The 50,626-nt window shown below is 71.7% G+C and carries 42 protein-coding genes and 4 tRNA genes; 37 read left to right on the forward strand and 9 right to left on the reverse strand.

Annotation, left to right across the window (positions count from 1 at the left end; genetic code table 11):
- Positions 1 to 7: 7 nt before the first annotated feature.
- Positions 8 to 1,099, reverse strand: a complete 1,092-nt coding sequence (locus tag ACFSHS_RS01000; protein WP_376870673.1) for a 2-oxoacid:ferredoxin oxidoreductase subunit beta — start codon at positions 1,097 to 1,099, stop codon at positions 8 to 10.
- On the reverse strand, positions 1,096 to 3,054 hold the full coding sequence (locus ACFSHS_RS01005; protein WP_376870676.1) for a 2-oxoacid:acceptor oxidoreductase subunit alpha: 1,959 nt from the start codon (positions 3,052 to 3,054) through the stop codon (positions 1,096 to 1,098). Before ACFSHS_RS01005 ends, ACFSHS_RS01000 begins: the two co-directional genes overlap by 4 nt.
- A gap of 172 nt (positions 3,055 to 3,226) precedes the next feature.
- Between ACFSHS_RS01005 and htpX the strand changes: the two genes are divergently transcribed.
- Together htpX and ACFSHS_RS01015 are read left to right on the forward strand one after the other, a co-directional pair.
- Positions 3,227 to 4,102 carry a zinc metalloprotease HtpX gene (htpX, locus tag ACFSHS_RS01010; protein WP_376870678.1) on the forward strand — a complete coding sequence of 292 codons (876 nt, stop codon included), beginning with the start codon at positions 3,227 to 3,229 and terminating at the stop codon, positions 4,100 to 4,102.
- A gap of 43 nt (positions 4,103 to 4,145) precedes the next feature.
- The gene (locus tag ACFSHS_RS01015) at positions 4,146 to 5,201 is read left to right on the forward strand and encodes an MBL fold metallo-hydrolase (RefSeq protein WP_376870680.1); all 1,056 of its coding nucleotides are present in this window, start codon (positions 4,146 to 4,148) and stop codon (positions 5,199 to 5,201) included.
- A 17-nt stretch (positions 5,202 to 5,218) separates the two neighbouring features.
- On the opposite strand, the gene ACFSHS_RS01020 is transcribed toward ACFSHS_RS01015, so the two are convergent.
- The gene (locus ACFSHS_RS01020; protein ID WP_376870682.1) at positions 5,219 to 5,710 is read right to left on the reverse strand and encodes a YajQ family cyclic di-GMP-binding protein; all 492 of its coding nucleotides are present in this window, start codon (positions 5,708 to 5,710) and stop codon (positions 5,219 to 5,221) included.
- A gap of 91 nt (positions 5,711 to 5,801) precedes the next feature.
- On the opposite strand from ACFSHS_RS01020, the gene ACFSHS_RS01025 reads away from it, so the two are divergent.
- Positions 5,802 to 5,883 (forward strand) — tRNA-Tyr (locus tag ACFSHS_RS01025).
- A gap of 51 nt (positions 5,884 to 5,934) precedes the next feature.
- On the opposite strand, the gene ACFSHS_RS01030 is transcribed toward ACFSHS_RS01025, so the two are convergent.
- Positions 5,935 to 6,366 (reverse strand): pilus assembly protein TadG-related protein, encoded by a 432-nt coding sequence (locus ACFSHS_RS01030; protein WP_376870684.1) that lies wholly within the window; start codon positions 6,364 to 6,366, stop codon positions 5,935 to 5,937.
- 149 nt (positions 6,367 to 6,515) lie between these two features.
- Between ACFSHS_RS01030 and ACFSHS_RS01035 the strand changes: the two genes are divergently transcribed.
- The 9 genes from ACFSHS_RS01035 (at position 6,516) to ACFSHS_RS01075 (ending at position 14,890) form a co-directional block, all read left to right on the forward strand.
- A complete protein-coding gene (locus ACFSHS_RS01035) occupies positions 6,516 to 6,800 on the forward strand; it encodes a hypothetical protein (RefSeq protein WP_376870686.1) in 285 nt (94 codons plus the stop codon).
- Complete coding sequence (locus ACFSHS_RS01040) at positions 6,797 to 8,941, forward strand: serine/threonine-protein kinase (protein ID WP_376870688.1); 2,145 nt, start codon at positions 6,797 to 6,799, stop codon at positions 8,939 to 8,941. Before ACFSHS_RS01035 ends, ACFSHS_RS01040 begins: the two co-directional genes overlap by 4 nt.
- Before the next feature lie 403 nt (positions 8,942 to 9,344).
- Positions 9,345 to 11,951 (forward strand): putative bifunctional diguanylate cyclase/phosphodiesterase, encoded by a 2,607-nt coding sequence (locus ACFSHS_RS01045; RefSeq protein WP_376870690.1) that lies wholly within the window; start codon positions 9,345 to 9,347, stop codon positions 11,949 to 11,951.
- Between the two features lie 159 nt (positions 11,952 to 12,110).
- A tRNA-Thr gene (locus ACFSHS_RS01050) sits at positions 12,111 to 12,183 on the forward strand.
- Between the two features lie 53 nt (positions 12,184 to 12,236).
- Positions 12,237 to 12,310: transfer RNA gene (locus ACFSHS_RS01055), tRNA-Met, on the forward strand.
- Positions 12,311 to 12,406: 96 nt separating this feature from the next.
- Positions 12,407 to 12,571: a 50S ribosomal protein L33 gene (gene rpmG / locus ACFSHS_RS01060; RefSeq protein WP_092194908.1), complete on the forward strand. Its 165-nt coding sequence runs from the start codon at positions 12,407 to 12,409 to the stop codon at positions 12,569 to 12,571.
- Between the two features lie 32 nt (positions 12,572 to 12,603).
- The gene (locus tag ACFSHS_RS01065; RefSeq protein WP_376870693.1) at positions 12,604 to 13,050 is read left to right on the forward strand and encodes an FAS1-like dehydratase domain-containing protein; all 447 of its coding nucleotides are present in this window, start codon (positions 12,604 to 12,606) and stop codon (positions 13,048 to 13,050) included.
- On the forward strand, positions 13,047 to 13,463 hold the full coding sequence (locus ACFSHS_RS01070) for a MaoC family dehydratase (protein ID WP_376870696.1): 417 nt from the start codon (positions 13,047 to 13,049) through the stop codon (positions 13,461 to 13,463). Before ACFSHS_RS01065 ends, ACFSHS_RS01070 begins: the two co-directional genes overlap by 4 nt.
- A complete protein-coding gene (locus tag ACFSHS_RS01075) occupies positions 13,460 to 14,890 on the forward strand; it encodes a M1 family aminopeptidase (RefSeq protein WP_376870698.1) in 1,431 nt (476 codons plus the stop codon). The genes ACFSHS_RS01070 and ACFSHS_RS01075 overlap by 4 nt, the downstream gene beginning before the upstream one ends.
- A 104-nt stretch (positions 14,891 to 14,994) precedes the next feature.
- On the opposite strand, the gene ACFSHS_RS01080 is transcribed toward ACFSHS_RS01075, so the two are convergent.
- Positions 14,995 to 16,245 (reverse strand): pyridoxal phosphate-dependent aminotransferase, encoded by a 1,251-nt coding sequence (locus tag ACFSHS_RS01080; RefSeq protein ID WP_376870700.1) that lies wholly within the window; start codon positions 16,243 to 16,245, stop codon positions 14,995 to 14,997.
- A 93-nt stretch (positions 16,246 to 16,338) separates the two neighbouring features.
- The gene (locus ACFSHS_RS01085) at positions 16,339 to 16,947 is read right to left on the reverse strand and encodes a dihydrofolate reductase family protein (RefSeq protein WP_376870703.1); all 609 of its coding nucleotides are present in this window, start codon (positions 16,945 to 16,947) and stop codon (positions 16,339 to 16,341) included.
- Positions 16,948 to 17,154: 207 nt separating this feature from the next.
- Between ACFSHS_RS01085 and ACFSHS_RS01090 the strand changes: the two genes are divergently transcribed.
- The 21 genes from ACFSHS_RS01090 (at position 17,155) to ACFSHS_RS01190 (ending at position 42,715) form a co-directional block, all read left to right on the forward strand.
- A tRNA-Trp gene (locus ACFSHS_RS01090) sits at positions 17,155 to 17,230 on the forward strand.
- A 67-nt stretch (positions 17,231 to 17,297) separates the two neighbouring features.
- Positions 17,298 to 17,813 (forward strand): preprotein translocase subunit SecE, encoded by a 516-nt coding sequence (secE, locus tag ACFSHS_RS01095; protein ID WP_376870705.1) that lies wholly within the window; start codon positions 17,298 to 17,300, stop codon positions 17,811 to 17,813.
- A gap of 47 nt (positions 17,814 to 17,860) precedes the next feature.
- Complete coding sequence (nusG, locus tag ACFSHS_RS01100) at positions 17,861 to 18,754, forward strand: transcription termination/antitermination protein NusG (RefSeq protein ID WP_376870707.1); 894 nt, start codon at positions 17,861 to 17,863, stop codon at positions 18,752 to 18,754.
- A 95-nt stretch (positions 18,755 to 18,849) separates the two neighbouring features.
- Positions 18,850 to 19,281, forward strand: coding sequence for a 50S ribosomal protein L11 (rplK, locus tag ACFSHS_RS01105; RefSeq protein ID WP_376870709.1), 432 nt, complete (start codon positions 18,850 to 18,852; stop codon positions 19,279 to 19,281).
- A gap of 95 nt (positions 19,282 to 19,376) precedes the next feature.
- Positions 19,377 to 20,096: a 50S ribosomal protein L1 gene (gene rplA, locus ACFSHS_RS01110; protein WP_376870711.1), complete on the forward strand. Its 720-nt coding sequence runs from the start codon at positions 19,377 to 19,379 to the stop codon at positions 20,094 to 20,096.
- 277 nt (positions 20,097 to 20,373) lie between these two features.
- Positions 20,374 to 21,279: a GNAT family N-acetyltransferase gene (locus tag ACFSHS_RS01115; RefSeq protein WP_376870714.1), complete on the forward strand. Its 906-nt coding sequence runs from the start codon at positions 20,374 to 20,376 to the stop codon at positions 21,277 to 21,279.
- Between the two features lie 278 nt (positions 21,280 to 21,557).
- Positions 21,558 to 22,196 carry a 50S ribosomal protein L10 gene (rplJ, locus tag ACFSHS_RS01120; RefSeq protein ID WP_458199609.1) on the forward strand — a complete coding sequence of 213 codons (639 nt, stop codon included), beginning with the start codon at positions 21,558 to 21,560 and terminating at the stop codon, positions 22,194 to 22,196.
- Between the two features lie 19 nt (positions 22,197 to 22,215).
- Complete coding sequence (gene rplL / locus ACFSHS_RS01125) at positions 22,216 to 22,611, forward strand: 50S ribosomal protein L7/L12 (protein ID WP_376870716.1); 396 nt, start codon at positions 22,216 to 22,218, stop codon at positions 22,609 to 22,611.
- 438 nt (positions 22,612 to 23,049) lie between these two features.
- The gene (locus ACFSHS_RS01130) at positions 23,050 to 24,186 is read left to right on the forward strand and encodes an ABC transporter ATP-binding protein (RefSeq protein ID WP_376870718.1); all 1,137 of its coding nucleotides are present in this window, start codon (positions 23,050 to 23,052) and stop codon (positions 24,184 to 24,186) included.
- Positions 24,183 to 24,998: an MlaE family ABC transporter permease gene (locus tag ACFSHS_RS01135; protein ID WP_458199610.1), complete on the forward strand. Its 816-nt coding sequence runs from the start codon at positions 24,183 to 24,185 to the stop codon at positions 24,996 to 24,998. The genes ACFSHS_RS01130 and ACFSHS_RS01135 overlap by 4 nt, the downstream gene beginning before the upstream one ends.
- Positions 24,998 to 25,864, forward strand: a complete 867-nt coding sequence (locus ACFSHS_RS01140; RefSeq protein ID WP_376870720.1) for an MlaE family ABC transporter permease — start codon at positions 24,998 to 25,000, stop codon at positions 25,862 to 25,864. Before ACFSHS_RS01135 ends, ACFSHS_RS01140 begins: the two co-directional genes overlap by 1 nt.
- Before the next feature lie 7 nt (positions 25,865 to 25,871).
- On the forward strand, positions 25,872 to 27,245 hold the full coding sequence (locus ACFSHS_RS01145) for an MCE family protein (protein WP_376870723.1): 1,374 nt from the start codon (positions 25,872 to 25,874) through the stop codon (positions 27,243 to 27,245).
- A complete protein-coding gene (locus ACFSHS_RS01150) occupies positions 27,242 to 28,300 on the forward strand; it encodes an MCE family protein (RefSeq protein WP_376870725.1) in 1,059 nt (352 codons plus the stop codon). The genes ACFSHS_RS01145 and ACFSHS_RS01150 overlap by 4 nt, the downstream gene beginning before the upstream one ends.
- Positions 28,300 to 29,328, forward strand: coding sequence for an MCE family protein (locus tag ACFSHS_RS01155; protein WP_376870728.1), 1,029 nt, complete (start codon positions 28,300 to 28,302; stop codon positions 29,326 to 29,328). The genes ACFSHS_RS01150 and ACFSHS_RS01155 overlap by 1 nt, the downstream gene beginning before the upstream one ends.
- On the forward strand, positions 29,325 to 30,551 hold the full coding sequence (locus ACFSHS_RS01160; protein ID WP_376870731.1) for an MCE family protein: 1,227 nt from the start codon (positions 29,325 to 29,327) through the stop codon (positions 30,549 to 30,551). The genes ACFSHS_RS01155 and ACFSHS_RS01160 overlap by 4 nt, the downstream gene beginning before the upstream one ends.
- On the forward strand, positions 30,548 to 31,822 hold the full coding sequence (locus tag ACFSHS_RS01165; protein WP_376870733.1) for an MCE family protein: 1,275 nt from the start codon (positions 30,548 to 30,550) through the stop codon (positions 31,820 to 31,822). The genes ACFSHS_RS01160 and ACFSHS_RS01165 overlap by 4 nt, the downstream gene beginning before the upstream one ends.
- Complete coding sequence (locus ACFSHS_RS01170) at positions 31,819 to 33,093, forward strand: MlaD family protein (protein ID WP_376870735.1); 1,275 nt, start codon at positions 31,819 to 31,821, stop codon at positions 33,091 to 33,093. The genes ACFSHS_RS01165 and ACFSHS_RS01170 overlap by 4 nt, the downstream gene beginning before the upstream one ends.
- 85 nt (positions 33,094 to 33,178) lie before the next feature.
- Positions 33,179 to 33,832 (forward strand): hypothetical protein, encoded by a 654-nt coding sequence (locus ACFSHS_RS01175; protein ID WP_376870737.1) that lies wholly within the window; start codon positions 33,179 to 33,181, stop codon positions 33,830 to 33,832.
- Positions 33,825 to 34,679, forward strand: a complete 855-nt coding sequence (locus ACFSHS_RS01180) for a hypothetical protein (RefSeq protein ID WP_376870739.1) — start codon at positions 33,825 to 33,827, stop codon at positions 34,677 to 34,679. Before ACFSHS_RS01175 ends, ACFSHS_RS01180 begins: the two co-directional genes overlap by 8 nt.
- Before the next feature lie 510 nt (positions 34,680 to 35,189).
- A complete protein-coding gene (gene rpoB, locus ACFSHS_RS01185) occupies positions 35,190 to 38,714 on the forward strand; it encodes a DNA-directed RNA polymerase subunit beta (protein WP_458199611.1) in 3,525 nt (1,174 codons plus the stop codon).
- A 95-nt stretch (positions 38,715 to 38,809) separates the two neighbouring features.
- Positions 38,810 to 42,715: a DNA-directed RNA polymerase subunit beta' gene (locus ACFSHS_RS01190; protein ID WP_376870741.1), complete on the forward strand. Its 3,906-nt coding sequence runs from the start codon at positions 38,810 to 38,812 to the stop codon at positions 42,713 to 42,715.
- Between the two features lie 469 nt (positions 42,716 to 43,184).
- On the opposite strand, the gene ACFSHS_RS01195 is transcribed toward ACFSHS_RS01190, so the two are convergent.
- The 3 genes from ACFSHS_RS01195 to ACFSHS_RS01205 all read right to left on the reverse strand — a co-directional run bounded on the left by ACFSHS_RS01195 (position 43,185) and on the right by ACFSHS_RS01205 (position 45,584).
- Entirely contained in the window at positions 43,185 to 44,225 is a 1,041-nt protein-coding gene (locus ACFSHS_RS01195) for an LLM class F420-dependent oxidoreductase (RefSeq protein ID WP_376870743.1), read from the reverse strand.
- Positions 44,226 to 44,260: 35 nt separating this feature from the next.
- Complete coding sequence (locus tag ACFSHS_RS01200; RefSeq protein ID WP_376870745.1) at positions 44,261 to 44,476, reverse strand: hypothetical protein; 216 nt, start codon at positions 44,474 to 44,476, stop codon at positions 44,261 to 44,263.
- A gap of 151 nt (positions 44,477 to 44,627) precedes the next feature.
- Positions 44,628 to 45,584, reverse strand: a complete 957-nt coding sequence (locus ACFSHS_RS01205) for a chymotrypsin family serine protease (RefSeq protein ID WP_376870747.1) — start codon at positions 45,582 to 45,584, stop codon at positions 44,628 to 44,630.
- A gap of 674 nt (positions 45,585 to 46,258) precedes the next feature.
- Here ACFSHS_RS01205 and rpsL point away from each other — a divergent pair.
- The 4 genes from rpsL (at position 46,259) to tuf (ending at position 50,606) form a co-directional block, all read left to right on the forward strand.
- Positions 46,259 to 46,633, forward strand: a complete 375-nt coding sequence (rpsL, locus tag ACFSHS_RS01210; RefSeq protein ID WP_347058017.1) for a 30S ribosomal protein S12 — start codon at positions 46,259 to 46,261, stop codon at positions 46,631 to 46,633.
- On the forward strand, positions 46,633 to 47,103 hold the full coding sequence (rpsG, locus tag ACFSHS_RS01215) for a 30S ribosomal protein S7 (protein ID WP_376870749.1): 471 nt from the start codon (positions 46,633 to 46,635) through the stop codon (positions 47,101 to 47,103). Before rpsL ends, rpsG begins: the two co-directional genes overlap by 1 nt.
- A gap of 108 nt (positions 47,104 to 47,211) precedes the next feature.
- Positions 47,212 to 49,308: an elongation factor G gene (gene fusA / locus ACFSHS_RS01220; RefSeq protein ID WP_376870752.1), complete on the forward strand. Its 2,097-nt coding sequence runs from the start codon at positions 47,212 to 47,214 to the stop codon at positions 49,306 to 49,308.
- A 104-nt stretch (positions 49,309 to 49,412) separates the two neighbouring features.
- A complete protein-coding gene (gene tuf / locus ACFSHS_RS01225) occupies positions 49,413 to 50,606 on the forward strand; it encodes an elongation factor Tu (protein ID WP_376870755.1) in 1,194 nt (397 codons plus the stop codon).
- The last annotated feature ends 20 nt before the right edge of the window (positions 50,607 to 50,626 follow it).

Raw genomic sequence — 50,626 nt, forward strand, 5'->3', positions numbered from 1 at the left:
GCGGCCGTCAGGCGCTGACGGTCCAGGTGTCGGTGCCGGCGAGCAGCGCGTCGAGGTCGGCCGGCTGCTGGACCCGGGCGACGTCCAGCTGCTCGGCCATCATCGCGTCGTAGGTCGGCTTCCGCACCGACCGGAAGACGCCCATCGGCGTGTAGCGGAGGTCCTGGCTGGAGAGCCGGGACAGCGCGAACGCGTAGGCCGGGTTCTCCCGGTGCGCGTCGTGGACGACGATCTCCGACGCGTCGACCTGGTTGGTCTCGGCGATCCGCAGGCCGCCGAAGTCGTCGCGGACCACGCAGGAGGCGCCGTCCGGACCGAACACCAGCGGCTCGCCGTGGACGAGCGGGATGGACCACTGGGTACCGGTCGTGGGGTCCTTGAGCAGCTCGAAGGCGCCGTCGTTGAAGATGTTGCAGTTCTGGTAGATCTCCACCAGCGAGGTGCCCTGGTGCTCGGCGGCCTGCCGGAGCACCTCGGTGAGCCCCTTGCGGTCGGAGTCCATCGCGCGGCCCACGAACGTCGCGTCGGCGCCCAGCGCCAGCGACACCGGGTTGAACGGCGCGTCGATCGAGCCCATCGGCGTGGACTTGGTGACCTTGCCGACCTCGGAGGTGGGCGAGTACTGCCCCTTGGTGAGCCCGTAGATCCGGTTGTTGAACAGCAGGATCGTCATGTTCACGTTGCGGCGCAGCGCGTGGATGAGGTGGTTGCCACCGATCGAGAGCGCGTCCCCGTCACCGGTGACCACCCACACGGACAGGTCGGGGCGGGAGGCCGCGAGGCCGGTGGCGATCGCCGGGGCCCGCCCGTGGATCGAGTGCATCCCGTAGGTGTTCATGTAGTACGGGAAGCGGGAGGAGCAGCCGATCCCGGACACGATCACCATGTCCTCGCGGGCGATCCCGAGGCTGGGCAGGAAGCTCTGGACCGCGTTGAGGATGACGTAGTCACCGCACCCGGGGCACCAGCGCACCTCCTGGTCGGTCTTGAGGTCCTTGGCCTTGAGCGCGGTCTGCTTGGGCCCGTGGGCCTCCAGCGACTGCGCGATCGCGTCGGCGATGGGGCCTTCGCTGGGCATGCCCAGTTCGACGGTGGTCATTCCGCCCCTCCGGTGGGATCGGCGGCGAGCTCGGCGCCGCTCGTGGAGTCGATGACGTCCTGGATCACCGCGGCGAGCTCGGCGGCCCGGAAGGGCAGCCCGCGCACCTGCGTGTGGCTCTGGACGTCGACGAGGTACTTGGCGCGCAGCAGCAGCGCCAGCTGGCCGAGGTTCATCTCGGGGCAGACGACGCGGTCGTAGCGGCGCAGGATGTCGCCGAGGTCGGCGGGCATCGGGTTGATGTGGCGCAGGTGGATCTGGGCCACCGACCGGCCGGACCGGCGGATCCGCCGGCACGCCGCACCGATCGGTCCGTAGGTGGAGCCCCAGCCGATGACGGCGACCCGGGCGTTGCCGTCCGGGTCGTCGACCTCGGTGGGCGGCAGGTCGGCGGCGATGCCGTCGACCTTGGCCTGGCGGGTGCGGGTCATGAAGTCGTGGTTGGCCGGGTCGTAGGAGATGTTCCCCGTCCGGTCCGCCTTCTCCAGCCCGCCGATGCGGTGCTGCATGCCCGCCGTGCCGGGGATCGCCCACGGACGGGCGAGCGTCTTCGGATCGCGCAGGTAGGGGAGGAACTCGCCGTCCTCACCGTTCGGCGCCGTCGCGAAGTTCACCGCACCGCTGAGGTCGGGCAGCTCGTCGACGGCCGGGATGGCCCACGGCTCGGCGCCGTTGGCCAGGTAACCGTCGGACAGCAGGATGACCGGCGTCCGGTACGTCAGCGCCATCCGGCACGCCTCGAGCGCGGCATCGAAGCAATCGGCGGGCGACCGGGGCGCGATCACGGGGATCGGGGCCTCGCCGTTGCGGCCGAACATCGCCTGCAGCAGGTCCGACTGCTCGGTCTTGGTGGGCAGGCCGGTCGACGGGCCGCCGCGCTGGACGTCGACGATCACCAGCGGCAGCTCGGTCATCACCGCCAGGCCCATCGCCTCCGACTTCAGCGAGACCCCGGGCCCGGACGTCGTCGTCACCCCGAGGGCGCCACCGAAGGAGGCGCCGATCGCCGAGGCGATGCCGGCGATCTCGTCCTCGGCCTGGAAGGTCCGCACCTCGAACGACTTGTGCTTGGACAGCTCGTGGAGGATGTCCGACGCCGGGGTGATCGGGTAGGCGCCGAGGAACAGGGGCAGTTTCGAGCGCTGGCCGGCGGCCACGAGCCCCAGCGCGAGGGCCTGGTTGCCGGAGATGTTCCGGTACCGGCCCGGCGCCATCGGGGCCGGCTTGACCTCGTACGAGACCGCGAAGGCCTCCGTCGTGTCGCCGTAGTTGTAGCCGGCGCGGAAGGCGGCGATGTTGGCCGCGGCGATCTCGGGCTTGCGGCGGAAGGTGCGCTCGAGGAACCGGATCGTGCCCTCGGTGGGCCGGTGGTACATCCACGAGAGCAGACCGAGCGTGAACATGTTCTTGCTCCGCTCGGCCTCCTTCTTGCCCAGGCCCGAGTCCGCCAGCGCGTCGAGGGTCATGGAGGTGAGCGGCACGCTGACCAGCTGCCAGCCCTCGAGGGAGCCGTCCTCGAGCGGGTTGGTCGCGTAGCCCACCTTCGCCAGGTTGCGCGGGGTGAATTCGTCGGAGTCGACGATCAGCAGCCCGCCGCCGGGCAGGTCGGCCAGGTTGGCCTTCAGGGCGGCCGGGTTCATCGCCACGAGGACGTCGGGTGCGTCGCCCGGGGTCATGATGTCGTGGTCGGCGAAGTGCAGCTGGAAGGAGCTGACGCCGGGCAGGGTCCCCGTCGGCGCGCGGATCTCGGCCGGGAAGTTCGGCAGCGTCGACAGGTCGTTGCCGAAGCTGGCCGTCTCACTGGTGAACCGGTTGCCGGTCAGCTGCATGCCGTCACCGGAGTCGCCGGCCAGCCGGATGACGACGCGGTCCAGCTCGACGACGCTCTTCACGAGCCCGCCGGGCGCCGAGCTTGCGACCGGCGCGCCGTCGGTGGTCGGGGTGCTGACAGTCATCAGTGGTGTACCTCCACCGGCCGAGGTTACGTGCGTGTGCCCGCGGCCGGGTGTGGATCCGGACACGACGAACTCTCCTCCTCCAACCCGCCCTCACCGGTTCTCATTCCGACGAGGGACAGGTCGCGGGCCCGTGGGGAACGGCGGTTCCCGGAGTGGCGTTGGACGGGACGTGCAGCGCTGGAACAACGGACTCAAGACCGCCCTCCTCCTGGGCCTCATGGGCGGGCTCATCCTGGCTGCCGGTGCGCTCGTCGGCGGGCGATCGGGGTTGCTGGTCGCCCTCGTCGTCGCGCTCGGCGTCAACGGGTACGCGTACGTCAACTCCGACAAGCTGGCGCTGCGGGCGATGCGGGCGTTCCCCGTCACCGAGACGCAGGCGCCCCAGCTCTACGCGATGGTCCGCGAGCTGGCCACCGAGGCCCGCCAGCCGATGCCGCGGCTCTACGTCAGCCCCACGAACCAGCCGAACGCGTTCGCCACCGGCCGCAACCCCCGCAACGCGGCGGTCTGCGTGACCCAGGGCATCCTGGAACTCCTCGACCGGCGGGAGCTGCGCGGGGTGCTCGCCCACGAGCTCTCCCACGTCTACAACCGCGACATCCTGATCAGCTCGGTCGCCGGTGCGATGGCCGCCGTGATCACCTACCTGGCGCACATGGCGATGTTCGCGTCGCTCTTCGGCGGACGGTCGGACGAGCGCGACGGCGGCAACGCGCTGGGCGGCCTGCTGCTGATGCTGCTCGGGCCGATCGCCGCCGGGCTGGTGCAGATGGCGGTCAGCCGGAGCCGGGAGTTCCAGGCCGACGCCTCGGGGGCCCTCCTGTCCCAGGACCCGCTGGCCCTGGCGTCGGCCCTGCGCAAGATCGAGCGCGGGACGGCGGCCCTGCCGCTGCCGCAGGACGACCGCCTGGTCACCCAGAGCCACCTGATGATCGCCAACCCGTTCCGCGGGCAGGGCATGGCGTCGATGTTCGCCTCCCACCCGCCGATGCCCCAGCGCATCGCGCGGCTGGAGCAGCTGGCCCGGGAGCTCGGCCAGCGCTGAGCGGCCCCTCCCGCGGCTCCGGGCCGGGGACTACGGTGCTGCCATGTGCGGCGCCGGGGACGCCGGCGGAGCGGTGCGTACGGCCATACCGCGTCCCGCGACGGGGACGGCGGTCGATCCGGTCGCGCTGGAGCCGGTGGACGAGGTCGTGCTCACCACGCTCGTCGACAACGTGTTCGACGCGCTCCTCGCCGGCGGCGAGGGAGTGGTGCGCGCTCCGCTGAACTCCGGCCAGGTCCTCGCCGCGCTGTTCGAGGACGGCCGCACCTCGACCGGTCTCCGTGCGGAGCACGGTTTCTCGGCGCTGGTCACCGTGCGCCGCGGCACCTCGACCACCACGCTTCTGTTCGACACCGGGATCTCACCCGACGGCATGACCGACAACGCCGACCGTCTCGGCATCGACCTGGCCGGCGTGCAGGGCGTCGTGCTGAGCCACGGCCACTTCGACCACACAGGTGGCCTGGCCGGTCTCGCCGATCGCACCGGCCCGCGGTCGATGCCGATGACGGTCCACCCCCTGGCGTGGACCCGGCGCCGCATCGCCGCACCCGGCGGCGACGTGTTCGAGCTGCCGACGCTGAGCCGGCGCGCGCTCGAGGCCGAGGGCTTCGAGGTGGTGGAGCGGCGGCAGCCGTCCCTGCTCGTCGACCACTGCGTCCTCGTGACCGGCGAGATCGACCGGACCACCGACTACGAGCGCGGCATGCCGCCATCGCACCAGGCCTGGGACGGCACGGAGTGGCGGCACGACCCGCTCATCCTCGACGACCAGGCCCTGGTCGTGCACGTCCGGGGCCGTGGTCTGCTGGTGCTCACCGGATGCGGGCACGGCGGCGCGGTGAACATCGTGCGGCACGCGATGCGGCTGACCGGCGTGGACCGGCTGCACGCCCTCGTCGGCGGACTGCACCTGAGCGGGCCGGCGTTCGATCCCGTCATCCCGCCGACCGTGCGCGCGCTCACCGAACTGCGTCCCGACCTGCTCGTGGCGGGCCACTGCACGGGATGGCGGGCACAGCACGCGCTGGCCGCGGCGCTACCCGAGGCGTGGGTGCAGGGCAGCTCGGGGACCCGCTACACGCTGGCCGCCGCGTGAGAGGCGCGGCAGTCAGCTCAGCGGTAGTTGTCGAACTGCAGGGCGACCTCGAGGTCGGCGCCGCGCAGCAGCTGCTGCACGGCCTGCAGGTCGTCGCGCTTCTTGCCGCTGACGCGGAGCTGGTCGCCCTGGATCTGCGCCTGGACACCCTTGGGGCCCTCGTCGCGGATGAGCTTGGCGATCTTCTTGGCGACGTCGGACTCGATGCCCTGCTTGATGCGGGCGGAGATCCTGTAGGTCTTGCCGGACGACTGCGGTTCACCGGCGTCGAGCACCTTCAGGGAGATGTTCCGCCGGATCAGCTTCTCCTTGAAGACCTCGAGGGCTGCGGCGACCCGCTCCTCGGTGTCAGCCTGGAGCGTGACGCCGTCCTCACCGGCCCAGGCGATGGTGGCGTTGGTGCCCCGGAAGTCGAAGCGCTGCGAGAGTTCCTTGCTCGCCTGGTTGAGGGCGTTGTCGACCTCCTGGCGGTCCACCTTGCTCACGACGTCGAAGGAGGCGTCGGCCATGGCTCTTCCCTTCCGCTCGGCGAACTACGTCCCCGGGGGTTCGCGAGGACACCGTCCACCGTTCTTGTACGCTGCTCCGGTACCACCGCACGGCGGGTTGCCCGAGTGGCCAATGGGAGCGGACTGTAAATCCGTCGGCTTAGCCTACGAAGGTTCGAATCCTTCACCCGCCACGCCCGGTACGACGGCCCCCGACCCCTCCAGGTCGGGGGCCGTTCGCATGCTCAGGGCAGGGTCGGCGCGCGGGCGCTGGCGGTGGCGGTCCGCTCGAGCTGCTGGCCCCCGAGGAACAGCCAGCCGAACGCGATGTCGACGTACCGGGTGCAGCGGACGGTGACCTCGGCGCCGTCGGTCTCGGCCGACCACGAGTCCAGGACCGTCCCGCCGTCGGCCAGCTGGTCGGCGACGGCCGCCTGGGCGACTGCCTTGGTGAGGGGCAGCTCGCCGCCCACGCCGCGGCTGTAGACGACGGACTCGTCAGTGCGGTTGGCGGCCGCCAGGGCGGCCCCGTCGCACACCGACTGCACCTCCTGCTGCTCGAGGAAGGCGTCGGAGGCGGCGATCGCGCCGAACGCCATCAGCGCCGCGACCGTCCAGCAGACCAGCACGAACGGAAGGCTGGACCCCCGCTCGCCGTCGTCGCCGCCGCACCGCACGCCGGGAGCGTAGAAGCCCGGTCCTCGTCCACCGCCTGTGGACACCGCCTGTGGACACTGTGGACACCCGATCGGGTGGCGGCCTCCGCCACCGGCGGGCCTGTGGACGACGGGACCGCGAGATCCCCGGATGCGGCCAGACTGCCGCCATGTCCATCGAGATGCCCGCCGCCGAGGTGCACGACCTGGCCGGCACGTTGCGCGGCGCCGCCGGGAAGGCCGAGGAGATCGGCGCCCGGCTCGACCGGGCCGGGAACGTGGGGGATGCCCTCCAGCCGGCGGTCGAGGGCTTCCTCGAGGGCCAGCGGACGGCCGGTCGCGCGCTGTCCGGGGAGCTCGCCTGGCTGGGTGCCACCGTCGCGGCGGTCGCCGACTCGTGGCTCGCGCTGGATCGGGGGCTGCTGGCCTCCCGCGGCCGGATCGGTGCCCGGTGACCGCGTTCCTGCCCGAGCCGGTGCCCCTGGAGATGCCGCCCGGCGACCCGGCTGCCGTCGACGAGGTCGAGAGTGACGTCGGGGGAGCGGCGTTCTGGTTCGACGTGCTCGCCGACGAGCTGTCCGCTCCCGCCGCGTCGGCCCCGGGCTGGCTGGGGGACGACGCCGGGGCGGCCGCGGGTCAGGTGGTGCGCATCGCGGCGATCGTGGGGGAGTGCGCGACTGCGGCCCGCACCGCCAGCCGGCGGCTCAGCGCCCACGGCGACCTGCTGCGCGAGACCCGCCGCGGGGTGGCCGCGCTCCGGGTGGAGCAGGAGGAGGACCGGCGGGCGGCCTGGGGGCGGCTGCACGCCCTCGGCGACCTGGCGACGGCGATGCGGACCGGCGCTCCCGAGGCCGTCTCGGTCGTGGAGGACTTCGCGGCCGCCGAGGCGGCGCGGCGCCGGCGGCACGGGGCGCTGCTCGAGGAGCTGGCCGACGACGCCGCGGCCACCGCCCGCGTGCTGGCCGACGCCGCCGGTCCGGTCGGAGGCACCGGCCGGCCGGGTGACACCGGCCGCGTGCTGGCCCACCTGGCGGCCGAGCTGCCGGGCTGGGGCACGCCGGAGATGGCCCGGCGAGGGCGCGCGCTGGCCGACGCGCTGGTGGGCACTCCGCTGCGGCCCGAGGAGCGGGAGGAGCTCGCCGCCGAGGCCGCCGCCTACGCGGGGGACGCTCACTTCGCCACCGCGCTGCTCCGTGAGCTGGGGGAGACGGGCGTTGCCCTCCTCCTCGCACTGCTCGGGCAGGATCCTGACGGCCCCGACAACCCGATCGCCGGGCTCCTGGCGTCGGCGCTCGGGGCGGCGGTGCCCCGGGAGGGCCGGCGCGACGCGGTCTCGGCCGTCCTCGATGCCACCTACGTGCGCGCCGACGACCGGCTCGGTGCCCATGACACCGCGGCGGGGATGGCCGCCGTGCTCGTCGCGGGGGCGGGCTCCCACGGGCCGCGCATGGCCACCGTGGTCGAGTGGGCGCGGCAGCTCCTCGTCCGGGAGCACGTCCAGAAGCAGCCGACCGGGATGACCGTCGCCGCCTGGGGCCGCCCCGGTGAGGGCGGCGATCCGGTGGCGGTCGCCGTCGGCACCCTGGCGCGGGGCGGTGATCCGGAGGCGGCCGCTGCGCTGCTGGCCGACCGCGAGGTCTGGGATGCGCTGCTCCTGCGCTCCTGGGGTGACGATGGAGGGCCGCTCGGTGACCTGGTGGCGGAGGCGGGACGCGACGACGGGCCGGCGGGTGACCGGGCGGTGCGCCTCGGCCTGGAGAGCATCGGGGCGGGCCTGGCCGAGGGCGATCCCTCCGGATGGACGGTCGACCGGGACACCGTGGCGGCGGTGTCACCTGCTCTCGGTCAGGCGGCGGCCGCCCACGTGCAGGTGATCACCGGCGCTCTCACCTCGGTGGGGGCCGGAGGCGGCGGCGACCGGACCGTCGACCAGCTGAGGGGGCTCGGCTACCTGACCGTGGACCGCGGGGCGGCGGCCGTCGTGGAGACGGCGCTGCGGGACTGGAGCCTGGCCCGGCCCCTGGACCTGGCCGGCACCTCCCCGGACACGCCGCATGCGGCGGTCTCCGTCCCGAGCGCGTACCACGCGGTCCAGGACTACGGGCAGCGGCTGACCTACGCCCTGGACGGGTTCGAGCTCGAGGAGGAGGCGGAGGACAAGGAGGCGCTCTGGAACTGGACGGCGGGTCTGGCGCTCGAGCTGCTCTCCTACGCCCCTGTCGCACCTCTGGCCGTCGCGGCGGACGTCGTCGGCGCGTACGGCCCCATCCTGCTCGACGTGGACGGCACGTTCGACCAGGAGGCGGACCGCGGGCTGCGGTTCGACGCCGCGGGCGCGGCGAGGGATGCGCTGGCGATGTTGCCCCCGGACCGGGCCGCCCAGGCGCACGCCGTCGAGGCCCAGGCCGAGGCCGCGTTCGGACGCACCGCCCATGCCCTCGGGTCCCCGGCGGCCCCCCGGTCGCCCGAGGAGGACTGGGCCGGCGCCACGCGCGACCTGATCACGGGCGGGCTCGCCGACAAGGCGACGGAGGAGGTCATCGGGAACGCCGAGCGCCGTCGTCCCTTCGGCGGACTGCTGCCCGGCAGGCGATGACGCCGTGATTCACCCGATCGGTGACTGCTCGCCAATGTCTAGTGACTCACAGTGACGACGCGAGGTTTTGTCACCCGTTCGTGATCTTCGATGCTTGTCCAGTCGGGTGACGGGAAGCAATGTCTCCAGCGCGGTCCGTACTGAGACGCTCTGTCCCCGCGCGTAGGTGGCTGCCGCAGACAGCGGTCATTCATGCCTAGGAGGCGTCGTGGGAAACAACGTTCAGTCTGGTTCGACCTCGGTTCGCGGTGCCAAGTGGAGCCGCGGTGCCAAGTGGAGCCGTGGTGCCAAGTGGAGCTTCGTCCAGGCGGGCTGAACCGCCCGTCGTCGCAGCACCCGTAGGCGGCCGGTCCCGGACCGGCCGCCCGGGGGGCCGACACCCCGGTCTCACCCCTCCGAGTCGATGACGCTTGTCCCGGCCCGGCCCGCTGTTAGCCTCGGCGCGCCCTACTTCCCGGCGGAGATGCAGGTACGCGTGGCCGAGCAGAACGACCGCATGCCTACCCGGCCACTGCGGCTCAGCCCGTGGACCGTTGCCTGGATGGGGCTGGCCGTCGCCGTGCCCGTGTCCCTCTGGGTCCTGGTCCCGCGGGCCGAGACCGTCGACCCGCTCCACCTCGTCGCCGTCTTCGTCGGCCTGGTGGTCGCGGAGTCCCTCAACGTCGACTTCGAGTTCCGCAAGCAGGGCTTCTCGTGGTCCCCGAGCGAGCTGGCCTTCGTGATGGCACTGGCGTCCGTCGGGGGTGCCTGGACCGCGCTGGCCTGGGCGGTCGCCGTCGGGCTCGTCTCCCTGGCGCAGGGCTATCCACCGCCGAAGGCCGTCTTCAACGTCACCGTGGTGGTCCTGGAGGCGTCCGCCGCGGTCGCCGTCCTCGGGGTGCTGCCGGCGGGCGACGTCTCCGACCCCGGCGCCTGGGTCCCCTATCTCGCGGCCGTTCTGACCGGCAGCGTCCTCGGGGTTGCCCTCATCGCCGCCGCCATCACGGCGACGCAGGGCTACCCGGGCCGCACGCTGTGGGCGTCGATACTCATCCCGGTCCTCCTGGTCGGCCCGCTCTCCGTGGTCGTCGGCCTGGCGGTGCTGGTGCTGGTCGACGCGACCCCGTGGGCCTGGCTCCTGATCGGGCCGCTCGTCGTCGCCCTAGCTCTGCTCTACCGCCGCTTCGCCGCGGTCACCCGCGAAGGCCGGACCGTCGAGCGGGTCTACGACTTCGCGCGTCGCGTGGAGCAGGTGTCGCCCGACGAGGACGGCACGCGGCAGATCGTGCAGGCCGTCCGTGAGCTGCTCAACGCCGACCGCGTCGCCCTGTGGCTGCCCCCCTACCTCGACGAGGAGCCCCGGCTGGTCGTGGTCGCCGAGAACGGCGCGGTCTGGTACGACGGCCCGGGCGACCCGGACGACGTCCTCCGTCGGCGTGCCGTGGCCTCGGCCGACGGGCCCGTCCACGTGTCCCTCGGCCGCGCCGATGGCGAGGAGGCGGCGGCCCTGAACCGACGGGGGGTCTCTGACCTGCTCGGCGCCGCGGTCATGACCGCCGCCGGGGAGCCCGGTTACCTGGAGGTCTGCGACCGGCGCAGCGACATCATCTCCTTCGGTGACAGGGACCGGGTCGCACTCGACTCCATGCTCACCCACGTCAACGCGGCGATCCGGCACCAGCAGCTCCTGACCCAGATCCGCTACGACGCCGACCACGACCGGCTCACCGGGCTCCCCAACCGCCAGCGTCTGGCCGCCGAGATCGACCAGCTGTTGTCGGTCGACCCGGCCACCGCGCGGGCCGGGCTGATCCTCGCGGCGCTGGGCAACTACACCGAGGTCACCGACACGCTGGGGCACGCGGCGAGCGACGAGCTCCTGCTGGTCACCGCCGGCCTGCTGCGGGAGCACGCCCCGCCGCAGGCCGTGGTGGCGCGGATGGAGGGCGAGCAGTTCGCCGTGCTGCTCCCGGGCCTGTCGCTGCAGGCGACGGAACGGGCCGCCCGGCGGCTGCGCGAGGCCGCCTCGACCCGTGCGCGCGTCGCCGGCCTGGACCTGGAGGTCACGCTCACCATCGGGGTCGCCGCGGCACCGGTGCACGGCACGGACTCCGGGATGCTCATGCAGCGGGCCGACGTCGCCCTCCTGGCGGCAGCCGACTCCGGCGGCGTGGCCAGCTACCACCCGGTGCTCGACCAGCAGAGCCTGCGCCGCCTCCAGCTGGGCACCGAGCTGGAGCAGGCCATGGCCGACGGGCAGATCGGCGTGGTCTTCCAGCCGATCATCGACGCCCAGACCTCCGACATCGTCTCGGTCGAGACCCTCGTGCGCTGGGCGCACCCGCGCTACGGGGCGATCCCGCCCGACGACTTCATCCACCTCGCCGAGCAGATCGGCCGCATCGGCGCGGTCACCGACCACGTCCTCGACCTCGCGCTGGCCCGCTGCCGGCGCTGGCTGGACCAGGACATCGCGCTGTCGGTGGCGGTGAACCTCTCGGCCCACTGCCTCACCGAGCCGGACCTGGTCGCCCGCGTGCGGCGCGCGCTGCAGCGCCACGGGGTGCCGGGCGAACTGCTCACCCTCGAGCTGACCGAGGGCAGCGTCGTCGACGACTCGGTCCGCGACAGCACGGTGCTGGCCGACCTGCACGCCCTCGGCCTGCGCCTGTCGATGGACGACTTCGGCACGGGGTACTCGTCGCTGTCCCAGCTGCGCCAGCTGCCCATCGACGAGGTCAAGATCGACAAGTCCTTCGTCCTGGGCATGTCGACGAGCCAGGGGGAGTCCTTCATCGCCCGCTCGATCATCGAGCTGGCGCACAACCTGGGGCTGCGCGTGGTCGCCGAGGGCGTCGAGGACGAGCTCACCCGCAACCTCCTGGCCGACATGGGCTGCGACAAGCTCCAGGGCTTCCTGGTCAGCCGCCCGCTGCCCGACGACCGGCTGGAGAGCTGGCTGCTGGCGCGCACGGGGGTCCGGTCGGCCGCGCCGGGAGCGGCGCACCGCCGCTTCTTCGTGCGGACCTGACGAAGGGCCCCGCGGAAGGACCCCGCGCCCGCCCACCACTCGCGAGCTCGCGGCGGGGCCCTGACGCGAGGCCGTTCCAGCCCGTCGCGCGCCTCGCTCCGGGCCCCTGCAGGGGGGCCGAAGGGCGTCAGGTACAGTTCTCGTCGACTCTTCGAGCACGCCCCTTTAGCTCAGTCGGCAGAGCGTCTCCATGGTAAGGAGAAGGTCTACGGTTCGATTCCGTAAAGGGGCTCGTACAACATGACCCACCGGTCCTGTCGCCAGACCGGGCCGCGACGGTCACCCGGCGGTGTAGCTCAGCCTGGTAGAGCAAGCGGCTCATAATCGCTGTGTCACCGGTTCAAGTCCGGTCACCGCTACTCCCGACGGACCCCGGCCTCCCGGGGTCCGTCCGCACGTCAGCAGCATCGCGCCGGCACCGGCCGGCGTGCCCGACAAGGCTAGGAGCACTCCCCGTGGCAGCCACCGACATCCGTCCGAAGATCACCCTGGCCTGCCAGGAGTGCAAGAACCGCAACTACATCACCCGCAAGAACCGGCGGAACGACCCCGACCGGCTCGAGCTGATGAAGTACTGCCCGCGGGAGCGCAAGCACACGCTGCACCGCGAGACCCGCTGACGCGGGTCCGCAGCAGAGCCGAGGGCGGGGGCATGGCGCTGGACCGGGAGCTGGTCGGGCGCAGCTACCCGCCCTCTGCCGTCTACGAGGTCGGCCGGACGAAGATCGCCGAGTTCGCCACCGCGATCGGTGCGGACGACCCGGTGCACCGCGACGTGGCCGCCGCCCGTGCGGCCGGTCATCCCGACGTCATCGCCCCGCCCACGTTCGCCATCGTGGTCAGCCTCGAGGCCGCCTTCGTGGTGCTCGGTGATCCCGACGTCGGGCTCGACTACAGCCGCGTCGTGCACGGCGAGCAGAAGTTCGCCCACCACCGTCCGATCCGCGCCGGTGACCGGCTGGTCGCCACGACGACCATCGACGCCGTCCGCAGCGTCGCCGGCAACGACCTGCTGACCACGCGTGTCGACCTGGCGACCGAGGACGGCGAGCCCGTCTGCACCGCGACGTCGATGCTTGTCGCCCGGGGCACCGCATGAGCGCGCCGGCGCCCGAGGTGGGCACCGAGCTGCCCGAGCTCGTCGTCCGCGTCACCCGCGCCGACCTGGTCCGGTACGCCGGGGCCTCCGGCGACTTCAACCCGATCCACTGGAGCGACCGCGTCGCGACGTCGGTCGGGCTGCCCGGTGTGATCGCCCACGGGATGTTCACCATGGGCATCGCCGCCCGCGCGGTCACCGGCTGGACCGGCGATCCCGCTGCCCTCGTGGAGTACCACGTGCGGTTCGGCCGTCCGGTCGTCGTCCCCGACGACGACGAGGGCGCCGAGGTCACGGTGCGTGGCAAGGTCGGTGCGCTGCTGGACGACGGCCGCGTCCGGCTGGACCTCACGGTCACCAGCGCGGGCGAGAAGGTCCTCTCGCTCGCCCGTGCGGTCGTCCGCCTGGCATGACCGGGCAGCGGGCGGTCGCCGCGGCCGCCGCGCTGCTGCTGCTGCCCGGGTGCACGTCCTTCGCCGACACGGTGCCCCAGCGGCAGGCGAGCGCCGACTCCCCGGCCGCGGAAGCGCCCGAGGACGAGGGCTGCCCCGCCGAACGGGCGGAGCCCGACCCCGACCGGCCCGAGGTGCGCCTGGACTTCCGGCTGGCCGACGACCGGCGCAGCGTCACCGGGACCGAGACCGTCGTGTTCACCCCCGACCTCGACGTCCGCGAACTGGTCTTCCGCCTCGTGCCGAACGGCCCGGACTCGGCGCCGGCCGGCAACCGCCTGGCCGTCGACGGGGTGCGCGGGCACGACGTCGCCGGCGGAGGGTACGAGACCGCGGGCGCCGCGGACCCCGGCGGCCTGTACGTCGTCGACCTGCGGGACGAGCTGGCGGCGGGGGAGTCCACCGAGGTGGAATTGGACTTCACCCTCACGCTGGGAACCGAGGCCTTCGACCGATTCGGCGTCGACGGCGACGTCTCCTGGTGGGCCAGCGGCGCGCCGCTGTTGGCCTGGGAGCCGGGCGTCGGCTGGGCGCGGGACCCTTTCGTGGACCTCGGCGGCGAGACCGCGACGAGCCCCGCCGCCGACACCGTCGTCACCGTCTCCGCGCCGGAGGACCTCACCGTGCTCATGACCGGCGCCCGGTCGGAGCCCTCCGCCCCCCGCGACGGCCGCCGGACGTGGACGGCGGAGGAGCCGGTCGCCCGCGACGTGGCGGTGGCCGCCGGACCGTTCACCACCAGGGAGGTCACGACCCCCGGCGGAGTGCGGGTCACCACCGGGGTGCTGCCCGGTGCGAACGTGCCCGGCGACCAGCTCAGCGTCTGGACGACGACCGCGATCGCCGACCTGGAGACGTTGCTCGGGCCCTTCCCCTACCGCACGCTGACCGTCGCGCTGCTCCCCGACCACGGCGGCGGCATCGAGTACCCGAGCATGATCCTCGAGGCCACGCCCAGTCGTGAGGTCCTGGTGCACGAGGTCGCCCACCAGTGGTTCTACGGCATGGTCGGCAACTCCCAGTTCCGCGACCCCTGGCTGGACGAGGCGTTCGCGTCGTGGGCCGAGGCCGTCGTCGACCCGGGGTCCGGGCTGGTGTCCGAGGAGGCGCTGACCCTGCCCGGACCGGTCGGGGCGACCATGGCGGAGTACGCGAGCGACGGCAGGTACTTCCGGCTCGTCTACGACAAGGGCGGCGCCGCCCTGCTCGCCGCTCAGCGTGCCGTGGGAGAGGAGGCCTTCGCGGCCGCCGTCCGCTGCTACGTCGACGCGACGGCGTGGACCATCGCCACGCCGTCCGACGTCTACCGGGCCCTCGACGACCTGCCCGCGGCGCTGGACGTGCTCGTCGACGCCGAGGCCCTGGGGAAGGACGACATCCCCCGCTGAGGCCCCCGGAAGGACCCCGTCCTCCTCACCGCTCGCACGCTCGCGGTGAGCCTCCGGACGGGGCCATCGACCGTCGTGAGCCCAGGGCGGGACCCGAGAGGGGGCTATCCGGCCGAGCCCAGCAGCCGCTGCATGCGCGAGACGCCCTCGACCAGGTCGTCGTCGCCGAGGGCGTAGGACATCCGGAGGTAACCGGGGGTGCCGAACGCCTCGCCCGGGACGACGGCGACCTCGGCCTCCTCCAGGATCAGCTCGGCGAGCTCGACGCTCGTCTCCGCCGTCCGCCCGGCGATCGGCCGCCCGAGCAGCCCCTTCACGGACGGGTAGACGTAGAAGGCACCCTGCGGCTCGGGACACGCGACGCCGGGGATCTGCCGGAGCATCGCGACGATGGTCCTCCGGCGCCGGTCGAAGGCCTGCCGCATGGCCTCGGCCGCCGAGAGGTCGCCGCTGAGTGCGGCGACCGCGGCGGCCTGCGACACGTTGGCCACGTTCGACGTGGCGTGCGACTGCAGATTGGTCGCGGCCTTCACCACGTCGGTGGGACCCACCATCCAGCCCACCCGCCAGCCGGTCATCGCGTAGGTCTTGGCCACGCCGTTGACGACGACGCAGCGATCCACGAGCTCGGGAACCAGCACCGGCATCGACGGCGCGGTGGCCCCGCCGTAGACGAGGTGCTCGTAGATCTCGTCGGTGAGCACCCACAGCCCGTGCTCCACCGCCCAGCGACCGATCTCCTCGACCTGTTCGGCCGGGTACACCGCCCCGGTGGGGTTGGACGGGGAGCAGAACAGCAGGACCTTGGTGCGGGACGTCCGGGCGGCCTCGAGCTGCGCGGCCGACACCAGGTAGCCGCTCTGCTCGTCGGCCACCACGGGCACGGGCACCCCACCGGCCAGCCGGATCGCCTCGGGATAGGTCGTCCAGTACGGCGCGGGGAGGAGGACCTCGTCGCCGGGGTCGAGCAGCGTGGCGAACGCCTCGTAGACCGCCTGCTTCCCGCCGTTGGTGACGAGGACGTTGGCCGGGGTCGCCTGCAGGCCGGAGTCGCGCGCGGTCTTGGCGACGATCGCCTCTTTCAGCGCCGGGAGGCCTCCGGCCGGGGTGTAGCGGTGCATGGCCGGCTGGTGGCAGGCGGCGATCGCCGCCTCGACGATGTAGTCCGGGGTCGGGAAGTCCGGTTCCCCGGCGCCGAAGCCGATGACCGGCTTGCCCGCAGCCTTGAGCGCCTTCGCCTTCGCGTCCACCGCGAGCGTCGCCGACTCGCTGATCGCGGCGATGCGGCGGGAGATGCGGGCCCCGCCCGTGGGGACGGCGGACGGGGTGGCGGACTCCGAGGAGACAGCGGTCATGGCCCCATCGTGTCAAAGACCGAGCGTCCGCATCGACTGAACGCCGGAGCCCCGACGCGGGAGCCTCGATGCCGGAGCCCCGATGCCGGAGCCTCAACGCCGGAGCCGGACGTGGGCCACCGACGCCGAGGGGGCGAACTCCACGCACCGCCAGTCGTCCGGTGCCGCGCCCAGGTCCCCGAACAGGCGTTCCCCGGACCCCAGGAGCACGGGGACGACCGCCACGTGGAGCTCGTCGAGCAGCCCGGCCGCCAGGTACTGCCGCACGGTCGACACACCGCCGCCGAGCCGGACGTGCGCACCGCCGGCCGCCGCACGGGCCTGCTCGAGCGCCGCCTCGATGCCCCCGGTGACGAAGTGGAACGTGGTGCCGCCCGCCATGGCCACGGGGTCGCGCGCGTGGTGGGTGAGCACGAAGACGTCGTGGTGGAAGGGCGGGTCCTCGCCCCACCACCCCCGCCAGTCCGACACCCCCCAGTCGCCGCGGACGGGCCCGAACATGTTCCGCCCCATGACCGTGGCCCCCACGCCTTCCTCGCCGCGCGCCCGGAAGCGCCGGTCGACGTCGGTGGCCGCCTCGTCGAAGATCCACTCGTGCAACCGCTCGCCGCCGGCCCCCAGCGGCTGCTGCCCGCTCTGGTCCGGACCCGCCCCGTACCCGTCGAGTGAGATCGAGAAATTGTGCACCCTGAGTTCGCCCATGCCAGGAGGACCGCGGGCCGGCCGCCAAGTCATCGGAGAGCGGCCGGGTCGGAGGACGTTGGCTGTCGGGCGGTGCGGTCCCGTACACTGGCCGTCCTGGGGCAGCTGACCCCGCCACCGGCGTGCCCCGGAACCTCCCCGAGGCTCCGCGCTGCCGTGGTGAGGCGGGCGGTCCCGGGCCCGGCTTGGGTGCAAAGCCCAGGGCATAGGGGTGTAGCTCAATTGGCAGAGCAGCGGTCTCCAAAACCGCAGGCTGCAGGTTCAAGTCCTGTCACCCCTGCCACCGCACGACAGGAACCGACCGCGGCCGCTCACCGGAGCGGCCTCCACCACGAGGCGAGCGAGGCGCAGTGAGCGACGAGAAGCCGGGACGCGAGGACGACGCTCGCGACGCCGAGCTCACCGACGAGCAGCTCGACCGCGAGGCTCCCGGCGTCGACGACGCCGGCGAGCTCGAGGCGGCGGAGGACGAGCTCGCCGCCGAGGCGGCGGCCGACGAGGACAAGGTCGTCGCGACGCCGGCCAGGCGCCGGCGCGGCCGGATCACCGCCGACGACGAGGACGACGACGAGCCCGCTCCCGCGCGGGCGCGCCGGCCCGCCGCCTCCCGGCCGGCCGGCCACCCGGGGTCGGGCACCCGCTCCCGGGCCGCCGCCGAGCGGGCCCGCGGGGAGAGCGAGCAGAAGCGCTCGCTGGCCCGGTTCCTCCGCGAGGTCGTCGCCGAGCTGCGCAAGGTGATCTGGCCGGGTCGCCGGGAGCTGATCACGTACACGACCGTGGTGATCGTGTTCGTGGCGTTCATCGTCGCGCTGGTCGCGGGGCTGGACCTGCTCTTCGCCCAGGGCGTGATCGCCGTCTTCGGCTGACCTCCGCCCGCGCCTGCACGCCACCTGACTAAGGAAGAGACACACCTGTGACCGACCCCCGCGAGCCCTTCGAGACCGCCACCCCGGTCGAAGGCGTCACCGCCACCGATCTGGACGACCCGCGCGCGGAACAGCGCGGGACGACCGACGTCGAGACCGGTGCCGGCGAGCCCGGTTCGGCCGAGGGGTCCATCGACACCGCCGACCTCGACACCGCGACCGAGGTCTCCGACGTGACGCCGCAGATCGAGGGCGGGGAGCCCGACAGCCTCGTCACCGACCCGCTCACCGCGCCCGCGCCGGCATCGGACGTGGCGGCCGAGGAGGACGAGGACCCGGTCGAGGCGATGAAGAAGGCGCTGCGACGCGCGCCCGGCGACTGGTACGTCGTGCACTCCTACGCCGGCTACGAGAACAAGGTGAAGACCAACCTCGAGGCGCGGATCCAGTCGCTGGACGTCGAGGACTACATCTACCAGATCGAGGTGCCCACCGAGGAGGTCACCGAGATCAAGAACGGCAAGCGCGCGCAGGTCAACCGCAAGGTGCTACCGGGCTACCTGCTCGTCCGCATGGAGCTCAACGACGAGTCGTGGGGCGCGGTCCGCAACACCCCCGGGGTCACCGGCTTCGTGGGGGCCACCTCCAAGCCCTCGCCGCTGACCATCGACGAGGTCGTCAAGATCCTCGTGCCCGCGACCACGCCGCAGGCGGCCCGGGCCACGGGCGGCGACGCGACCACGACCGCCGCGACGCCCGCCGCCCCCGTCGTCGACTTCGAGATCGGCGAGTCGGTCACTGTCATGGACGGGCCGTTCGCGACCCTCCCCGCCACGATCAACGAGATCAACGCCGAGCAGCAGAAGCTGCAGGTGCTGGTCTCCATCTTCGGCCGCGAGACCCCGGTCGAGCTGTCGTTCAACCAGGTCCAGAAGCTGTAGCAGAAGGACCCCGGTGCCCCCCGACCCTCGCTCCGCTCGGGCCGGGTCCCTGCACCGGCGCCATTTCAGCCAGACCACGAAGGAAGAAGAAGGAAATGCCACCCAGGAAGCGGTTGACCGCGGTCATCAAGCTCCAGATCAACGCCGGCGCGGCGACCCCCGCCCCGCCGGTCGGTCCGGCGCTGGGCCAGCACGGCGTCAACATCATGGAGTTCTGCAAGGCGTACAACGCCGCGACCGAGTCGCAGCGCGGCAACGTCATCCCGGTCGAGATCTCGGTCTTCGAGGACCGGTCGTTCACCTTCGTCACCAAGACCCCGCCGGCCGCGCGCATGCTGCTCAAGGCCGCCGGTGTCGAGAAGGGCTCGGGCGAGCCGCACAAGACCAAGGTCGCCACGGTCACCCGTGACCAGGTCCGCGAGATCGCCCAGACCAAGATGGCCGACCTCAACGCGAACGACCTCGACCAGGCCGAGAAGATCATCGCCGGCACCGCCCGGTCGATGGGCATCACCGTCACCGGCTGACACCAGCCCAGCAGCACCAGCCAGAACAGTGGGAGGGCCACGCCGGGCCCGTTCACCACACGACCGGGGCGAGAGCCTCCGGAGAGGACAGAATCATGGCGAAGCACGGCAAGAAGTACCGCGAGGTCGCCGCGAAGGTCGACCGCGAGAATCTCTACAGCCCGCTGCAGGCGGCGAAGCTGGCGAAGGAGACGTCGCCGACGTCCTACGACGCCACCGTGGAGGTCGCGATGCGCCTGGGTGTCGACCCGCGCAAGGCCGACCAGATGGTCCGCGGCACCGTGAACCTTCCGCACGGCACCGGCAAGACCGCCCGCGTCATCGTCTTCGCGACCGGCGACAAGGCCGCCGAGGCCGAGGCCGCCGGCGCCGACGTCGTCGGCTCGGACGACCTGATCGAGCGCATCCAGGGCGGTTTCCTGGACTTCGACGCCGCGATCGCGACGCCGGACCAGATGGCCAAGGTCGGGCGGATCGCCCGCATCCTCGGCCCGCGCGGTCTGATGCCGAACCCGAAGACCGGCACCGTGACCCCCGACGTCGCCAAGGCCGTCAACGACATCAAGGGCGGGAAGATCAACTTCCGCGTCGACAAGCAGGCCAACCTGCACCTGGTCATCGGCAAGACCTCCTTCGACGAGGCCAAGCTGGTCGAGAACTACGCCGCCGCCCTCGACGAGGTGCTCCGGGCCAAGCCGTCGTCGGCCAAGGGCCGGTACCTCAAGAAGGTCACCGTCTCCACGACCATGGGCCCCGGCATCCCGGTCGACCCGAACCGCACCCGCAACATGCTGGCGGACGAGCCCACCGCCTGAACGAGGACCCCGCCCTCCCCACCCTTCGCACGCTCAGGGCGGGACCCGGGACGGAGCCGTTCCAGCAACTCACGAGGCCCCGTCGCGCGCTTGCGCGGCGGGGCCTCCGTCGGTCCTCCGGCGATATGTGCGCGCTCGTCCCCCTCAGCCCCTCGATGGGGACGAGCGCGCAGATCTCCCGCGCAGTCGGTCGGCGCTGCTACGGTCCCCGCCGTGCCGCACCGGTAGCGGCTCCCGACCACTGCGCCGCCGTGGCGCTCGGCCCTGGAGTCCTGCCGTGTCCGATCCCGTCGTCCGCCCCTTCCGCCGCGCGGACCGCGACCAGCTCACCGTGCTGGTCAACGCGCACATCTCGACCGTCGTCCCGGGGTGGGCGGTGTCCACGGCGGTCCTGCTCGCGCAGATCGAGCGGGATCCCGCCCAGTACGTCACCGACCCGTGGGTCGACGACCGCGCCACCCTGGTGGTCGATGTCGCCGGCCGCCTCGTCGCCGCTGCGCACCTGCGTCGCTACCGCAGCGATGCGGACGTCGCACCGGACTGGCGGGGTGCCGGCGAGATCGCCTGGCTCGTCTGCTGGCCGGCACACGAGCTGGCCGGCGAGGCTCTGGCCGTGGCCTGCGTGCGGTCGCTGGCCGCCTGGGGCGTGCGGCGGTGCTTCGCCGACGGCGACCTCCCCACGCCGGCCACCTACGGCGTCCCCGACGCCTGGCCGCACGTGGCCCGCGTGCTCGCCGCGGCCGGATTCGACGGCGGGACGGCGCGCGAGGAGGTCCAGCTGGCGGGCGGCCTGGACGACGTGCCCGAGCCGGGGCCGGCACCGCTGCCGGGACTGGTGATCCGCCGGGTCGTGGGCACCTTCGGGGCCCGGTTCGACGCGGTCCTCGACGGCGAGGTCGTCGGCTTCGCCGAGGCGCAGGACGACCACACCCGGGGCGGCAGCCTCTCCCGTCTCGACGGCTGGGCCGACCTGGCAGAGCTGCACGTGGCCGAGCGGGTGCGGGGCCAGGGGATCGGCACCTGGCTCGTGCAGCACCTCGTGGCGTGGCTCCGGCTCGGCGGCACGAGCCGCTTCCTCGTGGCCCTGGCCGGCGAGGACCTCGAGCTCGAGCCCTGGTTCGCCCGGTTCGGCTGGCGGCGGACCGGGCGCATCAGGCGCGGATGGGAGCGCCCGCACCGGTGAGCCCGGCGGCGGCTACCGGCACCGGGGAGACATCGCGTACTCTTGTCGGCGTTCCCCCCAAGACCGCTGGTCGTCGCACGTCCGCGTGCGATCGAAGGTCCCGGAGTTCCGGGCGGCCCGCGCAGGAGGACGGTTCGATCGGCGGACGCACCTGTCCGCCCTCGCCCCGTGCGCCCTGCGCCGGGGCGTTCCTCGTCTCCGGGCCGGTCGATCGCCCCTCGCGGTCATGACGCAGCCGTGCACCGGCCGGTGGTCGCCCGACAGACGAGAGGAGGCCCATGCCCACCCAGGCGAAGGCCGCGGTGATCGACGAGATCACCGAGCGGTTCCAGAACTCGAGTGCGGCCGTGCTCACCGAGTACCGCGGGCTCACCGTGGCGCAGCTGACCCAGCTGCGTCGTTCCCTCGGCGCGGGCAGCAGCTACGCCGTCGTCAAGAACACCCTGACGAAGCGGGCGGCGGACGAGGTCGGTTTCTCCGACCTGGCCCCGCTGCTGAACGGTCCCACCGCGATCGCCTTCATCGAGGGCGACCCGGTCGAGGCCGCCAAGGCCATCCGTGACTTCGCGCGCGCCAACCCGCTGCTCGTCGTCAAGGGCGGCGTGGTCGACGGCCGCACGGTCGACGCCTCCGAGGTCACGCGCCTCGCCGACGTCGAGCCCCGTGAGGTCCTGCTGGCCAAGCTCGCCGGCGCGATGAAGGGCAACCTGACCAAGGCTGCCGGGCTCTTCCAGGCCCCGCTGTCCCAGGTCGCCCGCCTGGCCGCCGCGCTGCAGGAGAAGAAGCCCGCCGACGACGCCGCTCCCGCGGCCGGCGACGAGACTCCCGCCGCCGACACCGCTGCTGCTGACACCACCCCGGCCGCCGAGGCCACCGACGACACTGCTGCCGCCGACACCGCGGCCAGCGACGACTGATCCACCCAAGGAGAGAATCATGGCCAAGCTGTCCACCGCGGACCTGCTCGACGCGTTCAAGGAGATGACCCTCCTCGAGCTGTCCGACTTCGTGAAGCAGTTCGAGGAGACCTTCGAGGTCACCGCCGCCGCCCCCGTGGCCGTCGCGGCCGCCCCCGCCGCCGGTGGCGGCGGCGGTGGCGGCGAGGAGGCCGCTGCCGAGCAGGACGAGTTCGACGTCATCCTCGAGAGCGCCGGCGACAAGAAGATCCAGGTCATCAAGGAGGTGCGCGGCCTGACCTCGCTCGGCCTCAAGGAGGCCAAGGACCTGGTCGACAACGCGCCGAAGCCGGTCCTGGAGAAGGTCGCCAAGGACGCCGCTGACAAGGCCCGGGCCGCCCTCGAGGGCGCCGGCGCCACCGTCACCGTCAAGTAAGCGGAACGACCCGGCGCCCTCGGGCCGCCTGCAGGGTCCGGCCGCGAGCTCGCGAGCGGTGGGGGGCAGGTGGTCCTTTCGGGCCGGGGCCGTTCCATCGCGTCACCAGGGGCCGTTCCTGGAACGTCGGCTAGCCGTTCCATCGCGTCTCCAGTTCCACCGCGTCACCAGGGGCCGTCCTCCTCCGGGAGGGCGGCCCCTGCTGCGTTCCATCGGTCAGGTGAACCTGACCGGCCGTCGCGGCCACTACCGGGAGGTCGGGGTCACAGATACCGCGTGACGCACGTAACCTCCGGCGAGCACGGTCGTTACTGGTGAGTAGGTGCTGACGAGGACGTCCAGATGCGCGAGACGTCCGGACACAGGAAGATTCCGGGGCTCGCCGTGGCGGCGGGGGCTGGGAACCGGCAGAGCAGCCGGAGTGGAGGTCGGGCGGTCGTGGGTGTCGCGGTTGACGTCGAGGGGCTGACCAAGTCGTTCGGCAGCCAGAACATCTGGAGCGACGTCACGCTGACGCTCCCCCCGGGCGAGATCTCGGTGCTGCTGGGCCCGTCCGGCACCGGGAAGTCGGTGTTCCTGAAGTCGCTGGTGGGTCTGCTCAAGCCCGAGAAGGGCTCGATCGTCATCAACGACACCGACATCGTGCGGACCAGCGAGCACAAGCTCTACGAGATCCGGAAGCTCTTCGGCGTGCTTTTCCAGGACGGCGCCCTCTTCGGCTCGATGAACCTCTTCGACAACATCGCCTTCCCGCTGCGCGAGCACACGAAGATGAGCGAGTCGGAGATCCGGCGGATCGTCCTCGAGAAGATGGACATGGTCGGTCTCCAGGGCGCCGAGGGGAAGCTGCCCGGTGAGATCTCCGGCGGCATGCGCAAGCGCGCGGGGCTGGCCCGGGCCCTCGTGCTGGACCCGGAGATCATCCTGTTCGACGAGCCGGACTCCGGCCTCGACCCGGTCCGCGTCGCCTACCTCAACCAGCTCATCGTCGACCTCAACGCCCAGATCGACGCCACCTTCCTGATCGTCACGCACGACATCGGCACCGCCCGCACCGTGCCGGACAACCTGGGCCTGCTCTTCCGCAGGAACCTGGTCATGTTCGGCCCCCGGGAGCAGTTGCTCACCTCGCAGGAGCCGGTCGTACGGCAGTTCCTCAACGGCCGTCGTGAGGGCCCGATCGGCATGAGCGAGGAGAAGGACGTCGCCCAGGTCGAGGCGGAGATGGCCGCGCTGGAGGCCCGCGGCGGCGACGCGCACAACGGCGTCGGCCCGAAGGGGGCCACCGGTGGGGACGCCGTCCCGCCGCAGCTGGAGCCGACGGAGGGGCTGCCCGTGCGGAAGGCGGCCCGGCGCCGCCAGGAGCGCGTGGCCCGCATGCTGCACGAGTTCGACCCGGACACCGCCGCGGCGATCCGGGCCTCGCTGCCCGAGGACCTGCTGGCCCAGGCCGACGCCGGCGTCTTCGCGCCCACCCACGGAACCGGCGGCCGGCACTGGGCACCCGAGGCCGACCAGCACCCGACCGGCACCACCGCCACCGCCGTGCTGCCCCGGCAGGGAGGTGAGGGGTGACGGCGACCGACCAGCCGAAGGCCCCCGGCCTGCTCGACGGGAAGTTCTCGCCGGCCCGGCCGCTCGCCGCCAGCGGCAACCTCTTCGCCTTCGCGCTCGACGTGGTGAAGGCGCTGCCGAAGCGCCCCTTCCAGATCCGCGAGTTCATCCAGCAGGCCTGGTTCATCGCGAGCGTCACGATCATCCCGACCGCGCTGGTCGCGATCCCCTTCGGTGCGGTCATCGCCCTGCAGCTCGGTTCGCTGACCCGCCAGCTGGGCGCCCAGTCCTTCACCGGCGCCGCCTCGGTGCTCGCCGTCCTCCGCGAGGCCAGCCCCATCGTCACCGCGCTGCTCATCGCCGGCGCCGGGGGTTCCGCGATCTGCGCGGACCTCGGCGCCCGCAAGATCCGCGACGAGATCGACGCGATGGAGGTGCTGGGCATCAGCCCCATCCAGCGCCTGGTCGTGCCGCGCGTGCTGGCCGCGATGCTGGTCGCCGTCCTGCTCAACGGCCTGGTCAGCGTCGTCGGCACCGCGGGCGGCTACTTCTTCAACGTCATCCTGCAGGGCGGGACACCCGGCGCCTACCTGGCGTCGTTCAGCGCGCTGGCCCAGATCGAGGACTTCTGGGCCTCGGAGACCAAGGCGCTGGTGTTCGGGCTCATCGCCGGCATCGTCGCCTCCTACAAGGGCCTCAACGCGGGTGGCGGGCCCAAGGGCGTCGGTGACGCGGTGAACCAGTCCGTGGTCATCACGTTCATCCTGCTGTTCGCCGTGAACCTGGTGCTCACCGCCATCTACTTCCAGCTCGTCCCGCCGAAGGGGCAGTGATGGCGCTCCTCTCACCCGGTGACCGGGTCAAGCTCGGCCTGCGGCGTCTCACGCGCGCGGGCAGGCGGCCCCTGGACACCCTCGACGACCTCGGGGACCAGCTCGGCTTCTACGGCCGGGCGCTGGCGTGGACCCCCCGCACCCTCCGGCGCTACAAGAAGGAGACCGCCCGGCTCCTGGCCGAGGTCACGTTCGGGACCGGCGCGCTGGCGGTCATCGGCGGCACGGTCGGCGTCATCGCCGCCCTGTCCTTCTTCACCGGCTCCGCCGTCGGCCTGCAGGGCTACGCCGCTCTCGACCAGCTGGGGACGTCGGCCTTCACCGGCTTCCTCTCGGCCTACTTCAACACCCGCGAGATCGCTCCGCTGGTGGCGGGGGTCGCGCTCTCGGCGACGGTCGGCTGCGGGTTCACCGCGCAGATCGGTGCCATGCGGATCAACGAGGAGATCGACGCCCTCGAGGTCATGGGCGTGCCGTCGCTGCCGTTCCTGGTGACGACGCGCATCGTCGCCGGCTTCATCGCCGTGATCCCGCTCTACGTCCTGGGGCTGCTCACCAGCTACTTCGCCACCCGGATGATCGCGACCCAGGCCTACGGCCAGTCGGCGGGCACCTACGACCACTACTTCAACCTGTTCCTGCCGCCCGAGGACGTGCTCTGGTCGTTCCTCAAGGTCCTGGTCTTCGCCGTGGTCGTCATCCTGACCCACTGCTACTACGGCTACCGGGCCGGCGGCGGACCGGCGGGCGTGGGCATGGCGGTCGGCCGCGCCGTGCGCTTCTCCATCGTGGCGATCAACGTCATCGATCTCTTCCTGTCCCTGGCCATCTGGGGCTCGACGACGACCGTCCGGATCGCGGGGTGACGCTGCGATGAGAACGAGAGGACAGATCATCCGGACCCGGCTGCAGGGGCTGGCGTTCCTCGTCGTCCTGGCGCTGCTGCTCGGGCTGTCCGTGGCCACCTACAACAACGCCTTCACCGAGGTCGCGCGGGTGACGCTGGAGACGGACACCGCGGGGAATCAGCTGCAGGAGGCCTCCGACGTCAAGGTCCGGGGCGTCATCGTCGGTGAGGTCCGAGAGGTGGAGGCGAGCGCCGAGGGCGCGAGGATCGACCTGGCCATCAGGCCGGAGTACCTCGACCAGATCCCCGCCGACGTGACCGCGCGGCTGCTGCCCAAGACGCTCTTCGGCGAGCGCTTCGTCGCGCTCCAGCTGCCTGAGGACCCGGGGGAGGAGCGGTTGGCCGACGGCGACGTCATCGGCCAGGACCGCACCGAGAACGCCATCGAGCTGCAGCGGGTGATCGACGACACGCTCCCCCTGCTGCAGGCCGTGCACCCCGACGACCTCTCCTTCACGCTGGGCGCCGTCGCCGACGCGCTGCGGGGGCGGGGCGACGACCTGGGCGCCAACCTGGCCGCCACCGGGCAGTACTTCGGCGAGATCAACACCGTGCTCCCGCAGCTGCAGGCCGACATCTCCGGCCTCGCGGACCTCGCCGAGACCTACGAGGGCACGGCCGACGACCTGCTCGCCGTCCTGGACAACCTGGCCGTCACGAACACGACCGTGGTCGACCAGACCGAGCAGCTGCGCCGCACCTTCACCGTCGGCGCGAGCTCGGCGAACGGAACGGCGGGATTCCTGGAGCGGAACGAGCACAACCTCATCTCGCTGGCCGAGACCTCGCGGCCGGTGCTCGGGCTCTTCGCGGAGTTCTCGCCGGTCTACCCGTGCCTGCTCGAGGGGCTCGCCCGGTCCGTCCCCCGGATCGGGGAGACGTTCGGCGCCGACGGCGACCCCTCGCTGAACCTGAACATCCAGTTCACGATGCCGCCGCGCAACCACTACCAGCCCGGTGACCAGCCGGTCTACGTCGACGACGCCCCGCCGGACTGCCGGGGGCTGGACGACATCGACACCGAGATCGCCCAGGCGCAGGCCGGGGAGTACTACTGCCCCTACCCCCTGGCCGACGGCGTCGAGTCGCCCGAGAGCGCGGAGCGTCCCGAGCCCGCGTGCTACGAGGGCGGGGCCGACGACGGCGGCAACCCGGACAACGCGCCCACCGCACGGTCGGGCCGCTCGCTGCCCGACGTCCTGGCCGGGTCCACGGCCGAGCTGGACTTCGTCCGGAACATCCTCGCGTACCAGGCCGGCACGCGGCCCACGGAGGTGTCCGACCTGGGTGCGGCCAGCCTGGCGCCGATCCTCCGCGGGAAGAGCGTGATGCTGCGATGAACGGCCAGTTGAGAGGGCTCGCCGGCCCGCTGGTCAAGCTGGTGGTCTTCGCCCTCGTCACCATGATGGCCGCCTACGTGCTGGTCACGACCATCACCAACGCGGGCTACGGCGAGCAGCTCACCTACCGCGCGCAGTTCACCGACGTGGCCGGACTGGTCGAGGGGGACGAGGTGCGCATCGCCGGCGTGCGCGTCGGTCAGGTGGTCGGCATCGGCCTGGGCGAGGCCACCGACCGGCCGGTCGCGGAGGTGGAGCTGGAGGTCAGCGCCGACGTCCCGCTGCCCGCGGCCGTCGAGGCGACCATCCGCTACCGCAACCTGGTCGGCCAGCGGTACATCGCCCTCACGGAGGGCGAGGGCTCGTCGGGGGACACGCTCGAGGACGGGGCGGTCATCCCGCTGGCCCGGACGACGAACGCCCTCGACCTGACGGTCCTCTTCGGGGGCTTCCAGCCGCTCCTGCAGGCGCTGTCACCGGCGGACATGAACCGGGTGTCGTTCGAGATCATCCAGGTCTTCCAGGGCGAGGGCGGCACCATGGAGAGCCTGCTGGCCCACGTGGGCTCGCTGACCAGCAGCCTCGCCGACCGGGACGAGGTCATCGGCAGCGTCATCGACAACCTGACCACCGTGATGGGCACGCTGGCCGCCCGCGACCAGCAGCTGTCGGACCTCGTGGTCAGCCTGCAGGAGTTCGTCACCGGGCTGGCCGGCGACCGCGAGGCCATCTTCGACTCCCTGCAGACCATCGACCAGCTCGCTGCCTCCACCACCGGCTTCCTGGCGGAGGCCCGCGCGCCCCTGGCCGCCGACATCCAGGCCCTGGGCGAGCTCTCCGGCAATCTGGCCGACACCGGTGACCTGGTGGAGCGGTTCCTCCAGACGGCTCCGGTCAAGATCGACCTGACCACGCGGACGGCGATCAACGGCAGCTGGTTCAACTTCTTCATGTGCCGCGCCGGGGGCACGGTGACCCTGCCCGCCGCCGGTCCGGACGGGAAGCCGGTCGCCGAGGAGTTCGACTTCGACAGCGGAGCGGAGGGCTGCAGCTGATGGCCCGCCAGTCCAAGAACTTCCGCGACCGCAACCCGGTCGCCGTCGGCGCGGTCAGCCTGACCGTCATCGCCGTCCTCGTGTTCCTGGCCTTCAACGCGCAGTCGTTGCCGATCATCGGTGGCGGCACCGTCTACCGGGCGCAGTTCTCCGAGGCCGCGGGCCTGCAGCCCGACGACCCGGTGCGGGTGGCCGGCGTGAAGGTCGGCACGGTGGAGGGACTCGCGCTCGAGGACGGCGCGGTGACGGTCGAGTTCCGGGTCAAGGACGCGTTCGTGGGCGACCGGTCCGAGGCGGCCATCAAGATCGAGACCGTGCTGGGGGCCAAGTACGTGGCGCTGGTGCCGCGCGGGTCCCGGCCGCTCGACCCCGACGAGCGCATCCCCCTGGACCGCACGGCCTCCCCGTACGACGTCGTCGAGGCGTTCGCCGACCTGTCGTCGACGGTGCAGGAGATCGACACCGCCCAGCTCGCCTCGAGCTTCGAGGTGCTGTCGGAGACCTTCGCCGAGACCCCGGAGGAGGTCCGCACCTCGCTGCAGGGGCTGGCCCGGCTGTCGGACACCATCGTCTCCCGCGACGCCCAGCTGCGTGAGCTGCTGTCGGCGACCCGTGACGTGACCCAGGTGCTCGCCGACCGCAACGGCGAGTTCACCCAGCTCATCCTCGACTCCAACACCCTGTTGCGGGAGGTCCAGGAGCGGCGGGAGCTGATCGACTCCATCCTCACCAACACCCAGGAGCTCGCCGAGCAGCTCTCCGGGCTGGTGGCCGACAACCGCGAGACCCTCACGCCGGCGCTGCAGCAGCTGTCCCGGGTGACCGACATCCTCTCGCGCAACCGCGCCGCCCTCGCCCAGACGGTGAACGAGCTCGCCCCCTTCGTCCGGGTGTTCACCAACACCCTCGGCAACGGCCGCTGGTTCGACAGCTTCGTCAACGACCTGCTGCCCACGCTCGTCGGCGCGGCCGTCTGCACCGCCGGGGAGACGCCGGCGACCGGCTGCACCCCGGGAGGACAGGAATGAGCGGGGCACTCCAGCGCGGTGTCGCGCTGGCCGCGGCCCTGGTACTGCTGGCGGCCCTCGGCTGGACGATCCTGCGGCCGGCCGGCAAGTACCGGGTCACCGCCTACTTCACCGAGACCGTGGGCCTCTACCCCGGTTCGGACGTGCGGGTGCTCGGCATCCCCATCGGCACCATCAACGACGTCGTTCCACTGGGCGACCAGGTGCGGGTCGAGATGACCATCGACGACGACTACGACATCCCGGCCGACGCCGACGCGATCGTCCTGGCGCCCTCGCTGGTCTCGGACCGCTACGTCCAGTTCTCGCCGGTCTACGACGGAGGGCCGACGATGGAGGACGGCGACGAGGTCCCCCTCGACCGCACCGCCATCCCCGTGGAGCTCGACGCCGTCTACGACGCCCTCGACGAGCTGTCCGAGGCGCTGGGGCCCGACGGGGCCAACCGGAACGGCGCGCTGTCCGACCTGGTCGACGTGGGCGCGGCCAACCTCGAGGGCAACGGCGAGGCGCTGAACCGCACGCTGACGGGCTTCTCCCAGGCGGTGGAGACCCTGGCCGAGAACCGGGACGACCTCTTCGGTTCCCTCGACGACCTGCAGACCTTCACCAGTGCGCTGGCCACGATCGACGCGCAGGTGAGCCAGTTCAACGACAACATGGCCGCGGTCAGCGAGCTGCTGGCCGGCGAGCGGGAGGACCTGCAGACCGCGGTGGCGCTGCTCACCGACGCCCTGCGCGACGTGGCGGGCTTCGTCCGTGACAACGCCACGCTCCTGACCACCAACGTCGACCGGCTGGCCGACGTCACGCTCGTGCTGGTGCAGCAGCGGGCGAAGCTGGCGGAGGTGCTCGACGTGGCACCGGCCGCGCTGGGCAACCTCGCGCGGGCCTACAACCCCGACTACGGCACCCTGGACACCCGCGACAACGGGCTCGGCTCGGTGAACGCCGAGATCGTCGTCTGCGGGGCCCTGGCCCAGCTCGGCCGGGTCGACCTGGAGGCGGACCTGCCCCTGCCCGACCCGACCGCACCGATCCGTGACTCGGTCGAGCAGATCTGCGCCCGCCTGCTCTCCGGTGACGCCGACGCCAGGGACGGCCTCGACGACCTGAACGGCAACGGCACGCCCGACTACGAGGAGCTGCGCCAGGCCCTCCTCGGCGGGGGCGGCGGTGGCGGCGCTCTGCTGCCCGGGCTGCCCCCGGTGGGTGCCCCGTGAGCCGGGGCCTGCGGCGGGTGGCCGCGCTCGGCGCGGGGATGGTCCTGCTCGGGGGCTGCGGCTTCCGGGGCGCCTACTCGCTGGACCTGCCCGGCGGCGCCGACACCGGCGACGACCCGTACACCGTGCAGGTGGAGTTCCTCGACGTCCTCGACCTGGTGCCGCAGTCCGGCGTCCGGGTCGCCGACGTGCCCGTCGGCCGCGTCGAGTCGATCGAGCTGGACGAGGACGACTGGACGGCGGTCGTCACGATCTCGGTCAACGGCGACGTCGAGCTGCCGGCCAACGCGGTGGCGGCCATCCAGCAGTCCTCCCTGCTCGGTGAGAAGTACGTCGAGCTCGCCCCCCCGGGCAACGAGGAGCCCGAGGGCCGGCTGGGCCACGACGACCGCATCACCCTCGACCGCACCAACCGCAACGTCGAGGTGGAGGAACTGCTGGGGGCGCTGTCGCTGGTCCTCAACGGCGGCGGGCTCGCCCAGCTGCAGACGATCAACCGGGAGCTCGGCGAGGCCCTGGAGGGCAGGGAGGCGGAGATCAAGGACACCCTCGCCCAGCTCGACACGTTCATCGGCGGGCTCGACGAGCAGAAGGCGGAGATCAACCGGGCGCTGGACCGCGCGAACGAGCTCGCCGCCACCCTCGCCTCCCGCACCGCGACGATCGAGAACGCCCTCGACACCATCGGTCCCGGCCTCGAGGTCATCAACCAGCAGCGCGACCTGCTGGTCTCGATGCTCGAGGGCCTGGCCCGGCTGGGCGACGTCGGGACCAGGATCATCCAGCAGTCGGCGGCCAACACGGTGGCGGACCTGGAGCTGCTCCAGCCGATCCTCACCCAGCTGGCGGCGGCGGGGCCCGACCTCGGCCGGTCCCTGGAGCTGCTGCTCACCTATCCCTTCCCCGACAGCTCCCTGTCCGCCCTGAACTACCGCGAGGCGCAGTCGGGCGGAGTCGCGCTGTTCACCAACATGACGGCCACGGTCGACCTCGACCTGACCCACGTCCTCTGCCGGTACGTCGTGGACCAGAGCGGCGCGGTCCGCGAGCTGCCGCTGGAGGAAGCCCTGGCCCAGGGCAGGTGCGGCGTCGAGACCGGGGGGAGCGAGGGGGCGGCCGGGAGCTCCGGCGGACCGCGGTCCACCGCGACGACGTCGGGCGGGCCCTCGGTCCTCGACGGCGTCGAGGGCCGGCTCGTCCCGCGGGGGACCGGCGCCGAGCAACCCGGAGGCCGCCTCGGTCTGCCGTCCGCTCCGGGGGCGGGGCAGTGATCACCCGCAGCACCAGACTCAAGCTCCTGGCCTTCGCCACCCTGGCCGTGCTCGGCACGGCCTACCTGGGGTTCACGTACGTCGGCCTCGACCGCGCCCTGCTCGGCGGGGGGTACGAGGTGGCGGCCGACTTCCGGGACTCCGGTGGCATCTTCGTCAACGCCGAGGTGACCTACCGCGGCGTCGAGGTCGGCCGGGTCACCGGCATGGAGTTGGTGGACGACGGGGTACGGGTCACCCTGCGGATCGACCCGGGGACCGAGCCGATCCCCGCCGACACCGACGCCGTCGTGGCGACGCGGAGCGCGGTGGGGGAGCAGTACGTCATCCTGCGGCCGAGCAGTGCCGGGAAGCCCTTCCTCGACGACGGCGCGGTCATCCCGCAGGAGCGCACCAGCATCCCGATCCCGGTGGAGCAGATGCTGCTCAACCTCGACGAGTTCGTGGGGTCGATCGACCAGGAGAACCTGCGGATCGTGATCGAGGAGCTCGGGAAGGCCTTCGAGGGGGCCGGTGAGGACCTGGGCCGGCTCATCGACAACGGTGACCTCCTCCTCGCCCGCGCGGAGGAGTCGCTGCCGCAGACGCTGCGGTTGATCACCGACGGCCAGACGGTGCTCGACACCCAGCGCGACAGCCGCTCGGCGATCCGCCAGTGGGCCGCGGACCTGCGGCTGTTCACCGACACGCTGGTCGAGATGGACCCCGACCTGCGCAGCATCGTGGTCGACGCCCCGGATGCGGGGGAGGCCCTGCAGGGGCTGGTCGAGGACGCCGGCCCGGGCCTGGGGTCGCTGGTGCGCAACCTGGACATCCTGAACGGGGTCCAGATCCCCCGGCTGGACGGCATCCGTCAGATGCTGGTCACCTATCCGGACGCCGTGACCGGCGGGTTCACCGTCGTCCGGCAGGACGAGGACGGGAAGCTGCGCTCCCACTTCGGGTTCGTGCTCAACGCCGGCGAGCCGCACGCCTGCACGACCGGCTACGTGCCCACCGAGAGCATCCCCAGCACGGGCGCGGCCGAGACCGTCGACACCGACGCCGTGCGGTGCCGGGTCATCAACGGCGTCGATCCGGAACCGGGCGACGGCTACGACGAGAACGGGTCGAACATCCGCGGCGAGCAGAACATCGGCCGGGACGGCGGCCGCGGGGTGACCACGCCGCAGGAGGAGGTGGAGGGCAGCAGCCCGCTGTCGCCCACGGCGCTCTCGGCGCTGGTCGGGCGGCTCGTGCACGCCAGCCCCATCGCCACCGCCACGCGCTGACCGGTATGACGGCGGCCCACACCATCGGAGGACCCCTCACCGTCGGGGGCCTTCGCATCGTCCAGGAGCAAGGAGAATCGCGCAGGTGACGAGCGAGACGCGGGCACGCGCGCGGGAGGAGGACGTCGTGGTCTCCGCCGGTCCCGGCGACGGATCCACCGGAGTTGCCGACGCCGGGCCATCCGAGGGGAGCGCCGGGGTGTCCGGGGGCGCCACCGACGACGGTGCGGGAGGCTGGGGACGGATCCCGGTCCGGCCGGTGCCGATCCTCACGGTGCTGCTCGTGCTCCTGCTCGGAGCGGTGGCCTTCCTGTGGTCCACCCGCCCCGGGGAGTCGGCCGTCCGCACCGGCGACTACGCCGAGGCGCTGCAGGCGGCCCGCTCGGGCGTCGTCGACCTCACCTCCTTCGACTACCTGACGCTGGACGACGACATCGAGCAGGCCCGCCGCGTCTCCACCGGCGACCTCCGCGAGGAGTCGGTGGCCCAGCTCGACGAGCGGCGGCAGGAGATCACCGACCTGCGGGCCGTCGTGAACACCGAGGTCGTCGGCGCCGGGGTCACCCGTGCCGACGGCGAGGACGCCACGGTGCTCCTGATCATCCAGTCGACGCAGGAGAGCGCGGCCACCCCGCAGGCGCAGGTCGTGCGCTACCGCATCGAGGTGACGCTGGAGAAGTCCGACGGCCGCTGGCTGCTGTCGGGGATCAAGGGAACGGAGGCGCCCGGCGATGACTGATCTCCCCGGCGGCCCCGCCCCCGACGACCGCCCGCGCCCCGCCCCCCGCCCGCGTCCCGGTGCGGCCGGCCGGCCCACGCCGCGACCGCGGGTGGCCGGGAGCCGGCGCGACCGCGACGACCCGGCCGACGCCGCCCGCACCTCGGCCCGGCCGGCACCCGGCCCGCGGTGCGCGCCCGCCGGGGCGGACGGCGACCGCGTCGCCGTCCGCTCCACCGCGACGGCCCGGCCGCGGACGGCGCGCCCGGCCGGCACGTCGTCGTCAGGCGACCGCTCGGCCGCGGGGGCGATCGGATCGGCCACCAGCGCACGGCGGCGGTTGCCCGCCCTGGTGCTGGTCCTGGCGCTGCTGTGCGTGCTGGCGGCCGCCGGTGCCGGCCTCCTGCTGTGGCAGCGGCTGAACCCGGCGTACGTGGACTCGTCGATCTTCGCCGCGGCCCGCAGCGGGATCGAGGCGGTCTACGCCTACGACTACGAGGACTCCGAGGGCAGCGTGGAGGGCAAGCTCGCCGTCCTGACCGGTGAGCTGCGGGACCAGTACGAGCGGGACCTCTCGGAGGGCGGGATCATCGACACCTACGAGCAGGTGTCGGCCACGACCCGCTACGAGGTGCTCGACGTCGGGCTGCAGCAGGTCAACGAGGCGCAGGACACCGCGACCCTCGTGGTGTTCGGGCAGTACGTCGTCGAGTCGGTGAACAGCGGCACCCAGCCCGCCCCGGAGGGGTCGGAGTGCCAGGTGACCCCCGGCGGCGCGCAGTCGTGCACGCAGACCGTCCGGGTCAGCCTCGTCGACGTGGACGGCGACTGGAAGATCAGCGAGCTGACCCTGCTCACGACCAGCTGAGGAAGGACCCCGGCCCCCTCCGGAGGCTCGGCCCGAGCGTGCGAGGGCTGAGGAGGAGGGGGTCCTTTCTCTCGCAGGCTCGGGGTGGGACCCGGGAGGGGGCCTGCCGCCCGAGCCCGCTCCGGCGGGACCCGGGGCGGCGCCGTCCACAAAATGCGCGGCGTGGCATTCCGGATGCGGGCCTCCGGCTGGCATCATGGTTGCGCACGCCCACTGCGGCCCCGCTCGACGGGACGCGGTCCCCGGGATGTGGCGCCGGTCGCACCGGCCCCCCGACGTGGACATCGCGCTCGAGCAGGGGTAGGGTCTCCTGTTGCGCTGCCCTCTGACTGCCTGCCCGCCGAGACGGGTCACCAGGGGTGCCCGGGAGCAGTCCCGAGCACCGGTCGACCCCTTCGTGCACGCCCCATCGGTCAGGTCCAGACGGACAGCCTCGCCATTACCGACGACGACCCAGGACGACCCCGCACTTACCGCCCGCACGTCGTGAGGTCCTTGGAAGGACGCATCTTGGCAGGCTCTCGCCCCACCAGCATCAACCCCAGCACCACTCCTGACAACGCCACAGTGTCCGGCACCACCCGCACCACCCCGCAGACGCCTCAGCCCGGCACCCGCACCGGCGAGGCCGACCAGCAGAAGATCCCCGGAGCCCCGCTCCGCGTCTCCTTCGCCAAGATCAACGAGCCGCTCGAGGTCCCGGATCTGCTGGCCCTGCAGACCGCGTCCTTCGACTGGCTGATCGGCAGCCCCGAGTGGCGGGCCACCCTGCCCCCCGAGGAGCAGGCCGACGCCGTCGGCGGTCTGGCCGAGATCCTCGAGGAGATCTCGCCGATCGAGGACTTCAGCGGCTCGATGTCGCTGTCCTTCTCCAACCCGCGCTTCGAGGACGTCAAGGCGTCCCTCGAGGAGTGCAAGGACAAGGACATGACCTACGCGGCGCCGCTGTTCGTCACCGCCGAGTTCATGAACAACACCACCGGCGAGATCAAGAGCCAGACGGTGTTCATGGGCGACTTCCCGATCATGACGAACAAGGGCACCTTCGTCATCAACGGGACCGAGCGCGTCGTCGTCTCCCAGCTGGTCCGCAGCCCGGGCGTCTACTTCGACAAGACCCTGGACAAGACGTCGGACAAGGACGTCTACAGCGCCAAGGTCATCCCCAGCCGCGGTGCGTGGCTGGAGTTCGACGTCGACAAGCGCGACACCGTCGGCGTCCGCATCGACCGCAAGCGCCGCCAGCCGGTCACCGTGCTGCTCAAGGCGCTCGGCTGGACCGAGGACCGCATCCGCGAGCACTTCCAGTGGTCGCCGACCGTGCTGGCCACCCTGGAGAAGGACCACATCGCCGGGCAGGACGAGGCGCTGCTGGACATCTACCGGAAGCTGCGCCCGGGCGAGCCGCCGACGCGTGAGTCGGCCCAGGCCCTGCTGGAGAACCTCTTCTTCAACCCGAAGCGCTACGACCTGGCGAAGGTCGGCCGCTACAAGGTGAACAAGAAGCTCGGCGTCACCGTGCCGCAGGGCACCAGCACGCTGACCGAGGACGACATCGTCGCCACCATCGAGTACGTCGTGCGCCTGCACGCCGGCGAGCCCGAGCACGGTGTCGACGACATCGACCACTTCGGCAACCGCCGCCTGCGCACCGTCGGCGAGCTGATCCAGAACCAGATCCGGGTCGGCCTGTCCCGCATGGAGCGCGTCGTCCGCGAGCGGATGACGACCCAGGACGTCGAGGCCATCACGCCGCAGACGCTGATCAACATCCGGCCGGTCGTCGCCTCCATCAAGGAGTTCTTCGGCACCAGCCAGCTGTCCCAGTTCATGGACCAGACCAACCCGCTCGCGGGCCTGACCCACAAGCGCCGCCTGTCGGCGCTGGGCCCGGGTGGTCTGTCCCGCGAGCGGGCCGGCATGGAGGTCCGCGACGTGCACCCGAGCCACTACGGCCGGATGTGCCCGATCGAGACGCCGGAAGGCCCGAACATCGGCCTGATCGGTTCGCTGTCGGCCTTCGGCCGGGTCAACGCCTTCGGCTTCATCGAGACCCCGTACCGACGGGTCCAGAACGGCGTCGTCACCGATCAGATCGACTACCTGACCGCCGACGAGGAGGACCGCTTCGTCGTCGCCCAGGCCAACTCGCCGCTGGACGCCCAGGGCCGCTTCGCCGAGGATCGCGTCCTGGTCCGCACCAAGGGTGGTGAGGTCGACTACCTCGCTCCCGAGAACGTGGACTACATGGACGTCTCGCCGCGGCAGATGACCTCGGTCGCGACGGCGATGATCCCGTTCCTCGAGCACGACGACGCCAACCGCGCGCTCATGGGCGCGAACATGCAGCGCCAGGCCGTGCCGCTGCTGCGCAGCGAGGCGCCGCTGGTCGGTACCGGCATGGAGCTGCGTGCAGCGGTCGACGCCGGCGACGTCGTCGTGGCCGAGAAGGCCGGTGTGGTCGAGGACTCCACCGCCGACTACATCACTGTGATGGCCGACGACGGCACCCGGCAGACCTACCGCCTGCTGAAGTTCCGCCGCTCGAACCAGGGCACCTCGATCAACCAGTCCCCGGTGGTCGAGGAGGGGCAGCGGGTCGAGGTCGGCCAGGTCATCGCCGACGGTCCGTGCACCGACCAGGGTGAGATGGCGCTGGGCAAGAACCTGCTCGTCGCCTTCATGCCGTGGGAGGGCCACAACTACGAGGACGCGATCATCCTGTCGCAGCGCCTCGTGCAGGACGACGTCCTGTCCTCGATCCACATCGAGGAGTTCGAGGTCGACGCCCGCGACACCAAGCTCGGTGCCGAGGAGATCACCCGGGACATCCCGAACGTCTCCGAGGAGGTCCTGGCCGACCTCGACGAGCGCGGCATCATCCGCATCGGTGCCGAGGTCGTCCCCGGCGACATCCTCGTCGGCAAGGTCACCCCCAAGGGCGAGACCGAGCTGACCCCGGAGGAGCGGCTGCTCCGCGCGATCTTCGGTGAGAAGGCGCGCGAGGTCCGCGACACGTCGCTGAAGGTCAAGCACGGCGAGTCCGGCAAGGTCATCGGCGTCCGCGTGTTCTCCCGCGAGGACGGCGACGAGCTGCCCGCCGGCGTCAACGAGCTGATCCGGGTCTACGTCGCCCAGATGCGCAAGATCTCCGACGGCGACAAGCTCGCCGGGCGCCACGGCAACAAGGGCGTCATCTCGAAGATCCTGCCGCAGGAGGACATGCCGTTCCTCGAGGACGGCACCCCGGTCGACATCGTGCTCAACCCGCTCGGTGTGCCCGGCCGCATGAACGTCGGCCAGGTGCTCGAGACCCACCTCGGGTGGGTCGCCAAGCAGGGCTGGCAGGTCGAGGGCGACCCGGAGTGGGCGGCCAGGCTGCCCGAGGCGGCGCGGTCGGCGGCGCCGGGCACCCGCACGGCGACCCCGGTGTTCGACGGCGCCAAGGAGGACGAGATCGTCGGTCTCCTCGGCTCGACGATCCCCAACCGCGACGGCGACCGGATGGTCAAGGAGACCGGCAAGGCGCGGCTGTTCGACGGCCGGTCCGGGGAGCCCTTCCCCGAGCCGATCTCCGTGGGCTACGTCTACATCCTGAAGCTCCTGCACCTGGTCGACGACAAGATCCACGCCCGGTCGACCGGCCCCTACTCGATGATCACGCAGCAGCCGCTGGGTGGTAAGGCGCAGTTCGGTGGGCAGCGCTTCGGTGAGATGGAGTGCTGGGCGATGCAGGCCTACGGCGCGGCCTACGCGCTGCAGGAGCTGCTCACCATCAAGTCCGACGACATCCTGGGCCGCGTCAAGGTCTACGAGGCGATCGTCAAGGGCGAGAACATCCCCGAGCCGGGCATCCCGGAGTCGTTCAAGGTGTTGCTCAAGGAGCTCCAGTCGCTCTGCCTGAACGTCGAGGTGCTGTCCGGCGACGGCCAGGCGATCGAGCTGCGCGACACCGACGACGAGGTCTTCCGGGCCGCGGAGGAGTTGGGCATCGACCTCAGCCGCCGGGAGCCCTCCAGCGTCGAGGACGTCTGATCGGTGACCGGCCGGCCCCGAGCACCGGGGCCGGCCGGCACCTCCTCACTTAGACACAGAAGTTCCGTAACGAGCCCCGGAAAGGGGTCATTCACTTGCTGGACGTCAACTTCTTCGACGAGTTGCGCATCGGCCTGGCCACCGGCGACGACATCCGCCAGTGGTCGCACGGTGAGGTGAAGAAGCCCGAGACCATCAACTACCGGACTCTCCGTCCGGAGAAGGACGGTCTCTTCTGCGAGAAGATCTTCGGTCCCACTCGGGACTGGGAGTGCTACTGCGGCAAGTACAAGCGGGTCCGGTTCAAGGGCATCATCTGCGAGCGCTGCGGCGTCGAGGTGACCCGGGCCAAGGTTCGTCGTGAGCGGATGGGGCACATCGAGCTGGCCGCGCCGGTCACCCACATCTGGTTCTTCAAGGGCGTCCCCTCGCGCCTGGGCTACCTGCTCGACCTGGCGCCCAAGGACCTCGAGAAGATCATCTACTTCGCGGCCTACCTGATCACCTCGGTCGACGACGAGGCGCGCCACCGCGACCTCCCGACCATCGAGGCCGAGATCAGCGCCGAGAAGCACAACCTCGAGACGCGTCGCGACGCCGACGTGGAGGCCCGGCAGCAGAAGCTGGAGGCCGACCTCGCCGAGCTGGAGGCCGAGGGCGCCAAGTCCGACGTGCGCCGCAAGGTGCGCGAGGGCGGGGAGCGCGAGATGCGCCAGCTGCGCGACCGCGCGCAGCGGGAGATCGACCGCCTCGAGGAGGTGCTCGACACCTTCCGCAAGCTGGAGGTCAAGCAGCTCATCGCCGACGAGGGCCTCTACCGCGAGCTGCGCGATCGCTTCGGTGAGTACTTCGAGGGTGGCATGGGCGCCGCGGCGCTGCAGAAGCTGCTTGCCGACTTCGACCTCGACGCCGAGGCCGCCTCGCTGCGCGAGACCATCCGCAGCGGCAAGGGCCAGCGCAAGCTGCGGGCCCTCAAGCGGCTGAAGGTCGTCGCGGCGTTCCAGCAGACCCGCAACTCGCCCATGGGCATGGTGCTGGACTGCGTTCCGGTCATCCCGCCGGACCTGCGCCCGATGGTGCAGCTCGACGGTGGCCGCTTCGCCACCAGCGACATGAACGACCTGTACCGCCGCGTGATCAACCGGAACAACCGGCTCAAGCGGCTGCTCGACCTCGGCGCGCCCGAGATCATCGTGAACAACGAGAAGCGGATGCTCCAGGAGTCCGTGGACGCGCTGTTCGACAACGGCCGCCGCGGCCGGCCGGTCACCGGCCCGGGCAACCGTCCCCTGAAGTCCCTGAGCGACCTGCTCAAGGGCAAGCAGGGCCGGTTCCGCCAGAACCTGCTGGGCAAGCGCGTCGACTACTCGGGCCGTTCGGTCATCGTCGTCGGCCCCCAGCTGAAGCTGCACCAGTGCGGCCTGCCCAAGCAGATGGCGCTGGAGCTGTTCAAGCCCTTCGTCATGAAGCGGCTGGTCGACCTCAACCACGCGCAGAACATCAAGTCCGCCAAGCGGATGGTGGAGCGCGCGCGGCCGGTCGTGTGGGACGTGCTCGAGGAGGTCATCACCGAGCACCCGGTGCTGCTGAACCGGGCGCCGACGCTCCACCGCCTGGGCATCCAGGCCTTCGAGCCGCAGCTGGTCGAGGGCAAGGCCATCCAGATCCACCCGCTGGTCTGCACCGCGTTCAACGCGGACTTCGACGGTGACCAGATGGCGGTGCACCTGCCGCTGTCGGCCGAGGCGCAGGCCGAGGCGCGGATCCTGATGCTTTCGTCGAACAACATCCTGTCGCCGGCCGACGGTCGCCCGATCACCGCGCCGACCCAGGACATGGTGCTGGGTCTGTACCACCTGACGACCCTGGTCGCCTCGCCGGCCGAGGCCGACGGTGGCCAGCCGCGCTCGTTCTCGTCGACCGCCGAGGCGATCATGGCGTACGACAAGGGCACGCTGGGTCTGCAGGAGCGGGCGCTCATCCGTCTCGACGAGGTCTTCGGCGTCGACAACGGCTCGATGAACCCGCCGTGGGAGCAGCCGGAGGACTGGGCGCCGGGCGCGCCCGCGACCGTGCTCACCAGCCTGGGCCGGGTGCTCTTCAACGAGGCCCTGCCGGAGGACTACCGCTTCGTCAACTACCAGGTGCCGAAGAAGGAACTCGGGGCGATCGTCAACGACCTCGCCGAGCGCTACCCCAAGGTGCAGGTCGCGGCGACGCTGGACGCCCTCAAGTCGGCGGGCTTCCACTGGGCCACCCGCGCGGGCATCACGATCGCCATCGACGACGTCGTCACCCCGCCGGCGAAGCAGGCGATCCTGGACCGGCACGAGGACGAGGCCGCCAAGATCGAGCGCCAGTACGAGCGCGGTGTCATCACGGACGCCGAGCGTCGTGGCGAGCTCATCGAGATCTGGACCCGCGCGCGGGCCGAGGTCAGCCAGGCGATGGTGGACAACTTCCCGACCACCAACCCGGTCTGGGTCATGGTCAACTCGGGCGCCCGAGGCAACATGATGCAGATCAGCCAGATCGCCGGTATGCGTGGTCTGGTCGCCAACCCGAAGGGCGAGATCATCCCGCGGCCGATCAAGGCCAACTTCCGGGAGGGTCTGTCCGTGCTGGAGTACTTCATCTCCACGCACGGTGCCCGCAAGGGTCTGGCCGACACGGCGCTCCGCACCGCCGACTCCGGCTACCTCACCCGCCGGCTGGTCGACGTCTCCCAGGACGTCATCATCCGCGAGGAGGACTGCGGCACCGAGCGTGGCGTCGTCATGCCGATCGGCACGGTCCTCGACGGTCGGGTCACCCGTGACCCGCACGTGGAGACCAGCGTCTACGCCCGCGCCCTGGCCACCGACGTGGTGGCCGAGGACGGGACGGTCATCGCGCAGGCCAACTCCGACCTGGGGGACGTGCTCATCCAGACGCTGATCGACGCCGGTGTCTCGGAGGTCAAGGTCCGCTGTGTCCTGACTTGCGAGTCGCTGCTGGGCACCTGCGCCACCTGCTACGGCCGCTCCCTGGCGACCGGCAAGCTGGTGGACGTCGGCGAGGCGGTCGGCATCATCGCCGCCCAGTCGATCGGTGAGCCCGGCACCCAGCTGACGATGCGCACCTTCCACACCGGTGGTGTCGCGGGTGAGGACATCACCCACGGCCTCCCGCGCGTGGTGGAGCTCTTCGAGGCCCGCGTCCCCAAGGGCAAGGCCCCGATCGCCGAGCTGGCCGGCACCGTCCGGATCGAGGACGGCGAGCAGTTCCGGAAGCTGACCATCACCCCGGACGACGGCTCCGACGAGGTCGTCTACGACAAGCTGTCGCGTCGCTCGCGGCTGCGGGTCGAGGACGGCGCCCACGTCGAGGTCGGCGAGCAGCTCACCGAGGGTGCGGTGGACCCGCACGAGGTGCTGCGGATCATGGGCCCGCGCGAGGTGCAGCTGCACCTGGTCCGCGAGGTCCAGGAGGTCTACCGCAGCCAGGGCGTGTCGATCCACGACAAGCACATCGAGGTGATCATCCGCCAGATGCTCAAGCGGGTGACCATCATCGACTCGGGGGCCACGGAGTTCCTGCCGGGTGCGCTGGTCGAGCGGACGCTGTTCGAGACCGAGAACCGCCGCGTCGTCGCCGAGGGCGGCGAGCCGGCCTCGGCCCGTCCGGTGCTCATGGGCATCACCAAGGCCTCGCTCGCGACCGAGTCGTGGCTGTCGGCGGCCTCCTTCCAGGAGACGACGAAGGTGCTCACCGACGCCGCGATCCAGGGCAAGAGCGACAGCTTGCTCGGGCTCAAGGAGAACGTGATCATCGGAAAGCTGATCCCGGCGGGTACGGGTATCAGCCGCTACCGGAACATCACGGTCGAGCCCACCGAGGAGGCCCGCGCGGCCGTCTACACGATGGCCGGCTACGACGACGGGCAGTACTACAGCTCGGACGTCTTCGGTCAGGGCTCCGGCGAGGCCGTGCGCCTCGAGGAGTACGACTGGCGCGGCTGATCCCCGCTCAGTGACCAAAGGGCCCCCAGGTCTTCGGACCTGGGGGCCCTTTGGTGTCCCGCGCCCCGACGCCCTACGGTACGAGAGCCGCCGTGCAACCGCGAGAGCCGCGGTGCGGGGCGGCGCCCGCGGCTGTGCAGCGGCTTCAGGGCTGTCGCTCGCCCCGTGGGTCCTGCTCGATCTTCTGCTGGAGGGGCGCGCACGGCGGCGGAGTCAGCACGTGCGCCGTCGGGCGTGAGCGAGAGCCGCACGCGGCTGCGGGAGTCCGGATGGCGGGCTCCGGCGGGCGGGGCCGGCCTCGGCGGGGTTCGCCGCCTCGGCAAGGTGCGCCGCCGCCGCGAGGTGCGTCAGGTGCCCGCTGCCCGGAGCACGTGGAGTGCCGCGAACAGGCCTGCCCAGGACGGCGCCGTGTAGCCCCGGTTGCGCGCTCCCAGGGCTGCGCGCACCGCCGGAGTCCCCGCTCGGGAGCTCAGCCCGCCAGCCGCTTCATGGTCTCGACGGTGCGCAGGCGGGCCTCGCGGCTCCCGTCCAGCGGCTGCAGCATCAGCGTCGTCACGCCGGCCTCGGCGAACGCGGCGATCCGCTCGGCGACGTAGGACTCGGGGCCGATCAGCGAGGCGGCGCGCACCAGGTCGGCGGGCACCGCCGCGGCGGCCTCGTCCTTGCGCCCGTCCAGGTAGAGGTCCTGGATGGTCTTCGCCTCGTCGGCGTAGCCGTACCGGACGGCGAGGTCGTTGTAGAAGTTCTTGCCGCGGGCGCCCATGCCACCGATGTAGAGCGCGAACGACGGGCGGACCAGGTCCAGCAGCGGCTCGACGTCCTCGCCGATCGCGACGGGGACGCCGGTGATGATCTGCAGCGGACCCAGCTCCGGGTCGCGCTGGGCCCGCCCTGCTGCCAGCGAGTCGCCCCACACCGACGCCGCCTTCTCCGGGACGAAGAAGATCGGCTCCCAGGCCTCGGCGATCTCGGCGGCCAGTTCCACGTTCTTCGGGCCCAGCGCGGCGAGCATGACCGGGATCCGCTCCCGGACAGGGGTGTTGATCAGCTTGAGCGGCTTGCCCAGCCCGGTGCCCTGATCGGCCGGCAGCGGCACCGTGTACTTCTTGCCCTGGTGGTCGAGCCGCTCCCGGCGCCACACCCGGCGGCAGATCTCCACGACCTCGCGCGTGCGCTGCAGTGGAGCGTCGTAGGGGAGACCGTGCCAACCCTCGATGACCTGGGGACCCGAGGCGCCGAGACCGAGGGTGAACCGGCCGCCGGAGACGAAGTCGAGGCCGGCCGCCGTCATCGCGGTGAGGGCCGGCGTACGGCTGTAGATCGGGAGGATGGCGCTCAGCAGCTCCACCCGCTCGGTCACCGCCGCCAGGTAGCCGAGCTGGCTTACCGCGTCGAACGTGTACACCTCGGCGACCGCCGCGATGTCGAGACCCGCGGACTCGAGATCGCGGATCTCGGCTGCCGTCTCCTGGAACCCACCGCTGTAACTGGCCTGGATGCCGATACGCATTCGCGCAGGCTACCGACCAGGCTCACCGTCCCTGCTCAGAGCGGGCGGACGACCCCGATCACCTCGGTCACCACGGGGACGCCGTCGACGTCCCCGGGCACGCGCGGCGCCGCCGACGCGTCGGTGAGGTCGACCTTCACCACGTAGTCGCTCTTGCGCCGGGCCAGGCCGATCCCCACCACCCCGGGGTCGCCCGACAGCCGCTGGGCCAGCCTGCTCTTGGCGGCCCTCGCCGCCGCCCGGTCGGTCATGTGCCCATGGTGCCTCGCCGCGAGGCGAGGGGACAGGCGCCCGGTCCCCGTTCACCCCGGAGACCCCCTCCGCAGGTGCCCTCTCATGGTCTGCCTGACGCCCCGCGGTGCTCGTGGGCAGGGCTTCCCACCGGGCAGGGCGAGCTCTCCGTCAGCGGGCGACCCACTCCACGCCGAGGACCCTCAGCACCGTGGCCAGCGGGTTGGCGAACGTGACCCCCGTACCGGCTGCTCCGCCGGTCTCGCTGCCGGCGAACAGCAGCGCGATCGGCGCCCGGTCGCGGCTGCGCCAGATCACCGAGCCGCTGTCACCTCCGGCGCTGAAGGCACCGGTCCGGCCGCCGATCTCGATCTGGTCGTCGAAGCGGTACAGGGCGTCGTCGTACTGGACGGCGACCCCGTCCACCTCGACGGCGCTGATCCGGCCCACCGTGTGCCCCGTGGTGCGACCGATCTTCTCCACCGCCTCCTCCGCATCGATGTCGAGGCTCTCGGGCACCGAGCTCAGCAGGGGGCCGCCGGGCAGGTTCCCCGGATCGGCCGCCACCCCCGCGTCGAGCGGGGCGACCGCGGCGTCGACGAGGTTCGGCCTGCCGGGCTCCAGGCGGTCGAACGCGGCGAGCGTGGCCACGCGGTCGCCGGGGCCCCCGCCGTCCGCCGGGCCCGGCTGCAGGACCGCATCGCCCACGGCAGCCGCGTTGCTGGCGGCGAGGACGTGGTTGTTGGACAGGACCGCCAACCCGGTGCCGCCGCGCACGAAGCCGCCGAGGGTGCCGGCGCTGACGGTCGGGTGGGCCATCGAGAGCCCGGGGCGCAGGGGGCGCACGCGCCGCTGCAGCTCGTCGGGGGAGGTGAGGGACCGCACGGGACCGATCACGCGCACGTCCACCTCCTCCTCGGCCGCCCGGCCGAGGTCCGGGAGCAGGGCCCGGTCGGCGTCCCGCTGCAGGCGCACGGCCACGCGGGCGCCGTACTCGGTCGGGCTCAGGCCGACGGCGATCCACGGGAACGGTGCGTCGTACGCCTGAGGAGCGCGGTCGGCCTCGGCCGCGGACGGGAGGCGTTCGAGGATGCGGGCCTTGAGCTCGCGGGCGGCGTCGGGATCCACGGGTCCTCCGGGGGCAGGGAGAGGGGGCATGGCGGACGCTAGGGCGCGGGTACGACGTTCCCGTTCGCCGCGCGGCATACTCCCCGTCGACCGCCGCGCCGGGTACCGTGACGTCGCCGCCGGTGATCCCCGGGGGCGCCTCGGGCGGCCGGGAAGGACGACGGCCGCGGTGACGTCGGTCCCGGTGTCGTCCGCCCCGGCAGTCGACGGCTGGGCGTCGGCCGCCGTGTGTGAGGGACCCGGCTTTGACCGGCCTCCGGAGCGCGGGTATCGTGGTCAGCTGTGCCCAGGATGCCCTGGGCCTGCTCCCGTTCGCGGTGCGCCTGGGTGACCAGAGGTTGATGCCTCCCGGCCACCGGGGTCCGCCTCCTGGCCGTGTGATCGACATGCGAGTGATCGACATGGTGGCCGGAAGGTGGCGGCGCCGAGTCGCGAGGGGCGACCGAGTCCGGCTCGCTTCCATCGGCCGGTCCAGGGGAGGGCGACACGCCCGACCGCGTGGACCGGACGGTGCCTGGCGGGCAGGATCGGGGAGCCCGGCAGGACCGGCACCCCGCACCACCGCACGCAGCACGGCCCGCAGAGCACCACGGCAGAGCACCACGGCAGAGCACGACGCAGTCCGCAAGGAACCGAGAGCACCACCCAGCGCAGGTAGGAGATCCAGGCCACCCATGCCCACGATCAACCAGCTGGTCCGCAAGGGCCGCGAGGACAAGGTCGAGAAGACCAATACTCCGGCGCTGAAGGGTTCGCCCCAGCGCCGCGGAGTCTGCACGCGCGTGTACACGACCACGCCGAAGAAGCCGAACTCGGCGCTGCGGAAGGTCGCGCGCGTCCGCCTCACCAGTGGCATCGAGGTGACCGCATACATCCCGGGCGTCGGCCACAACCTGCAGGAGCACTCGATGGTGCTCGTGCGCGGCGGCCGTGTGAAGGACCTGCCGGGCGTGCGCTACAAGATCATCCGCGGCTCGCTGGACACCCAGGGTGTCCGCAACCGCAAGCAGGCCCGCAGCCGTTACGGCGCGAAGAAGGAGAAGAGCTGATGCCGCGCAAGGGCCCCGCGCCGCGCCGACCGCTGGTCGCCGACCCGGTCTACCAGTCGCCCCTGGTCACCCAGCTGGTGAACAAGGTGCTCGTCGACGGCAAGCGCTCGGTCGCCGAGGCGATCGTCTACGGCGCTCTCGAGGGCTGCCGCGCCAAGAGCGACACCGACCCGGTCGTCACGCTCAAGCGCGCCCTGGACAACGTCAAGCCGGCCCTCGAGGTCCGCAGCCGCCGTGTCGGTGGCGCGACCTACCAGGTCCCGGTCGAGGTCCGTCCCTCGCGGAGCACCACGCTCGGTCTGCGCTGGCTCATCCAGTACAGCCGCGCGCGCCGCGAGAAGACGATGACCGAGCGCCTGATGAACGAGCTGCTCGACGCGAGCAACGGCCTCGGTGCCGCCGTGAAGCGGCGCGAGGACACCCACAAGATGGCCGAGTCGAACAAGGCCTTCGCGCACTACCGCTGGTAAGTCGCCAGCGCCCGCCGTCGGCGGGACCCCGGGGCGCTTCCAGATGTCCTTCTGGAAGGCATAGGCCCCGGCACCCGCACACGGACCCGTAACGAAGAGGAGTAGGAGATGGCCGCCAAGGCCCAGCTCGCCAAGACCCGCAACATCGGGATCATGGCGCACATCGACGCCGGCAAGACCACGACGACGGAGCGCATCCTCTTCTACACCGGCATCACGTACAAGATCGGTGAGGTCCACGACGGCGCGGCCACGATGGACTGGATGGAGCAGGAGCAGGAGCGCGGCATCACCATCACGTCGGCCGCGACGAAGTGCACCTGGAACGGCTACGACATCAACATCATCGACACCCCCGGGCACGTCGACTTCACCGTCGAGGTGGAGCGGTCCCTGCGGGTGCTCGACGGTGCGGTCGCGGTCTACGACGGTGTCGCCGGCGTCGAGCCGCAGACCGAGCAGGTCTGGCGGCAGGCCGAGAAGTACGGCGTCCCGCGCATGTGCTTCGTGAACAAGCTCGACCGCACGGGTGCCGACTTCTTCCGCTGCGTCGACATGATGGTCGAGCGCCTGGGCGCCAACCCGCTCGTGCTGCAGCTGCCGATCGGTGCCGAGGCCGACTTCGTCGGTGTCGTCGACCTGGTCCAGATGCGCGCGCTCACCTGGCGCGGCGAGACCAAGATGGGCGAGGACTACACCATCGAGGAGATCCCGGCCGAGCTCGCCGACCAGGCGGCCGAGTACCGGGAGAAGCTGCTCGAGGGCATCGCCGACTTCGACGACGAGCTCATGGAGGCCTACCTCGGCGGCGAGGAGATCTCCGTCGAGCGGCTGAAGGCGGCCATCCGCAAGGCGACCATCGCCGCGCAGGTCAACCCGGTGCTCACCGGGACGGCGTTCAAGAACAAGGGCATCCAGCCCCTGCTCGACGCGGTCACCGACTACCTCCCCAGCCCGCTGGACGTCGAGGCCATCGTCGGCACCGCGCTCGACGGCGAGACCGAGGTCCTGCGGCACGCCGACGAGGACGAGCCGTTCTCCGCGCTGGCGTTCAAGATCCAGACCGACCAGCACCTGGGCAAGCTGACCTACGTCCGCGTGTACTCCGGCAAGCTCGACGCCGGGTCCCCGGTGCTGAACAGCACCAAGGACCGCAAGGAGCGGGTCGGCAAGATCTACCAGATGCACGCCAACAAGCGCGAGGAGCGCCAGGGCGTGGGCGCCGGCGAGATCGTGGCCGTCAACGGCCTCAAGCAGACGACGACGGGTGACACCCTCTGCGACCCGCAGAAGCCGGTGATCTTGGAGTCGATGACCTTCCCCGCGCCGGTCATCTCGGTGGCCATCGAGCCCAAGACCAAGGGCGACCAGGAGAAGCTCGGCACGGCGATCCAGAAGCTGGCCGAGGAGGACCCGACCTTCCAGGTCAAGCTCGACGAGGAGACCGGCCAGACGGTCATCTCCGGCATGGGCGAGCTGCACCTGGAGATCCTCGTCGACCGCATGCGGCGCGAGTTCAAGGTCGAGGCCAACGTCGGCAAGCCGCAGGTGGCCTACCGCGAGACCATCCGCAAGGCGGCGGAGAAGGTCGACTACACCCACAAGAAGCAGACGGGTGGGTCCGGCCAGTTCGCCAAGGTCCAGGTCACCATCGAGCCCCTCGAGGTCACGGCCGACGGACCGACCTACGAGTTCGAGAACGCCGTCACCGGTGGCCGCATCCCGAGGGAGTACATCCCGTCGGTCGACCAGGGCATCCAGGACGCCATGCAGTACGGGATCCTGGCCGGCTACCCGATGGTCGGTGTCAAGGCCACCCTGATCGACGGCCAGTACCACGAGGTCGACTCCTCGGAGATGGCGTTCAAGATCGCCGGCTCGATGGTCTTCAAGGAGGCCGCACGCAAGGCCAGCCCGGCCCTGCTCGAGCCGATGATGGCCGTCGAGGTCGTCACCCCCGAGGACTACATGGGTGACGTGATCGGCGACCTGAACTCCCGGCGCGGAACCATCCAGGCGATGGAGGAGCGCTCCGGCGCCCGCGTCGTCCGGGCTCTGGTCCCGCTCTCGGAGATGTTCGGCTACGTGGGCGACCTGCGCAGCCGCACCCAGGGACGGGCGAGCTACACCATGGTGTTCGACTCGTACGCCGAGGTCCCGGCCAACGTCGCCAAGGAGATCATCGCCAAGGCGACCGGCGAGTAAGCCGGACGGCGGGCCGAGTCCTTCCGACGAGGCCCGTCCGTCCACCGAGCACTGCCCACCCCGAGCACGCGCACGACCGCGAAAGACACGGAGAGAGGAACCCAGTGGCCAAGGCCAAGTTCGAGCGGACCAAGCCGCACGTCAACATCGGCACCATCGGGCACATCGACCACGGGAAGACGACGCTGACCGCGGCGATCACCAAGGTCCTGCACGACAAGTACCCGGACCTCAACGAGGCGTCCGCCTTCGACCAGATCGACAAGGCGCCCGAGGAGAAGGCCCGCGGCATCACGATCTCGATCGCGCACGTCGAGTACCAGACCGAGGCGCGTCACTACGCGCACGTCGACTGCCCCGGTCACGCCGACTACATCAAGAACATGATCACCGGTGCGGCGCAGATGGACGGCGCCATCCTGGTGGTCGCGGCGACCGACGGCCCCATGCCGCAGACCAAGGAGCACGTCCTCCTGGCCCGCCAGGTCGGCGTTCCCTACATCGTGGTGGCCCTCAACAAGGCCGACATGGTGGACGACGAGGAGATCCTCGAGCTCGTCGAGCTGGAGGTCCGCGAGCTGCTGTCCGAGTACGAGTTCCCGGGCGACGACGTCCCCGTGGTCCGCGTCTCGGCGCTCAAGGCCCTCGAGGGCGACGCCGAGTGGGGCGACAAGCTCATGGAGCTGATGAACGCCGTCGACACCGCGATCCCGGAGCCGGAGCGCGACATCGACAAGCCGTTCCTCATGCCCGTCGAGGACGTCTTCACCATCACCGGTCGTGGCACCGTCGTCACCGGTCGCGTCGAGCGCGGCATCGTCAAGGTGAACGAAGAGGTCGAGATCGTCGGTATCCGCGAGGGTTCGACGAAGACCACCGTCACCGGCGTGGAGATGTTCCGCAAGCTGCTCGACCAGGGCCAGGCCGGTGACAACGTCGGTCTGCTCCTCCGCGGCATCAAGCGCGAGGACGTGGAGCGCGGCCAGGTCGTCGTGAAGCCCGGCTCGATCACCCCGCACACCAACTTCGAGGGTTCGGTCTACATCCTCTCGAAGGACGAGGGTGGCCGTCACACGCCGTTCTTCAACAACTACCGTCCCCAGTTCTACTTCCGGACGACGGACGTGACCGGCGTGGTGACCCTGCCCGCCGGCACCGAGATGGTCATGCCCGGCGACAACACCGAGATGACGGTGGAGCTCATCCAGCCCATCGCCATGGAGGAGGGCCTCCGGTTCGCCATCCGTGAGGGTGGCCGCACCGTCGGCGCCGGCCGCGTCACCAAGATCCTCAAGTAAGTCCCCACGGGCAGGCGGCG

Origin of the sequence: Blastococcus deserti, assembly GCF_042682525.1 — a bacterium.
GTDB classification, from domain to species: Bacteria; Actinomycetota; Actinomycetes; order Mycobacteriales; family Geodermatophilaceae; genus Blastococcus_B; species Blastococcus_B deserti.

What these genes read in the sequence shown, in the direction of transcription:
- ACFSHS_RS01150 (WP_376870725.1), top strand. Translation starts at nt 27,242, where the DNA reads ATGAACGGCCAGTTGAGAGGGCTCGCCGGCCCGCTGGTCAAGCTGGTG.
- ACFSHS_RS01155 (WP_376870728.1), top strand. Translation starts at nt 28,300, where the DNA reads ATGGCCCGCCAGTCCAAGAACTTCCGCGACCGCAACCCGGTCGCCGTC.
- fusA (WP_376870752.1), top strand. Translation starts at nt 47,212, where the DNA reads ATGGCCGCCAAGGCCCAGCTCGCCAAGACCCGCAACATCGGGATCATG.
- ACFSHS_RS01075 (WP_376870698.1), top strand. Translation starts at nt 13,460, where the DNA reads ATGACCGGGCAGCGGGCGGTCGCCGCGGCCGCCGCGCTGCTGCTGCTG.
- ACFSHS_RS01035 (WP_376870686.1), top strand. Translation starts at nt 6,516, where the DNA reads ATGTCCATCGAGATGCCCGCCGCCGAGGTGCACGACCTGGCCGGCACG.
- ACFSHS_RS01020 (WP_376870682.1), bottom strand. Translation starts at nt 5,710, where the DNA reads ATGGCCGACGCCTCCTTCGACGTCGTGAGCAAGGTGGACCGCCAGGAG.
- ACFSHS_RS01145 (WP_376870723.1), top strand. Translation starts at nt 25,872, where the DNA reads ATGAGAACGAGAGGACAGATCATCCGGACCCGGCTGCAGGGGCTGGCG.
- ACFSHS_RS01160 (WP_376870731.1), top strand. Translation starts at nt 29,325, where the DNA reads ATGAGCGGGGCACTCCAGCGCGGTGTCGCGCTGGCCGCGGCCCTGGTA.
- ACFSHS_RS01000 (WP_376870673.1), bottom strand. Translation starts at nt 1,099, where the DNA reads ATGACCACCGTCGAACTGGGCATGCCCAGCGAAGGCCCCATCGCCGAC.
- ACFSHS_RS01200 (WP_376870745.1), bottom strand. Translation starts at nt 44,476, where the DNA reads ATGACCGACCGGGCGGCGGCGAGGGCCGCCAAGAGCAGGCTGGCCCAG.
- rplL (WP_376870716.1), top strand. Translation starts at nt 22,216, where the DNA reads ATGGCCAAGCTGTCCACCGCGGACCTGCTCGACGCGTTCAAGGAGATG.
- ACFSHS_RS01140 (WP_376870720.1), top strand. Translation starts at nt 24,998, where the DNA reads ATGGCGCTCCTCTCACCCGGTGACCGGGTCAAGCTCGGCCTGCGGCGT.
- ACFSHS_RS01180 (WP_376870739.1), top strand. Translation starts at nt 33,825, where the DNA reads ATGACTGATCTCCCCGGCGGCCCCGCCCCCGACGACCGCCCGCGCCCC.
- ACFSHS_RS01195 (WP_376870743.1), bottom strand. Translation starts at nt 44,225, where the DNA reads ATGCGTATCGGCATCCAGGCCAGTTACAGCGGTGGGTTCCAGGAGACG.
- ACFSHS_RS01080 (WP_376870700.1), bottom strand. Translation starts at nt 16,245, where the DNA reads ATGACCGCTGTCTCCTCGGAGTCCGCCACCCCGTCCGCCGTCCCCACG.
- ACFSHS_RS01070 (WP_376870696.1), top strand. Translation starts at nt 13,047, where the DNA reads ATGAGCGCGCCGGCGCCCGAGGTGGGCACCGAGCTGCCCGAGCTCGTC.
- ACFSHS_RS01045 (WP_376870690.1), top strand. Translation starts at nt 9,345, where the DNA reads ATGACGCTTGTCCCGGCCCGGCCCGCTGTTAGCCTCGGCGCGCCCTAC.
- rplJ (WP_458199609.1), top strand. Translation starts at nt 21,558, where the DNA reads ATGCCCACCCAGGCGAAGGCCGCGGTGATCGACGAGATCACCGAGCGG.
- rpsG (WP_376870749.1), top strand. Translation starts at nt 46,633, where the DNA reads ATGCCGCGCAAGGGCCCCGCGCCGCGCCGACCGCTGGTCGCCGACCCG.
- ACFSHS_RS01005 (WP_376870676.1), bottom strand. Translation starts at nt 3,054, where the DNA reads ATGACTGTCAGCACCCCGACCACCGACGGCGCGCCGGTCGCAAGCTCG.
- rplA (WP_376870711.1), top strand. Translation starts at nt 19,377, where the DNA reads ATGGCGAAGCACGGCAAGAAGTACCGCGAGGTCGCCGCGAAGGTCGAC.
- rplK (WP_376870709.1), top strand. Translation starts at nt 18,850, where the DNA reads ATGCCACCCAGGAAGCGGTTGACCGCGGTCATCAAGCTCCAGATCAAC.
- ACFSHS_RS01085 (WP_376870703.1), bottom strand. Translation starts at nt 16,947, where the DNA reads ATGGGCGAACTCAGGGTGCACAATTTCTCGATCTCACTCGACGGGTAC.
- ACFSHS_RS01015 (WP_376870680.1), top strand. Translation starts at nt 4,146, where the DNA reads ATGTGCGGCGCCGGGGACGCCGGCGGAGCGGTGCGTACGGCCATACCG.
- rpsL (WP_347058017.1), top strand. Translation starts at nt 46,259, where the DNA reads ATGCCCACGATCAACCAGCTGGTCCGCAAGGGCCGCGAGGACAAGGTC.
- ACFSHS_RS01065 (WP_376870693.1), top strand. Translation starts at nt 12,604, where the DNA reads ATGGCGCTGGACCGGGAGCTGGTCGGGCGCAGCTACCCGCCCTCTGCC.